Here is a 57,362-nt window from a genome sequence, read left to right on the forward strand (position 1 = left end):
CGAGCACGACGGAGGCCCCGGCTGCCGCGTGCGCCACCGTGCTCGGTCGGCTGAAGATCCGGTTCAGCGACCGGCACTTTCGTCTCTCTTCGCAGCGCTGAAGGGCGAGTCGTAGAGCTGGCGGCGGTCGCCGACGTCCAGCCGCTTGGGCAGTGGGAGCTCATAGCGGACGGGTCGGTGATGGTCGGCGAGCTGCTGCTGGGCGTTGTGCACCTGGTTGAAATGCCACAACACGCGGGCGAAGTTGGTCTGCCCCCGCGGGAGGTCGCCGCCGAGGACGCGCAGCGCACCGAGCGCCGTGGACAACCCCCGATGCTTGCGGTTGATGGCGGCCTGGGTCCGGACGAGTTCCGTGTAGAAGACCTCCAGCGGCAATGTGGTCGGGACCACCGCGTGCTGAATGTCGAACAGCCGGTAGTCGCGCGTGGTGAGCCGCCTGGACTCGGTGTGCCAGATCTCCGTGCCCGGATAGGGCGCCGGCGATGGCATGTCCGTGCTCGGGGCGGATGGAGGCGACGTCGTCCACGATGAAGACCGGGGCGCGGCTGGGGTTGTGCTGAGCGGCGAGGGCGGCCTTGCCGACGGTGCGGGCGACCCGCTCGCGGTCGCCGGTGGCGGCGGCCGCGCTCTTGGAGGCTGTACATGATCACCGAGCTGCTGGTTGCCGATTCGCTGGATGTGAGCGAGCGTTCGGTGTGGCGCTGGCTCGCCCAGGCTGAGCAGACCGGTTCCACGGAGAAGCCGGAGCGCAGCCGCTTTCGGATCACCGACGGGATCATCGATGTCCTCGCCGACTACCAGGGCAGCGTCAAACGCGCCCACGACCATCCCTCCGATGTCGTCGAAATGGCCGATGAGCGTGGCTTCGGCTGCGGTCTCGACACCGTGCTTCCAGCGGTCGTCCCTCAGAGGGTGGAACACCACCCGGCGCAGCTCGTCCATACGGTTCGGTCGGTATGCGGCAGCGTTGCCTCCGGGCAGCCGGGCGGGCTTCAGTGGTGCTACCCCAGGGTGAGTACGGCTTTGGCGATTGACGCGTGCGGTTCGGGCTGCGGCGGGCGTGACGGAGGATCGGCCAGGACCCGAGGCGGGCGCCGAGGTGACAGGATTGAGGACTGTGACCTCGTCGCCCACGCGGCCCCCGTCCCAGTGGCGACACCACGGTGCAGGCTGTTGACTACAGGCCGGCGATGCTGTCCTGCACCGACTTGCCCCAAGCCACACCCTCGACGTGCGTGCTGGCGAAGTCCGGGTCCACGTAGATGTGGACCCTCTTGATGAGTTCACCCTCGAACTCGAACACGTTGCAGAACAGCCCGAAGGAGGAGACGCCGTCAGGGAAGTCCACGCCTGATGTCGTTTTTCCCCTTTCCGCGCCCTCGACGATTACGTAGTTCCCGGATGACAACACCGTGAAGCTCTCAATCTCGTGCTCGAGTGACGCGATTCCCCGTCCAAGACCCTGAGCGAACGCTCCGATTTGCGCCTTCCCACGCGCGATGCCGAACTTCGGGTAGAACATATGGGCATCTTCGGTGAAGATGTCGATTACCGCAGAGTTGCCGGCGTCCACCATGCGGAAGTAGTTGATAGCAATTTCTTCGCGACGCTTCTGGATATCGCTGTTGGCGTTCACTCTTCCTCCTGGTATGTGGCGTGTGGTGCGCTCTCGCGCTGGTGGGGGTTGTGGTCAGACCTGGGCCTGGCCTCCGTCGACGAACCATTCGACGCCGTTGACGAAGCTGGAAGCGTCCGAGGCCAGGAACGTCGCCACGGCGGCGATCTCATCCGGGCGGCCGATCCTGCCGAGCGGCACCTCCGAGGCGAGCTGGTGGAGGTCCGGGCCTACGGCGCCGGCCAGGCCCGGGGTCTCGGTCGGGCCGGGGCTCAGCACGTTCACCCGGAATTTCCGTTCCCGCGCGCTGAGCGCCCAGCTGCGTACCAGGTTGCGGACCGCTGCCTTCGACGCGCCGTAGATTTCCAGGCCCGGTCCGGGGCGGAGGTTGGTGGTCGATCCTGTCACTACGATCGAGGCGCCGTCCGACAACAGCGGGAGCGCCTTCTGTACGGTGAAGATCGTGCCCTTCACGTTCGTACCGAAGGTGGCGTCGATGGCTTCCTCTGTGATTTCACCGAGACGCTGAGGGACAGCGCCGCCGGCGTTGGCGACGAGCACGTCGATGCGGCCCGCCTCCTCGCGCACGGCCGAGTAGAGGTCATCGAGGTCTGTCTGTACCGAAACGTCGGTCCGCACACCGGTGGCCGCCGGCCCGATCTCAGCGACGGCCGCGTCGAGCGGCTCCTGACGGCGACCGGCCAGGAACACCCGTGCCCCCTCCGCGGCGAACCGCTTGGCGATGGCAAGCCCAATGCCGCTGTTGGCTCCGGTGACCACCGCCACCTTGCCTGCGAGTACTTCCGTCATGACGTGTCCGCTCCTCAATTCTTGACTGGGTCGTCCATAACGCTATCCGTTATGGACGACCCAGTCAAGAATGGGTAGGCTGCCCCCATGGCACGACCCAGGAAGTTCGACGAGCAGCAGGTACTGGACACCGCCCGGGAGCGGTTCTGGTCGGGTGGGTACGCCGCCACGCGCATGGAAGACATCGCCGAGGCGACGGGGCTCGGCAAAGGCAGCCTGTACGGCGCGTTCGGCGGAAAGCAGGAACTGTTCCACCGCGTGTTCGACGATTACTGCGGCTCCGTCGTCGATGCCGTGAGCCGACAGCTGCACGGCGACGACGCGGACGCCTACGCGCGGCTGTCCGCCCATGTGTACGCGGTGGCGGCGGCGACCGCCGCGGACACCGCCCACCGCGGATGCCTGTTGGCCAAGGGCGCCGCCGAACTGGCCGAACACGACGAGACGGTGGCCAAGCGTGCGCGCGCGACCATCGAGGCGCTGCACGCGCTCCTGGAGGGCGACATCGCAGCCTGCCAGCGCAATGGCGATATCACCGCGGACGCCGATCCGGGAAAGCTGGCCGCACTGGTGCTCGCCATACTGCGCGGCATCGAAGCCCTGGGCAAGGCCGGAGCAAGTGAGGAGACACTGACCGGCATAGCCCGGACAGCCCTTGCCGTACTACCCCGCCCCACTCACTGAGCTTCGGAGTGGGTCACCGATCAGGTGACGGCCCGCAAGCCGCAACGCGCGAGGCCGCCGGGCTGTTGATCGAGATGTCTGACGTCTCAATCACGCTGCTCGGGGGCCTCGTTGGTCATCCATCCTGCCGCATTCGGCCTGCCCCACGCACTCGTGGAGTGGGTCACCATGCTCATCGTCACCCGTGAGGGCGACCATGCCCGAACCGAATCCGAACTCCTGCGGCAGGTGCTCCCACTGGATCCCGGTGCGCAGCACGTACAAGATCCCGGACAGCACCTCCCGGTCCGGCAACGACTTTCGCCCCGGATGCCTGAACCGTCGCGAGAGCCGCGTCAGCAACGGCTCCAGCCGGTCCCGGTTAGCCGCTGTTAGGGACGTCTCGCCGATCATGGTGTCAGATCAGTGTGCTGGCCAGGGCGATGGTGGTGAGGGGAAGTGTAACCGCGCATTCATACAATAATGATAAGTATCGATTCACGACCAGTAATTCCATGAATGGCTTTGAGCGCCATTGTCGAATTACTGCGCAAATCCTAATTTCGAGATACAAGGCGGTGCCCAGGACGACGCACCCGCGCCGCCACCTCCAACACCATTCAAGGACGCGCCATGCCTCCTCCTCAGCGAACGACAATCGTCAGCAGCGACTGTATCGAGGTCACCGGAACGGGCGACCCCGCCACTCCCTACCGGCTGGAACCGGTCATCGAACAGGACGTGTGCAACGCGCTCACCTGTACGGGGAACGGGCTTCGCGTCCCGCGGACGGAGCTCGCGGGGATCGATGGGGGCGCGAACATCGGCCCCGCCCGCTCCGTGGACATCGACGTCATCGACAACGGCGGGGAGGACTGTCCGGACACCTGGACCATCGGTGCCCGGCTCACACCCGTGTACGGGCGTGCCTCCGGTCTGGACCGAACTCTGCCGCTCAACGGCGAGTGGACGCCCACCGATTGCGTGGCGACGCTGCCGGAAGCCGGTGTGTATATGGTGACTGCCATGGCAGTGGGCCAGATCTGCGCCACCGCCAGGTACAGCACCAACGTGTGGATCACATTCGGTCTCCAGCGCGATGGTTCCGACGTCCTGTTCGGTTCGGGCCTGGTCCAGCATCAGTACGGTTTCCCGCCTGCCGGCAACGGGTACCAGGCGTGCCACGCCGGCCAGGGTTCCATCACGGCACACGTGGTCGTGGGCGACCGGGCCAACGTCCGCGTAGTGGGGCGCGCCAACGGTCGCGTGGCCCCCGAGAGCACGGTGCAGAGCATCCGGCTGCGGGCGCCCCGCATCTCGTGGCACAAGATCTCTGACTAGAAGGCGACATGAGTGACGACACCCGCCAGGCCCCGCTCCCGGCCACCGGCCCACAGCCACGTTACTTTACCCAGGAGGGCGAGGGCGTCCAGGTCGTGTACAACCTGCGCGACACCACTGCGTACCGGAAACTGGGCTACCGGGAAATCGACGAGCAGTCCTACCTTGCGAGCCTTCCCGACCCCGCTGACGGCGCCTGCCTGGAGCACCTAACGGACTGACATCGGTCGTGAGGAGTGGGGAGATATCCGATGCCGTCTGGGCGGTGATCCTGCCGCCGGGCCCCGTCGGCAGGGTGGGCGAGGGACAGGCGGCCGGACCACCGCCAGGCACTGACCAGGGCTGAGAGGCGCCCGATGTCGGCAGCGGATCCGGAGACCGCGGTCCGGCCTGTTTCGACCCCCGACGTTTCGGATGCGTACGGCGGTATGTAGTGGCCGGGTTCGAGAAGGGCGTCCCGGATCTCGATCACCTTGCGGTAGGCCGACACGTCGTGGGGGACAGGGGGGAAGAGCAGCTCCGTGCACCCCCCACGGGGAGTTGTGAGGGTGACCTCGGGGACGACAGCCACCAGCTCGCGCCAGAGCGGCCAGAGCGGCCAGAGCCGCCAGAGCCGCCATGCCGTCGGGACACGGGAGAGTCCGGTGCGTATCGAGAGCAGTGTCGGCATGAGGAGGCCCGTGGCCCTGAGCAATCCGTGAAGGTTCATCAACAGGGCGGAGTAGGCCATGACGTGGTCAGCGACGAAGATGCTGTGCACCAACAGCCCCAGCCAGTAGAGACCGGAGCTTCCGGTTGGCGCACCGGCGCCCCGACCCCGGACCCGACCTTCGCGTCGCCCGAGGACCGCTTCCGTGACCTGCGCCGCATCCGCGCGGCGCGTACCGATGGCCGGGTCTCTCTCGGCGTCGCCGTCAACGACCTGCTCGGCGTGGCCCGGAAGGTCAGCGAGCAGAAGTACGCCCTCGCCAAGGAGCTGGACCTCCTGGTCCCACGCCAACACCAGTTCCGATGAGGGACGCTTTCACACGGATGAGGTCGGCCTGGCACCTCGATATCGCGCGTACCAACCAGCCGATACTGGGGACAGTCGGCCTGAGGGGGCTGGGCAAAGTCTCGGTCACCACCGAGAGGCCCTGCACCTGGCCACGATGGGCGGGGCACAGCGGGTCGGGTGACATCGACCGGGTCTTGAACGCCGGAGAGGCGGTGACGGAGCGCGGAGCCCTCGGCCATTCGAGGTCAGTATGGGGTCGGGACAGTGGGGCTGGGTATCGCCGGCAGCCAGGCACAGATCAGCACGGGGGTGCCGTCGATCACCGGCTTGTACGGATCCAGATCGGTCGCCCGGGGCGGCAGCTTCTTCCGGGGCTCAGGCCGGGCCGAACCCAGTGCGGACGCATTCCCCCGTGCGGAGGTTCACCTCGGGCACCGACCTCGCGAAGAACACTGTGGATCTCCCTAGGACGCCGCCTCAGCCTTTGACGTCCTCCGGACGATCGGCGTAATTTTTCTGCTGAAGTAGATATTGCCAAGCTCTTTTCATGGTGTAAATCATTTGCCCGTTAGGTGCTCCATGCGGGGCGTGCTCGATTGAACGATGATTTGGAGTGGGTGAGGGTGAATTCCCGATCGGACACGATTGCCGTATTCGGTGCGGGGGTTATGGGGCGCAGCATCACCGCACTCGCACTGGGCCGTGGGGTGCATGTCGTCCTCGTCGACGTATCGGAAGACGTGCTCCAGCAGGCCCGCGCGGAAATCGCCCAGCAGTTGCGGCACGGGCAGTTCATGGCCGCCTTTCCCGATGGCCAGGCGGCCGGAACACTGACCACGACGCTGTCCGGCACGGACGCGGCGGACGCCGGTCTCGTGATCGAGGCGATCACCGAGGACGCCTCGCTCAAGGCGCGGATCATGGCGGAGATCTCCGGCATGCTCCCCGCCGGGGTCCCGGTGATCACCAACACCTCGGGCATCCCCATCGCCGAACTGGCGAAGTCGGTGCGGCGCCCCGAGGATCTGGCCGGGGTGCACTTTATGAATCCGGCCTATCTCATCGAGATGGTCGAGGTCATCCGCGGTCCGCAGACCGGCGACGACGCCATGGCCGCGATCCAGTCCTCCCTGGAGCGGCTGGGGAAGAAGACGGTCGTCGTGCGCGACGCACCGGGGTTCGTCACCAGCAGGCTGCTGCATCCCATGATCAATGAAGCGGCGAGGGTCGTGGCCGAGGGTACCGCGAGCGTCGAGTCCGTGGACCGGCTGATGCATGGATGTCTCGGTCACCCCACCGGGCCGCTGCGCACCGCCGATCTGATCGGGCTGGACAATCTCGCGGACGCTCTCCGGCTGCTTGCCGAGCGGACCGGAAATTCCACCTTCGAGCCCTGTGAACTGCTCATGGAGAAGGTGCGGCGCGGAGATCTGGGGCGCAAGACGGGGCGGGGTTTCTACGACTACGGAAAGGTACTTTCGTGAATATGGACCAGCCGATCGCCGCTGAGGGGATCGAACGGGCGATTACGGCCTTTGTCTCGGAGCGAGTGAAGGCGGAGGTTCCCGTCGGTCAGGATCTCTTCGATTCGGGGCTGGTGTCGTCGATGTTCGCGATGGAGCTCGTGGTCCATCTGGAGCAGGAGTTCTCGGTGCAGATTCTGGGGGACGACCTCAAGCGGGACAACTTCCGCTCCATCGGGGCCATGACCGCTCTGGTGGGGCGTCTGCTCGGCGCGGGGCAATCCGCCGATGCCTGAGCCGCTCGCCGGTGCGCGTGAGCTCGTGGACGACCTCGTCGGCGACCGGGCCGCGGAGTGGGACCGGGCTGGTCTGATCCCCGACGTCGTGCTGCGGACGCTGGCCGCCCGCGGCCTGTTGTGCGCGGGGGTGCCGGAGACCTTCGGCGGACTTGGGGCGAGCAGCGCCGCGAATGGCGAGTTCACGGCGTATGTCGGCAGCCGGTGCAGTTCGCTGCGGAGTGTGATGACGTCGCAGGGCATGGCCGCGTGGACGATCCAGCGCCTGGGCGGCCCGCGGCAGCACGCGGAGTATCTGCCGAAGCTGGCCGGTGGCCGGCTCGCCGCCATCGCGTTCAGCGAGCCGGAGGCGGGCAGTGATCTGTCGGCGATGACCACGAGCATCGAACCGGAGGGTGAGACCGTCGTCGTCCGCGGGCAGAAGGTCTGGACGACCGCCGCCCACTACGCCGATCTGATCGTCGTCGTCGGCCGCTATGGCTCCGGGGCAGCCGCTGTGGTGGTACCCGCGTCGGCTCCGGGCGTCACGGTGCGCCGGGTGCCGCGGCCGTCCGGCTGCCGGGCGGCCGGACACGCGGATGTGCACCTCGACGAGGTGCGCCTGCCCACCAGTGCGGTGCTCGGCGGTGGGCAGCCCTTGATGCTGCTGGTGACGACGGCGCTGGCGTACGGGCGGATCTCGGTCGCCTGGGGCTGTGTGGGGATCCTGCGGGCCTGTCTGGACGCCGCCGGTGGCCACGCCCGTATCCGGCGGCAGTTCGGCAAGCCGCTCGCCCAACACCAGCTGGTCGGCCGTCACCTGGCGGATCTGCTGACCTCCGAGCAGATCGCCACCCGGGTGTGTGAGCACGCCAGCCGGTGTTGGGACAGCGGCTCCCCGGACATGGTCGTCGCGACCGTCCTGGCCAAGCAGGTGAGCGCGGTCCAGGCCGCGCGGGGCGCCGCCACGGCGGTGCAGGTCCTGGGCTCGGCCGCCGCGCGCGAGGGCCATGTGGTCGAGCGCGCGTACCGCGATGCGAAGCTCATGGAGCTCATCGAGGGCAGTACGGAGATCTGCCAGTTGATTCTCGCCGACCACGCCGTGTCGATGTCGACGTCCGCGTCATGACCCGAGGAAGCACTGTGGCCCAACAGTCCCCGATCGTGAAGTGCCTGGTGTGGGATCTGGACAACACCCTGTGGCAGGGCACGCTGCTGGAAGACGGCCGGGTCACGCTTCCCGGTCCGGTCAGGGAGCTGATCGCCGAACTGGACAGCCGTGGCATCCTACAGTCGGTCGCCAGCAAGAACGACCACGACCAGGCATGGAAACAGCTCCAAGCGCTGGGCGTGGCCGAGTACTTCGTCCTGCCGCGCATCGGATGGGGCCCGAAGTCCGATGCGGTGCGCGAGATCGCCGCCGAACTCAACTTCGCGCTCGCCACGATCGCCTTCGTCGACGACCAGCCGGCCGAACGCGCGGAAGTCCAGTTCCATCTGCCCGAGGTCCGCTGCTACCCGGCTGAGGAACTCCCCGGCCTCGCCGCTCTGCCGGAGTTCAGCCCCCCGACGGTGACGGTGGACGCGCGGCGCCGTCGCCAGATGTATCAGGCCGGATTCCAGCGGAAGGCGGCCGAGGCGGAGTTCACCGGGCCGAGCGAGGACTTCCTGCGCTCCCTCGCACTGGTGATGGACATCAGCCGCGCCACCGAGGAACAGCTCTCCCGCGTCGAGGAGCTGACCTTGCGCACCAGCCAGATGAACGCCACCGGCGTACATTACTCCCTCGCGGATCTGCGGACGCTGCTGGCCGACCCTCGCCATGAGGTGCTGGTGACCGTGCTCACCGACCGGTTCGGACCGCATGGCGCGGTCGGTCTGCAACTGCTGGAGAAGCATCCGCGGGTCTGGAATCTGAAGCTGCTGGCCACCTCCTGCCGTGTGGTGTCCTTCGGCGCCGGCTCGGTGATCCTCAACTGGCTCGTCGACGAAGCCTCCCGCGCGGGTGTCCACCTGGTGGCGGACTTCCGGCGCACCGAACGCAACCGGATGATGGACATCGCCTACCGCTTCGCCGGTTTCACCGACGAGGCGTGCGACTGCCGGGCCGGGCTGCCCGCACCCGCACACGAGGACATCCAGCGGCTGCATCTGATTCCGGAACCACAGGCCCCGTCGCCGACGGTGAAGCTCAACGCCGTCAGCCTCCAGGGCGACTGAGCCCTCCCCGGGCCGTCGGGGCGCTCTGCCTCCCGACGGCCCGGACCGGAAACGGGCGAAAAGCCGAGCATCGGACGAGAACGGACGAGAGAAGATCCGGAGAAGGTGGACGACACATGGCGAACCAGGTAGGACTCCCGGCCGCGCTCTCGGAGTACATCCGGGTGTCCTCCCTGCGTGAGGACGAGATCCTGCGGCAGCTGCGGGAGACCACGGCGGAGCTGCCCGCGGGCAGCGCGATGCAGGTCATGCCCGAGGAGGGGCAGCTGCTGACGCTCCTGGCCGGTCTCACCCCGGCCCGCAGGATCCTGGAGATCGGCACGTTCACCGGATACAGCACCCTGTGCCTGGCCCGTGCGCTCGCCCCCGGCGGACGGCTGATCACCTGTGACATCACCGACCGCTGGCCGCGGATCGGCGCCGACTACTGGGCCAAGGCGGGCGTCGAGGCGCGGATCGACCTTCGTGTCGGTGCCGCGGCCGACACCCTCAAGGCCATCCTCACGGAGGAGGGCCCCGGCACCTTCGACTTCGTGTTCATCGACGCCGACAAGCAGGGCTACCCGGACTACTACGAGATGGCGCTGACGCTCCTTGACGACCGCGGCCTGATCGTGGTCGACAACACCCTGTTCTTCGGCAAGGTCGTGGACCCCGACGCGCAGGATCCCGACACCGCCGGGATCCGCGCCTTCAACAAGCTGGTCCATGACGATCCGCGGGTGGAGATGTCCCTGGTGCCCATGGCGGACGGGATCACACTGATCCGCAAGAAGCAGCCGACCGCGTAGAGAGCGGCCGATGGGGAACCGGGTCCGGTCTCCCGGTCGGGTTCCCCGCCTCCGCCGTCCGCGGGGTCGCTCAGGTGACCACCCTCGGGATGAACGCCGCATGGGATCCGTCGGAGAAGCGTCGCAGTTCGACGCCGTACACCTCGGCGGGGTGCAGCTGCTGACCGAGAAATGCGATCACCCGGTTGAATTCGGGCGGAAATCGGCTGGCCACAATGGCCATACGGAGCCTGCCCAGGGCCAGATTCGCCTCGATCGCGCGCAGGAACGAACCCTCGTCGATGGGATACCCCATCTCCGCCAGCAACTGCTCTCCAGTACTGCCCTGCAATTGGGCGGTGTACTCGAGCGATCGCTGGAGTATGTGGATCGGCCAGTGCCGCGCCCCGCTGCCCGCGTAGTCGAGAATTTTGGCGAGTGCGCTTTGCGCGTTCCAGGTGTCGTGTGGTTCCACCACTTCCACGAGTATCGGGACACCCGAGGAATCGGCGAAGAGATGGGTGGCGCTGAAGGAGTAGCCGTCCGTGTCCGGCATGACATCCGTGGGGTTCCTGCGGATCAGCAGGAGCGAGGAGTTGGAGCCGGACGCGTTCGCCGTGGACAGCAGGTCCGGATAGCGGCCGAGGATCTCATGAAGCGGCGGTTCGGGGCTGGCAGACGTCGGGGTGAGCTGGGAGAGCCCGGTGTCGTTCTGCAACACGATGCGCTGGTTCCAGGTCTCGGAGCCCGCCCCCGGAGGCGTCTCCCGCGGGCGTGCGTGTCTGCCGGACGTCAGCTGTCCCGGGTCCGCCGGCAGCAGCGCGGGACGTTCCATCCAGGGGTCGATCGGGACGAGACAGGAGTTCAGGATGAACGCCAGGGTCTTGTACGTTCCGGCGAGGGCCAGCAGTTCGAGGATCTGCTCCTCGCTGTAGCGCTCGGCCAACTGCTTCCATGTGCCGTCCGACACCGCCGACTTGGTGTGGAGCTCATCGACCGCCTGGAGAATGGTGGCTTCGAACGGAGTCCAGCCGGCGGTGTCCTCCGAGGCCACCCGGGCGATCTCCGTCTCGTTCATCCCGACGAACAGTCCCGCGGCGTGGTGGTGCGCCCAGACGTACGGGGTCTGTGAACGCCATGCGGTGCGCAGGATGACGAGCTCGCGTTCGCGGGGCGGCAGGATGTCGCCCGCCACATGCGTCAGCATGGGTTGCAGCGCGGGCAGCAGCGTCGGGTGGTTGGCGATGGTCCGGTGGACGTTCGGCGGCGGCCGGTCCGCGAGGAGCCCGTTCAGTGACTGTCCGATCTCCCGGGCGTAGACCTGGCCGGCGGGTGTGACGGCGAAGTCGTCCGCGTCCTGCGGATCGATCCTGGGCCGCATTTTCTCACCTTCGTGAATTATGTTGTCGCATCGGCGTCTCATGGACGGGTGGCTCGGCGTTGTGGCTCTATTCCGCCGACCGAGGTCCAACAATAAGTGATCGTAAGGGCTTTCAAACGCCGGAGGTCTAGGGGAATCCCTAATATTCCCCGTTGTGCTGAGTGGCGGTAACGGAATGGTGTGCGTCGTTCGCGACAGGAGGGATCTGTAGGGAAAATCGGAGAGTAAAAAATCCCAAAACACAGAGAGAATGACCCTGTGGCCCATGGAGGCAGGGAATTACCCGCGAAGACGATGAGTTGGGGGATCGGGTCGTGAGCCGGAACGAGTCCATATCCGCGTCCGCTGAGCGACTCCAGGAGCGGGACACCGCCGTCGCGGTGGTGGGGCTGTCCTGCCGGCTGCCGTCCGCGGCGGATCCCGCACGGTTCTGGCGGCTGCTGACCGGCGGGTCGAGCGCGGTGTCGCAGGTGCCGCCGGGCCGCTGGAACAGCGACGCCGCGACCTCCGGCGAGACCGGCTGGGGCGCCTTCCTGGACGAAGTCGACGGCTTCGACGCGGAGTTCTTCGGGGTCTCTCCGCGTGAGGCACGGGCCATGGACCCGCAGCAGCGCCTCGCACTGGAGTTGGGCTGGGAGGTCCTGGAGGACGCGGGCCTGCCGCCCGCCGCGCTACGCGGCAGCGACACCGGGGTGTTCATCGGGATGACCGCGGATGACTACGGCGCACTGGACCGGCTCAGGGGACCGGCGTCGATCGGTCATCACACCCTGACCGGCCTGAACCGCAGCATGGCCGCGAACCGGCTGTCCTACGTCCTGGGACTTCGGGGGCCGAGCCTGGTGGTGGACACCGGGCAGTCGTCGTCGCTGGTGGCGGTGCACCTGGCGTGCGAGAGCCTGCGGCGCGGGGAGTCGGCCACGGCGCTCGCCGGCGGTGTGCAGCTCAATCTGATCCCGGACGGCGCGGAGGCCGCGGCCCGGCTCGGCGCCCTGTCCCCGGACGGCCGCTGCTTCACCTTCGATGAGCGTGCCAATGGGTATGTGCGTGGCGAGGGTGCGGGGATGGTCCTGCTCAAGCCCCTGGCAAGCGCGTTGGCGGACGGGGATGAGATCTACTGTGTCATCGAGGGGAGCGCGGTCGGCAACGACGGCCCCGGCGACGGTCTGACCACCCCCGACCCCGATGGGCAGCGGGCGGTGCTCCAGGCGGCCTGCGGGCGTGCGGGCGTCGATCCGGCCGAGGTCCAGTACGTCGAACTGCACGGGACCGGGACCCGGGTGGGCGATCCGGTGGAGGCCGCGGCGCTCGGCGCGGTGTACGGGGCGGGCCGTGCCACGGACCGCCCCCTGCTGGTCGGTTCGGCGAAGACGAACGTGGGACACCTGGAGGGCGCCGCGGGCATCGTCGGCCTGTTGAAGGTCGCGCTGTCGCTGCGGAACGGTGAACTGCCGGCGAGCCTGAACTTCGAACACCCCAATCCGCGGATCCGGTTCGGCGAGTGGAACCTGGACGTGGTGACCTCGACTCGTCCCTGGCCCTACCGCGACGGCCGTGCCCTGGCCGGGGTGTCGTCGTTCGGCGTGGGCGGCACCAACTGCCACCTGGTGGTGTCCGCCACCGAGCCGACGCCCGGAAACACGTCCGCGGCGACGGACCCCGACCCCGGCACGGCGGATGGCGCCCTCATGGCGGGTGGCACCGTGCCGTGGCCGCTGTCGGGCCGGACCCCCGAGGCGCTGCGCGCGCAGGCCGTCCGCCTCGCGTCCCATCTCGCGGAGAACGGCCGGCTCGACCCGGTGGACGTGGGCTTCTCCCTGGCGACCACCCGCACCACGTTCGACCACCGGGCCGTCGTCCTGGGGCCGGGCCGGTCGGCGGCCCCGGGCGCGCTGACGGCGCTGGCCGGCGGCGAGTCCGCGCCGGGCGTGGTGCGCGGAGCCGCCGATGTCGAGGGCGGCACGGTGTTCATCTTCCCCGGGCAGGGGTCGCAGTGGGCGGGCATGGGCGTCCGGCTGATGGCGGAGTCCCCGGTGTTCGCGCGGCGGCTGACCGAGTGTGCCGCCGCGCTCGCGCCTCATGTGGACTGGTCGTTGCCGGAGGTGCTGCGGCAGTCCGAGGGGGCGCCGTCACTGGAGCGGGTGGACGTCGTCCAGCCCGCCTCCTGGGCGGTGATGGTCTCCCTCGCGGCGGTGTGGCAGGCGCACGAGGTGGTCCCGGACGCGGTGGTGGGCCATTCCCAGGGAGAGATCGCGGCGGCGTGCGTGTCCGGTGCGCTCTCCCTGGAGGACGCGGCCCGGGTGGTGGCGCTGCGCAGCCAGGCCATCGCACGCCGCCTGGCGGGGCGGGGCGGCATGCTGTCGGTGGCGCTGCCGCGGGCCGGGGCAGAGGTGCGGCTGCGCCGCTGGGACGGCCGGGTGTCGATCGCGGCGGTCAACGGGCCGGGTTCGGTGGTGGTGTCCGGTGAGCTGGAGGCGCTGGGCGAGCTGTTCGAGGAGCTGTCGGGCGCGGATGTGCGGGTGCGGCGGATCGCGGTGGACTACGCCTCGCACTCGGCCCAGGTGGAGCGGGTGCGCGACGAGCTGACGGCCGCGCTGGAGGGCATCCGCCCCCGCCGGGCCGAGGTGCCGTTCTTCTCCACGGTGACCGGCGACTGGCTGGACACCACCGGTATGGACGCCGGGTACTGGTACCGCAATCTGCGGCGTACCGTCGGTTTCGAACCGGCCGTCAGGACGCTGCTCGGCCAGGGCCATCGGGCCTTCGTCGAGGTCAGCTCCCACCCGGTGCTGACCGCCGCGGTGCAGGAGATCATCGACACGACCGACGTCACGGCGGTCGCCGTCGGCACGCTGCGCCGGGAACTGGGCGGGGCCGACCGGTTCCTGACCTGTCTGGCGGAGCTGTACGTCCGCGGGGTGCCGGTGGACTGGCCGCGGCTGTTCACCGGGACCGGTGCCCGGCGGGTGGCCCTGCCGACGTACGCGTTCCAGCGGGAGCGGTACTGGCTCCAGGGACCGGCCGGCGATGTCGCGGTGCGGGAAGCCGTTCCGGCCGCCCCGGCGGCGGTGACCGGCCACGCCACCGATGCCGAACCGGAGCGCGCGGAGCCGGAGGGTACGGAATCCGGCACCCCGTGGACGCGCGCCGACTTGGCACGGCTGGTGCGTGCGGAGACGGCGGTGGTCCTGGGCTTCGCCGCCGCGGAGCGGGTGAACCCGGCGCGGTCCTTCAAGGAGCTGGGCTTCGACTCGGCGATGACGGTGGAGCTGGCGACCCGGCTGCGGGCCGCCACCGGACTGCGGGTGCCCAACACCGTGCTGTTCGACCATCCGACGCCGGACGCGTGCGCGGCCCATCTGGCCACACGGCTCACCGGCCCGGTGACCGGTGACACCTCGCCGGCGCCCCGCGCCGTTCCGGAGGACGACCCGGTGGTGATCGTGGGCATGGCCTGCCGCTACCCGGGCGGGGTGACCTCGCCGGACGAGCTGTGGGAACTGGTGTCGGGCGAGGCGGATGCCATTTCCGACCTGCCCGTCAACCGGGGATGGGCGCCTGAGATGACGGCCGGCTGGTCGGGCGGGTTCCTGTACGACGCGGACCGCTTCGACGCGGCGCTGTTCGGGATATCCCCGCGCGAGGCGGAAGCCATGGACCCGCAGCAGCGGCTGGCCCTGGAGATGAGCTGGGAGGCGGTGGAACGGGCCGGGATCGCTCCGTCGTCACTGCACGGCAGCGGGACCGGGGTGTTCCTCGGGGCGATGGCCCAGGACTACGGTCCGCGGCTCCAGGACGGCTCCGGTGCCGCGGAGGGATATCTGCTGACCGGCACGTCGCCGAGCGTCCTGTCCGGCCGCGTCGCCTACGCACTGGGGCTGCGGGGGCCCGCGCTGACCGTGGACACGGCGTGCTCGTCGTCACTGGTGGCGCTGCACCTGGCGGCGCAGGCGCTGCGCGGCGGCGAGTGTTCCCTGGCACTGGCCGGCGGTGTCACCGTGATGTCGGAGCCCGGGATCTTCATGGAGTTCGCCCGGCAGGGCGGCCTGTCATCCGACGGCCGCTGCAAGGCGTACGCGGAGGCCGCGGACGGCACCGGCTGGTCCGAGGGAGTGGGCGTCCTGGTGCTGGAGAGGCTGTCGGACGCGATCCGGGGCGGCCACCAGGTGCTGGCGGTGCTGCGCGGTTCCGCGGTCAACTCCGACGGGGCGTCGAACGGCCTGACCGCTCCCAGCGGCATCGCGCAGCGGCAGGTGATCGGCCAGGCCCTGTCCGGTGCCGGTCTGGCCCCGTCGGACGTGGACGCGGTGGAGGGGCACGGCACCGGTACCCGGCTGGGTGACCCGATCGAGGCCCAGGCGCTGCTCGCGACCTATGGACAGGACCGGGACCCGGACCGTCCGCTGCTACTGGGGTCGCTCAAGTCCAACATCGGGCACACCCAGGCCGCCGCCGGTGTCGCGGGCGTCATCAAGATGATCCTGGCGATGCGGCACGGCGTATTGCCCCGGACGCTGCATGTGGACGCGCCGTCGTCGCAGGTGGACTGGTCGGCCGGGGCGGTGGAACTGCTCACCGGGGCCACCCCGTGGCCGGCGGCCGGGCGGCCCCGCCGCGCGGGCGTGTCGTCGTTCGGGATCAGTGGCACCAACGCGCATGTGATCGTCGAACAGCCACCGGGGGACCGGCCTGATCGGCCCGCCGCGCGCCCACCGGCCGGGTCGCCGGCGAAGGTCCGGCCCGGCGTGGCGCCATGGCCGGTCTCGGCGCGTACCGAGGCCGCGCTGGACGCGCAGCTGGACCGGCTGGCCGCTTTTGTGGCCGATACCGGCGCGGCGGCACCGGACATCGGTCTCTCCCTGGCCACGACACGCTCCGAGCTGGAGCATCGCGCCGTCCTCCTGGCCACGACGGACACCGCGGGGGACGGTGGCACACCACCCCTGAAGGTGGCCGAGGGCATGGCGGGCGACCCCGGCCCGATGGCGCTGCTGTTCGCCGGTCAGGGCGCCCAGCGGCTGGGCATGGGGCGCGAATTGCACGACCGGTACCCGGTGTTCGCCGCGGCGTGGAGGGAGGTCTGCGCGCTGCTGGACGGCGAGCTGGAACTGCCGCTGAGCGAGGTGGTGTTCGGCGATGACGCGGAACCGCTGAACCGCACGGCATACGCCCAGCCCGCGCTGTTCGCCCTCGAGGTGGCTCTGTTCCGGCTGCTTCAGTCGTGGGGGGTGGCGCCGGATCTGCTGATTGGACATTCGGTCGGGGAGATCGCGGCGGCCCATGTGGCCGGGGTGCTGTCCCTGCCCGACGCGTGCACCCTCGTCGCCGCCCGCGGCCGGCTGATGCAGGCGCTGCCGGAAGGCGGGGCCATGGTCGCCTTGCGGGCCACCGAGGACGAGGTGGCGCCGCTGCTCACCGGCTCCGCGGACCGGGTGGCACTCGCCGCCGTCAACGGCCCGGAGGCGGTGGTGGTGTCCGGGGCGGCCGACGCGGTGGAGGCGATCGCGGACCGGTTCGCCGCCGACGGCCGCAAGGTGACCCGGCTGCGGGTCAGCCACGCGTTCCACTCCCCGCTGATGGCGCCGATGCTGGAGGACTTCCGCGCGGTCGTCGAGGGCCTGGCATTCGGCGAGCCGCGGACCCCGATCGTCTCGACGGTCACGGGTGAGCGGATCGGCGCGGAGCGGATCCGCACCGCCGACTACTGGGTTCAGCACGTCAGGCTGACGGTGCGGTTCGCCGACGCGGTCGGCGCCGCGGCACGGGCCGGTGCGCGCACCTTCCTCGAACTGGGCCCGGACGCCACGCTGTCGGTGCTGACGCAGGACGCCCTGCCCGATGTGGCGGACGTGGAAGCCGTGTCCCCGCTGGGCAAGGACCGCGGCGAGGAGTCCACGGTGGTCACGGCCGCCGCCCGGCTGTATGTGCGGGGCGTACCGATCCGGTGGCCCGAACTGTTCGCCGGCACCGGCGCGTGCCGGGTGGCGCTGCCGACCTACGCGTTCCAGCGGGAGCGGTACTGGACCGCGCCCGCCGTCGGCGCATCGGCGACCGGTGCCGCCCCGGCGGGGCTCCGAGGTATGGAACATCCGCTGCTCGGCGCGGTCGTGGAACTGCCCGAGAACGGCGGCCTGCTGTGCACCGGCCTGCTGTCGGCGGCGGCGCTGCCGTGGCCGGCCGACCATGCGGTGGCCGGGCAGGTGACCTTCCCCGCCGCCGGATTCGTCGAGCTGGCGATACGGGCGGGCGACGAGGCCGGCTGCGCCCTCGTCGAGGAGCTCATCCTGGACGCGCCGCTGGTGCTGTCCGATCGGGACGACGGCGGGGCACGGATCCAGGTCGCGCTCGGTGGCCCCGGCGACGACGGCCGACGCACCCTGAGCATCCACTCGCGGCCCGTCCACGCGCCGGACGCGCCGTGGACGCGGTACGCCACCGGCACACTCGCGCCGGGCGCCCTCGCGGCCGCCGCCGATGACGGGCGGGAGTGGCCGCCCGCGGACGCCGTACCCGTCGATCTCGACGATTTCCACGAGCGGCGGCGTGCTGCCGGGCTCGCCCACGCGCCGGCGTTGCGGGCCGTCCGGGCGGCCTGGAGGTCCGGCGACGAGGTACTGGCCGAGGTCGCGCTTCCCGAGTCACTCGCCGACGAGGCCGACGCCTTCCGCCTCCATCCCGCACTGCTGGACGCGGCGCTGCACCTCGCCGCGCCGACCGTGCTCGACGGCCCGGACGGCCAGCGGCTGCCGGCTGCCTGGTCCGGGGTGTCCCTGCACGCCGTCGGCGCGTCGGTGCTGCGGGTACGGATGAGCAGGACGGGCGACGACACGGTCACGCTGACCGCGGCCGACACCGCGGGCGATCCGGTGGCGACCGTGCGCACGCTGACGCTGCGTGCGCCGGACGTCCACTCCGCGGTGACCACGGCGGCGCGGTCGCTGCTGCGCCTGGATTGGCTGCCCGCCCCGGCACCGGACACCGGGGGGCACGATCCGGTGGCGGCCGGGGAGGCGGTGCTGATCCCGGTCACCGCGCCGGCCGGCGTGCCGGTGCCGGAGGCGGTCCGTACCGTCACCGCGTCCGTGCTGGACACGCTGCGGCGATACCTCGATGACGGCGACAACGGCGACGACGGGGACGACGGGGACGGAAGGGACAGCGGCGACCGCAGGCACGACGGCGACGACGCGGGCCAGGCCGGTGACGGCGGGCCCTCCCGGGTGGTGTTCGTGACCCGCGGAGCGGTGGCCACGGCACCCGGCGCGGCCCCGGACGTGGTGGCGGCCGCTGTGTGGGGGCTGGTGCGATCGGCCCGTCAGGAGATCCCCGGCCGATTCGTACTGCTCGACCTGGACCCCGCGGGCGGCGATGATCCGGTGTCGGCCGCCGCGGCCGCGCTCCGCGCGGCGTCGGACCGCGATGAGCCCGAACTGGCGCTGCGCGGCGGCGAGTTGTTGATCCCCCGGCTGGCCTCCGCCGACGCACCGGACCCGGCGGCGCGGGACCTGGCGGCGCCGGACACGATGTGGAGCGGCGACGGCACCGTGCTGATCACCGGCGGCCTCGGCCATCTCGGCGCGCTGATCGCCCGGCACCTGGTCACCGCGCACGGGGTGCGCCACCTGGTGCTGGCCGACCGCCGGGGCACCGACACCGAGGGCGCCGGGGAACTGCTGGCCGAACTGAGCGGGCGGGGCGCACAGGTGACCGCCGTCGCCTGCGATGTCTCCGACCGCGCGGCCGTGGCCGCCCTGTTGAATGCGGTTCCGGACGAGCACCCGCTGACCGGTGTGGTGCACGCCGCCGGTGTGCTCGACGACGACGAAGCGGTCACGGCGCTGACTCCGGACCGGCTGGACATGGTGTTCCGCCCGAAGCTGGACGGCGCGTGGCATCTGCATGAGCTGACCCGTGACCTGGGCCTGAGCGCCTTCGTGGTGTTCTCTTCTGCGTTCGGCGTCCTCGGCAACGCGGGGCAGGCCGGTTACACCGCGGCGAACGCCTTCCTGGACGCGCTGGCGCGGCGGCGGACCGCCGAAGGGCTCGCGGGCCTGTCCATCGGCTGGGGGCCATGGGTCCAGGACAGCGGGATGTCCGCCGCGCCGAGCGACGCGCAGTCGCGACGGATCACCGCAGCCGGGCTGCCGGCGTTCTGCGTCGATCAGGGGCTGGCCTGGTTCGACGCCGCGTGCGCGGTGGACGAGGCCGCCGTTGTCGCCGCATACGTCGACCGGGCCGCCCTGCCTGCGCGGGACACCCTGCCCGAACTCTTCCGCGGCTCCGCCGGAACCACTCGCCGGGCCGCCGCCACCGAGAGCGGCTCGCGCCTGTCGGCCGGACTGACGGCCGACCAGGCCCGTGCCACCCTGCTCCAGCTGGTGCGTGAGCAGGTGGCTTCCGTGCTCGGGCACGTGGCGCCCGCGGCGGTCACAAGCGGGCGGACGTTCAAGGACCTGGGCTTCGACTCCCTGACCGCCGGCCAGTTGCGGAACGGACTGCGGAAACGGACCGGCCTGAGCCTGTCGTCGACCCTGGTCTACGACTACCCGAGCCCGGACGCCCTGGCCGGTCACCTGTGGACCGAGCTGTACGGCGGCGACGGCGAGCGGTGGGAGAGCGCCGGGCAGCCATCGGCCGCGGCGGCGGGCCCGACGGCCGGGGCGCCCGCTCCGGAGCCGATCGCGATCATCGGAATGAGCTGCCGGTTTCCCGGCCGGGTGCGCTCGCCCGAGCAGCTGTGGCAGCTGCTGGCCGAGGGCGTGGACGCCACGTCCCCGCTGCCCGCCGACCGCGGCTGGGATCCGGGTGTGTACCACCCCGACCCGGACCGCACGGGCACGACCTACTCGGCGGCGGGCGGCTTCCTCGACGGCGCGGCCGAGTTCGACGCGGCGTTCTTCGGCATCTCCCCGCGCGAGGCCGCCGCGATGGACCCGCAGCAGCGGATACTGCTGGAGCTCGCCTGGGAGGCGTTCGAACGCGTCGGGATCGACCCCGCGTCCCTGCGGTCGAGCATGACCGGCACCTTCGTCTCGGCGACCGCCCAGAGTTACGGCGCGGGCGTGTCCGCGGACTCCGACGGATATCAGCTCACCGGCACCATCCCCAGCGTGCTGTCGGGCCGCCTCGCCTACCTGTTCGACCTGGGCGGACCGGCCGTGACGGTGGACACGGCCTGCTCGGCGTCCCTGGTCGCGCTGCACATGGCGTGCCAGTCGCTGCGCTCGGGGGAGAGCACCCTCGCCCTCGCCGGCGGCGCCACCGTGCTGACCGGCCCCGACACCCTCGTCTCGCTGAGCAGGCACCGGGTCATGGCGCCCGACGGGCGGTGCAAGGCGTTCGCCGAGTCGGCGGACGGCATGGGCATCGCCGAAGGCGCCGGTCTGCTGGTGCTGGAGCGGCTGTCGGACGCGGTCCGGCACGGCCACCGGGTGCTGGCCGTCGTCCGCGGATCGGCGGTGAACTCCGACGGCGCCTCCAACGGGCTGACCGCGCCGAGCGGTCCGGCCCAGCAGCGAGTCATCCGGCAGGCCCTGGCCAACAGCGGGCTGTCGGCATCCGATGTCGACGCGGTCGAGGCCCACGGAACCGGCACCGCGCTGGGCGATCCGATCGAAGCCCATGCCCTGCTGGCCACCTACGGCCGGGACCGGGGCGGCAATCCGCCGCTGCTGGTCGGCTCGGTCAAGTCCAACATCGGACACACCCAGGTGGCGGCCGGTGTCGCGGGTGTCATCAAGATGGTGATGGCGATGCACCACGGCGAGCTGCCGAAGACGCTGCACGTCACCGAACCCTCCTCCCGCGTCGACTGGGACTCGGGCGAGCTCAGGCTGCTGACCGAGGCCGCGCCCTGGCCCGACCTCGGTCGGCCGCGGCGGTGCGCGGTGTCGGCGTTCGGAATGAGCGGGACCAATGCCCACGCCATCCTGGAGCAGCCGCCGCGGCCCGCCGGGCGACCCCCGCTCGCGGATCCCGTGTCGGACGGGCCGGTGGCATGGCCGCTGTCCGGCAAGTCGGCCGCGGCGCTGCGCGCCCAGGCCGCGAAGCTGCTCGCACACCTGGACGACCACCCCGCGCCGCACCTCGTGGACATCGGGCACTCACTGGCCACGACCCGTGCCGCGTTCGAGCACCGGGCGGTGCTGGTGGGCGACGACCGGGCTGCGCTGCGCGGTGGCCTGGCGGCGCTGGCCGAGGGCACCTCGTCGCCCGCGGTGGTGCGGGGCACGGCGTCCGAGCGCCGTGCGGTGGTCTTCGTATTCCCCGGGCAGGACGCGGCATGGGCGGGGATGGCGGCCGAACTGCTCGATGTCTCCCCGGTCTTCGCCGACCGCGTCGCCGCGTGCGAGGCGGCCCTGGCCCCGTACCTCGACTGGTCGCCAACCGGTGTGCTGCGCGGCGAGTCCGGCACTCCGCCGATGGACGGGCGGCCCGATGTGCTCCAGCCCGTGCTGTGGACGGTCATGGTCTCGCTCGCCGCCCTCTGGCGCTCGTTCGGCGTCGAACCGGCCGCCGTGATCGGCCACTCCCAGGGCGAGGTCGCCGCCGCCTGCGTCAGCGGCGGTCTGTCGCTGGACGACGGTGCCCGCGTGGTGGCACTGCGCAGCCGGCTCATCCACGAGCGCCTGTCCGGGCGCGGCGCGATGATGTCGGTGATGGCATCGCCGGAGCGAGTAAGGGAGTTGCTGGACGTGGCGTCCGGCGCGGTGTCGATCGCGGCGGTCAACGGACCGAAGACGGTGACGCTCTCCGGCGATCCGGCGGCGCTCGACGAGGTCGAACGCCGTCTGTCCGCCGCCAGGATCATGCGCTGGCGGCTGGCCGGGGTGGACTTCGCCGCCCACTCGGCGCATATCGACGAGATCGAGACAGAACTGCTCGAGCTGCTGGCGCCGGTGCGGCCCCGCCCGTCGGAAGTGCCGTTCTACTCCACGGTGACCGGCGACCGGCTGGACACCGAGGAGCTGGATGCCCGGTACTGGTGCCGGAACCTGCGGCAGACCGTGTCCTTCGCCGAGACGATGGCGGCTCTCGTACGCGAGGGCTACGGGGCCATGATCGAGGTCGGCCCGCATCCGGTGCTCGCGGTCGGCACCAGCGAGATCATCGAGCACGCGGGCAGCCCGGCGGTCACCCTGGGCACCCTGCGCCGTGACGACGGCGGATGGGACCGTGTCCTTCGCGCGCTCGGGGAGGTCCATGCCCACGGTGTGCCCGTCGACTGGACCGCGGCGCTGTCCGGCGGCCGCACGGTGGACCTGCCCACCTACGCCTTCCAGCACGAGACGTACTGGACCGCGCCGCCCGCCGCCACGCCAGCACTGGCCGACTCCGCCGACGAGCCGCTGTGGGACGCCGTGGGCCAGGGGGACGCCGCCGCGGTCGCCACACTGCTCGGCCTCGAAGCCGAGCCCCCCGAGTACAAGGAGGCGCTCGACGCGGTGCTCCCGGCGCTGTCGGCATGGCGCAGGCGGCAGGACGAGCACACCCTCACCAGCGCGCGGCGCTACCGGACGGTGTGGACACCCCTGCGGGTCCCCGCCGCCCCCGCGCTGACCGGAACCTGGCTGGTACTCACCACCGATGGCATCGACGACTCCGATGTGGTGGCCGCGCTGACCGCACACGGCGCCCAGGTGCGCCGACTGGTCCTCGACGGGACCTGCGCCGATCCCGAGGTGCTCGCGGCCCGGCTCGGTGACCTCGACGGCACGGCCGGAGCACTGTCGCTGCTCGCGGCGGCCGAGGAGGCGGACCGCGGCGAGCCCGTACTGCCCGCCGGACTGGCGCTGACCGTGTCGCTGATCCAGGCGCTGATGGGGGCCGGCGCCGAGCTGCCGCTGTGGGCGGTGACCCGCGGCGCGGTCTCGACCGGCCCGGCCGACCCGGTGCGCAACCCGCGGCAGGCGATGGTCCTCGGGCTCGGACAGACCGCGGCCGTGGAGGCGCCATCGCTGCGCGGCGGGCTGGCCGACCTCCCCGAGCGGCTCGACCCCGAGGCGGCCGGGCGGTTCGCCGCGCTGCTCTCGATGGGCCCGGAAGACGAACGGGCGGCGGTGCGATCCTCGGGCGTCCTCGTCCGGCGGCTGGAGCGGGCGGCGGCACCGGCCGACACGCCCGGCACCTGGACGCCCGGCGGCACCACCCTGGTGACGGGCGGCACCGGGACGCTGGGCGGCCGGGTCGCCCGCTGGCTGGCCCGGCAGGGAGCCGGGCACCTGGTGCTGATGAGCCGGAGCGGCCCCGCGGCACCGGGCGCGGCCGAGCTGGCGGCGGAGCTGACCGCCCAGGGGACGAACGTCGAGGTGGTGCGGTGCGATGTGACCGACCGGAGCGCCGTGGCCGCGGTGCTCGACCGGCTCTCGGCGGACGGCACTCCGGTGCGCGCGGTGGTGCACACGGCGGGTACCCGCGCCCTCGGGCCACTCGGCACATCGGACCTCGCCCATGTCGCCGACGCGGTGCGCGCGAAGGTGGCGGGCGCCGCGCACCTCGACGAACTACTCGGCGACACCCCCCTGGACGCCTTCGTACTCTTCTCGTCGCTGGCCGGTGTCTGGGGCATCGCCGACCACGGGGCACTCGCGGCCGCCGACGCGTATCTGGAGGCGCTGGCGGCACAGCGCGGTGCCCGCGGCGCCCGTGCGACGGCGATCTCCTTCAGCCCCTGGCAGGATGCGCGCCCCCTGATGACCCGGCAGGACGGCGAGCATCTCATCCGCAGCGGGATGGCCTTCCTCGACGGCGATGTGGCGCTGGCCGGGCTCGCCCAGGCGCTGCACGAGCAGCGGACCGCGCTGACGGTCGCCGACATCGACTGGGAGCGCTATCTCTCCGTCGTCACCGCGGCCGGCTCCCGCCCGTTCTTCGACGAGCTGCCGGAGGCACGGTCCCTCGCCGGGCCCACGGCCCTGAGCGGTGACGGCGGGTTCGCGGAGCGGCTGCGGAGCCTGTCGGCCGGGGAACGGCGGAAGGACCTCCTCGACCTGGTGCGGAGCGAGACCGCCGTGGCACTCGGCCACTCGTCCGGCGAGGCGATCGGCGAGCACTCGGCGTTCCGCGACCACGGCATGGACTCGCTCGCGGCGATCGACCTGCGCAACCGGCTCGTCGCGGCGATGGGCAGGCCACTGCCCAGCACCGTCGTCCTCACCCACCCCACCCCGGCCGACCTGGCCGACCATCTCCTCGACCAACTCGCCGCGCCGCCGACGGAGGCCGGCGCCACCGACGTCGACCCGGCGGCCGACCTGGTCACCCGGCTCCACCGCGACGCCGTGCGGACGGGCCGGCTGAACGAGGCCCAAACCCTGCTCCTCGACCTCGCCGCCCTCCGGCCCAAGGGCAGCGGGCCCCTCCCGCCCGCCGTGGACCGGCTCACCACCGGCAGCTCGGGCACCCATGTGGTCTGCGTGGCCCCCATCGTGCCCCTGACCGGACCCCACACCTACTACACGCTCGCCCAGGCGCTCCCCGGCGACTGGTCCGTCTCCTGCCTGACACCTACCGGCTTCCGCACCGACGAGGAACTGCCCGCCACCCGGGAAACACTCGTCGAAGGGCTGGCCCGAGCCGTGGTCGCGAACACCGACGGCGACACCACCGAGCCGGTGATCCTCCTGGGCACCTCGTCCGGCGGCATCCTCGCCCACGAGACCGCCCGCCATCTCGCGGAGCGCGGCACCCCCGTACGGGCGGTCGTCCTCGTGGACACCTACATCCTGGAATCCCCCGCCGCCCGAGCGCTCCAACCCCACCTGTGGCACGGGCTGTACGAACGCGAGCACCTCACCGACGGCTACACCGCCACCGATCTGTCCGCCTACGCCTGGATGGAACGGCTCCTGCACACCTGGACCCCCGTGCCGACCCCCTTCCCGACCCTGCTCCTGCGTGCCTCGGACCCCTTTCCGGTGCCGGACGGGGCGGACCCGGTGCCACCCGACTGGCAGACCGTCCTTCCACACGTCGCCACCACCCTCACCACTTCGGGCGACCACTTCACCCTCATCAACCAGCACGCCTCCGCCACCGCCACCCACATCGCCGACTGGCTCACCGGGCAGGGGAGGGAAGTCAACCGTGGATTGCGAGAACAGCCATTCGGATAGCCTGGCGAAACGCTGACACGAAGTCACCGCGATCCGGTATGGCACGCTGCCTCTGCGGTTGACCTGCGCCGATGAGCTTTCAGCGTCTTTCAGAGGGGTGCGGCGTTATGCGGCCGATTCTCCCGAGAACTCACCCCCACCCAGCGCACTGTGACCGTGCCCTCGCCCAGGCCCGACCTCCGGGCCTTCACCACTGCTGTGGCCGCGAGCCCCCTGTTGGCGCTGCTGTTGTCAGTCGGAATGCTCAACCGTGCTTTGAAACGGCATCGCTTGCAAACTGCCACATTTCATAGTTCCCGCATTCTGCCGTGATCTCGGCCGTCGCCTGAGCCGCGGTGAAGAAGTCATCCACCACTGGCGAGATGCGTGATGCCGCCACCGCGAGGCACACCTGGTCGGGCGCCAGGTCCGGGATGGGCACATAGATGACGTCCGGATGTGAGTAGAACACGGTCGCCGAACGGGCCAGGAACGAGATGCCCCGGCCGGCCGCGACATGCTCGAGCGTCTCGTCCACCCCGCGCACCAGGTAACCGGCGTTGAGGTGCGGGCGCCTGGTGGGCTGCGTGCTCGGGTCGGCATGCCAGACCAGCGGTCCGACCGCAAGCCTCGCCTCTCCAGACAACGGATCAGCCGCGCCGCGGTGGCGTTGCTGGACGCCGAGGGATCGGAGAGCCTGTCCATGCGGCGTCCCCCTGGCTGCCCGCTCTGATGTCCTCCGCCCACTGTTCGGCCCTCACGCCCTCGCACGCTCTGAGCTGATGTTTGGGTATCACTCGCCCAGCGGTTCGGCGTTCGTGACGACCATGCATGATCCGTGTGCCGTATGCGCCGCTCCGGCTCCGCGCCGGGGTCGACGAACAGCTGGGGACAACCGCCGACCCCTTGGAGGGGCGCTCGTCGATGGCGGGCGGGCCGCGCTCGCCGCGCTCTCAACGATCGGTGAGATGCGATCGCATCGCCTCGGTCCCGACCCGGCCGCGTACGGAGAACCACAGGTTGAAGGAGACCCTCTGTCCCGGCCGCAGCGTCGGGGGGTCGAGGAGGGCGACGTGGATGCCTTGCCGGGACATTCGCAGTGTGCTGTGCGCGCGTACGGTCACTGCCTTCGGCCGCCGGATGGTACCCGGCCGTTTCCGGTCGGGCGCGCGCAGCATGGAAACTCCCAGTTCCGGGGAGTCGGCGAAGATCAGGGTGTCGTTCGTGTCCCCGACGTTGCGGATCTCGAAGTAGGCGGCGGCTGTCTGCCCGGTGGACTGGACGATACGGCCGCCACTGACCCGGATCCTCGGTGTGGGCTCTCCCGCCGCCCCGGTCGCCGTGTAGCCCGTGAGCAGGGCCAGCGTCAGGGCGCAGCCGCCCACCGGCACCAGCGCCGCCCGTATTCCCCGTGTCATCGTCTCCCTCAGGCGGCGTCGCGGCGTGGTGCGGTCATCGGTCGCTTCGGTCGCTGAGGACATCGGACTTCCTTCCCGGGTCGCTGTGCTCGGTGGCCGCGGGGCCGTAGGCGGCGAGGGGAGAGGGCGGGGTGCCGGTCCGCCACTCGCCGGGGGTGTAGTACCGCAGCCGTAGGCTGTTGGTGACGACCAGGACCGAACTCGCGGACATGGCCGCGGCCGCGACCATGGGGTTGAGCCAGCCGGTCGCGGCCAGCGGAACGGTGGCCACGTTGTAGCCGAAGGCCCAGACGAGGTTGGCGCGGATGGTGCTCAGCGTGCGCCGGGTGAGCCGGATGGCGTCGACGACGGCCAGTATGTCGTCGCGTACGAGGGTGATGTCGGCCGCGCCGATCGCGGCGTCGGTGCCACCGCCCATGGCCATGCCCAGGTCGGCGGAGGCCAGCGCGGCGGCGTCGTTGACCCCGTCGCCGATCACCGCGACGCAGCGGCCCTGTTCGCGCAGTGTGGTGACGATCCGTTCCTTCTCCTCCGGGGTCACTCCGGCGTGGACGGTGTCGATGCCGACCCGTTCTGCCATCGCATGGGCGGGGGCGGCGCCGTCGCCGGTCACCAGCACCGGCTCGATGCCCAGTGCGCGCACTTCTCGTACCGCTTCGCGACTGGTGGGCCGCAGGCTGTCCCCGACGGCGAGGAGCCCCGTGGGGCGGTCGTCGATCTCCACGATCACGGCGGTGTGCGCGGCGCGTTCGGCGGCCTCGCGCGCCCGGCGCAACGGCTCCGGCAAAGGCTCCGACGGCCGGGGGCGGCGTACCCGCACCTCACGGCCCTCCACACGCCCGGACACGCCCTCACCTGCAACAGCCCGGAAGCCCGTCACCTCCGGCAGCCGCGCGACGCCGTCCTCCTCGCGGCGGGCGGCCGCGACCACCGCCCGGCCGATGGGGTGTTCGGAGCCCTGTTCCACGGCCGCGGCCAGCCGGAGCACCTCCCTGGCCTCCGGACCGCCCTTCGCCACGGTCGTGTCGGCCAGCGTCATGTGCCCTGTGGTGAGGGTGCCGGTCTTGTCGAAGACCACGGTGTCCACGCGGCGCAGCCGCTCCAGCGCCTCCGGGCCGCGGACGAGGACGCCGAGCTGCGCCCCGCGTCCGCTGGCCACCAGGAAGGCGGTCGGCGTGGCGAGCCCCAGCGCACACGGGCAGGCCACCACGAGCACGGCCACGGCCGCGGTGACGGCCGTCTCACCCGCCGCGCCCGCACCGAGCCAGAAGCTGAGCACCGTGCCGGCGATCGCCACGATCATCGGCACGAACACCCCCGCCACCGCGTCGGCCAGCCGCTGGATCCTGGCCTTGCCCGCCTGCGCCTCGGTCACCAGCCGGGTGATGCGGGCGAGTTGGGTGTCGGCACCGACGGCCGTGGCGCGCACGACGAGCAGCCCGCCGGAGTTGACGGCGCCGCCGACGACGGCGGTGCCGGGGGATACCTCGACCGGCACGCTCTCGCCGGTGACGAGAGACAGGTCGAGCGCCGAACCGCCCTCGACGATCACACCGTCCGTGGCGACCTTCTCGCCGGGGCGGACCACGAACTCCTGTCCCGTGGTGAGTTCGGCCACCGGGACACGGCGGCTGCCGTCTCGTTCCCGCAACTCCACGTCTTTGGCGCCGAGTTCGACCAGTGCCCGCAACGCCGAGCCGCTCCGGTGCCGGGCACGCGCCTCCAGGTGGCGCCCGAGGAGGACGAACAGCGGTACGGCGACCGCCGCCTCCAGGTAGATATGGGGGACTCCGTCGTCGGCCGAGGGCAGCAGGCTGAACGGCATGCGCATCCCCGTGACGCCCGCGCCGCCCCAGAGCAGGGCGTACGCCGACCAGGCGAACGACGCGAGAACGCCGAGGGATACCAGGGTGTCCATGGTGGCCGTGGCATGCCGCAGACCGCGCAACGCCCGCCGGTGGAAGGGCCAGGCACCCCAGGTTGCTACCGGCGTGGCGAGGGAAAAGCAGGCAAGCTGCCATCGGTCGAACTGCCAGGCGGGGACCATCGAGATGACGATCACGGGCAGCGCCAGTACCGCCGTGACAACGAGCCGTTCGATGTCGACGGTCTCATCGCGGCCGGGCCCGTCATCTGCCCCGTCCCGAGGCGATCGGCTGTCGTCTTCTCCGGTGGCGGCGGGAGGGGCGGGAAGCTCGGCGGTGTAACCGGCCCGTTCGACGGTGGCGATCAGCTCGTCCACGTCTACGGTGGCCGGGTGGGAGACCCGTGCGGTGCCGGTGGCCAGGTTCACGGTGGCGGACACGCCCTCGACGCGGGTAAGTTTCTTCTCCACCCGGTTCACGCACGCTGCACACGTCATCCCGCCGATCAGCAGGTCGGTGGTGTGCGCGGACCCGCCGGACGGGGTGGTCCGATGGGACGCTGTGTCCGGCCGCTCGCTCATCGTGCCGCCTTCCAGGCGCTGGGGCCCTGTGGGCCCATGCCGTGGGTATCCATGCCTCCGGATCCGCCGTCCTGCGGCACACTCCGATGGATACCGGGAGCCACCGGACCGGCTGCCCGCCCCACCGCGTAGGAGGCGGCCATCAACACCGCCAGGAGGACGAGAAACCCGGTGAGAGCGGGTGGCGGCAGCGCGCGACGGAGCCGGGCGCCGCGTGGCTCCGCTCCGTCGGGCGCCGGTCGCGGCGGCGAGGTGGTGTCGGTCAGCGGCATCTTCGGCACTCCCCTGTGCAGGCTTGGCGGAAACGGCCGGGGTTCACTCCCCTTTACGGTCCGGGGGCGGTCGGCCGCTCACCGTACGGAGGCTCTGTCAAACGAGGAGAAAACCGCCCCGGCCGGGAACTGCCGGGGCGTGTCAGCCGACATCTGAGCTGTGAGGGATTTCTGCCTCGGCCCGGCGGAGAGCGGCAAGTCCGACAGACGGAAGGCCGCCTGCTCGCCGCCCCGCAGCCACCACGCGCTCAGAATGCCGACCAGAAGGTGCGCGGCGAGCATGCCGGTCAGGGTTCCGTGCATACCGTCGTGCGCCATCGAGGGCGACATTCCGGCCATATGGTCGGTCGCCATCCGGCCGCCGAGGTGCCCGTGCTCGGCCATGGCGGAGGCGGCGTCGCGGTGGAGCTGCCCGCTCAGCAAGGCGTCGGCCAACCCGCCGGGACAGCGACGGCCGGGACCCGCTGCCGCCGTCCAGAGCCTGGCCGAATGAGAAGACGGTGTGCAGCGCCGCCTGTGTGCCCAAGGTGAGGCAACGGACGGCCGGGTGCGGTACGCGACAGTGCCTGGCATGGTCCCGTTAGGGCGCCCCTACTCTGTGGCGCACGCCACTTCATGTCTCCGGAACTTCCTCCTCCGAAGGTCCGACTACTGGTCTGGTATGGCTCCGGCCGACCGGTACGGCCCCCGACCCAGGAGAGTTCCTATGTCCGTCGAACCCGTCGCCGCCGGTCCCGATGATGGAACACGATCGTCGGACACGCCGGAGGCCGGAGCCTCCCTCGCCCCCGGCGACGGCCGCCCGGGCAGCTGGTCGGCCCTGCGTCCGTTGGTCCTGCGACTGCATTTCTACGCGGGCGTCCTCGTCGCGCCGTTCCTGCTGGTGGCCGCCGTGACCGGACTTCTCTACGCGGGCTCCGTCCAGGCCGAGAAGATCGTCTACGACCATGAGCTGCGGGTCCCGGTCGGCAAGAGCGAGCTGCCGCTCTCCCAGCAGATCGCCGCCGCCCGCAAGGCCCACCCCGAGGGTGAGATCGGCGCGATCCGCCCCTCACCGGAGGCGGGCGCCACGACGCGCGTGCTGCTCTCCGGCGTCAAGGGGGTCGACCCCGAGCACAAACTGGCCGTCTTCGTCGACCCGTATACCGGGAAGGTGCGGGGCGCGCTGGAGCAGTACGGCACCAGTGGCGCGTTGCCGCTGCGTACCTGGATCGACGATCTGCACCGACGCGTTCGTCTGGCTGCGGCATCTACCAGCTGGAGGTGGACGATGAGATCCCGCGTGGGCGACGTCTCCCGCTGTGGCTGTGGGACATCGCGCTCGGCGTCGAGCCGCTGACCTACCAGGTGGTTCACCGCATGTTCGAGCGGGCGAACGCCAACGCGGGGACTTCCGCGAAGCTGCACGCGTTGCGGCACACCGCCGCCTTTCGTATGGCCGAGGACCCCAGTCTCCCTCTTATCGATGTCCAATTCGTCTTTGACCACGCTCATTTGACCACGACACAGCTATACCTCACGCCTCGCCAGGAAGTGGTGATCCGGCGACTGCTGGCCCACCAAGCAGAGCAGACACGACGGGCGGCTGCCCGCGCCGCCCGCCTCCGGCAGCCGACTACCGGCTGGAAAGTCTCGATGTGCTGTTCGGGGCCGGTGCCCGGTGACCCTCACCTTGTCGACGAGTACCGGCTCTCCCACACCGGCCGCGGGCACGGCATCGTCATGGTGCTGGACTGGCTGGAAGATCAGCCGGGACAGACGTGGCAGGAGCGGTGGCAGGCCAGCGGCATCGAACAGACCGGTGCCGCCTGGCAGCCGGTGATCCAGCAGTGGCCGCACGAGCACGGCTTGAAGGCGGCCTGGCGCATGCCGGCGGCTGGCCTGGCCCTGATGACGCTGATCAGCGCCGATCTGCTGCGGCCGTCGGTGGACTGGCTGGCCGCAGGGGCCAGCCGCCGCCGGAGTCCGGCGTGATGAGGCAGGGAGAACTCCACCACGCCAGCGAGAGCAGGCGTGCGACGCCGAGTGCCGAACTACGGCAGGTTGCGCCTACCGATTCCGCGGCTCGACATCGCCGCACGGGGACGACTGGCTGTTCGTCCGACAGTACCCCCGCCGATCCCGACGGGGGTCTTTCGTGTCCGCTGGTGTCGCAAGAGCCCGCGGCCCGACGGCGGCCCGAGTGGTCAGCAGGTCAAGGGTGCTCTTTACGGCGAACAGCAGGACACCAAGCCAGGACTCAGTGTCCGTACTGGCGGCCCGCCGGCGCACGCTCACCTCACTTGCTGATTGATCAGCACTGAACGTTGGTACCGCCGTTTACGAGGTACCCGTTGTAAACCCAGCCGTACCTCGTCGACGCTGTACGCAGGTACGTAAACCCGCCGGTCGTGCAGTGGTAGTCGACGTTGTTGGCAGTGGTGGCCTGGCCGGTGATGTCGCATTCCCAGGCCGGACCGTTGCGAAGGTAGACGTTCTGCGTGAAGTACTGCCCGTAAGGGCGCGTGTCTCTGTCGGGTGCGCTAACGCCACAGGCGGTGGCTTCCGCAGCAACTGCCGCAGGTGCCACTTGTACTGCCAATGCCAGGGCGGCTCCGGCGGTGAGCAGGCTGACTATTCGTCTCATGCTGGTTCATACCTCCAGATGTCGTGGAAATGGTGCACGCTTCGCGGCCGCGATGGATCTCCGCAGCAGTGCGACGGTTCGGCCGGCTAGGCACGGCACAGGCTGCTGGCTGTCGGCAGGCTGAAGCAACGGCAACCCGCTGTCCCGGACAGGCGCCGACTGTCCGGGCTGGTCAGGACCTTGTCCGGACTGTGTCCCGGACAGAAGCGATGCACCTGCCGCAGTGAATACCGGATTTACCGCGGCAGAGCCGGAGGGGGCGGACGGGTGGGAATCGAACCCGGAGAAGGGGGGCGTTGCGGGTGCCGCGCGCCCGCGGCGTGCCGCTGTCCGCGCCACCCCCGTCGTACGCCGCGGCGGTCGAGCGGTACCTCACCGGCGCGGTCATCGAGAAGTCCTCCGCACGCATCTACCGGATCTCGCTCAGCACCTGGGGTTGGATACTGCGCGGCGAACCAGCGTCGGCCTCCCTCATGTGCCGGTGCCGCCACAAGGCCTGCTCGGCCTCGGCGTTGGCCAGCCCGTCCAGCAGCCCCGGAGGCAGCCGCTGGGCGGACGCTGAGCCGATCACCTCGAATCCGGGCGATACCCACTACCGCCCGCCGGACCACACTGCGTGGCCCCAGCGATGTCTGCCGTGACCGATGAGTTTTGTGCGGATCCGTGGTCGATACGACTGGATACACCGACAGCGGTGGGCCTGTGCTGGGGACGTTCCAGCGCGGGAGGAAGCACATGGAGGCTGTGATGAGCGTCGACGACTCCGACCAGGGGCACGCGATCGGGACGGGCGGGCAGGGGACGGGGGTGAGCGGTCCCAGGGTGTTGGTGGCGGGGGCGAGCATCGCGGGACCCGCGCTGGCCCACTGGCTGCGCCGACGGGGGGCCGAGGTGACCGTGGTGGAGCGGGCTCCCGAGCTGCGTCCCGGCGGGCAGGCGGTGGACGCGCGCGGGGTCGCCAGGGAGGTCATCGGGCGCATGGGGTTGGACCCGGCGGTGCGCGCGGCGTGCACCGACACCGCCGGCGCGCACACCGTGGACGCGGACGGGCAGGTGCTGGAGACCTTCCGTGCCGACGACGACGGTGGCGATGGGTTCATCGCGGACATCGAGATCCTGCGCGGGGACCTGTCCCAGGTGCTCTACGACGACACCCGCGACGGCGTCGAGTACGTCTTCGGCGACCGAATCGCCGAGCTCGCCCAGGACGCGGACGGGGTCGACGTGGTCTTCGCGGGCGGCAACCGGCGGCGCTTCGACTTGGTGGTCGGGGCAGACGGGCTGCACTCGGAGCTGCGAGCGATGGTCTTCGGGCCGCATGACCGGTTCCTCCGCCACCTCGGGCACGCGCTGGCCTTCTACAGTGTGCCCAACGAGTTCGGGTTGGACCGCTGGCTGCTGGAGTACCAGGATCAGGAGTCCGGGCGCTCCGCCCTCCTGCGGCCCATCCAGGACGCTACCCGGGCGATGGCCATGTTCTACTTCGCCTCGGCTGACTTCGGCGTGGACCACCGTGACGTCGCGGTCCAGAAGGTCCTGGTGCGGGAGCGGGTGGCGGGCCTGGGCTGGTTGACCCCGGACATCCTCGCGCACCTGGACGACACTCCGGACTTCTACCTCGACCAGGTCGCCCAGGTGGTGATGGACCGCTGGTCGAGTGGACGGGTGGGGTTGCTCGGGGACGCGGCGTTCAGCTCGTCGCCGATGTCCGGGCAGGGCACCGGGCTGGCATTGGTCGGTGCCTACCTGCTGGCCGGAGAGCTGGCCGCTGCCGGATGGGACCCCGACGCCGGGTTCGCCCGCTACGAGGCGCGGATGCGCTCGTTCGTCGAGGCCAACCAGGAGATCGGCCGGTTGAACGCCCGCAGCCGCGACGTCCCCGGGCCAGACGCCGAGCCGCGCCCCGATTTCGCCAGTGAATGGTTCACGGAGCTGGTCGGGCGCGCGATCAACGGCGTCGAGCTGCCCGACTACGCGGGGGTGCCGGACTCCGCAGCCCCGGCAGGATCCCCGATCCGCTCGTCGGCCAAGCCGTAGGTGTCACATGACGTGTCGAGAGGGACCATCCTTCGGTAGGACGCCGCCGGATGACCTCCGCTCATGCCCCACGATGCGTGTTGGAGCGCCCGTTCGGCGGCCAGGCCACGCTCCGATGAGGCGGTGTTGGCTCGGAAAGCTGACAAGATCGATGAGAATCCACCGCGTGGGGTCTCTGTGGTTCCGTCACTTGCCTGGTCGGCGCTCACCGGAGCTGACGAGACCATTGAGATATCAACCCCGTGACGTCCAAGCCCATTGATCCCAGCCGGATCGCTCGCCCGTCTTGTCTCAAGACAGTTGTCAGTGCGCAGCTCGCCGACATGGCTCCGCGACACGATGAATGCGAACGGATCCGGGACGGAATCGGCATCCGGACCGGCTGGTGTTCCAGGGCATCCTGTTCGTGCTGCATACCGGGATGGCCTGGGAGCCCCGCCGACCGGGGCAGAACCGGCAGCAAGCACCATCTGATCACCGACGCCACCGGCATCCCGCTCGTCGCCACCCCGACCGGCGGTAACCGCAACGACGTCACCCAGCTGATCCCACTCCTTCAAGCCGTGCCGCCGGTGCGGGGCAAGCGCGGTCGGCCCCGACGCCGCCCGGAAGTGGTGCTGGGCGACCGCGGCTACGACCACGACCAGTGCCGCCGCCTGGTCCGGGACCTCGGCGTGAAGCCGCTGATCGCCCGCCGCGGCACCGAGCACGGCTCCGGGCTCGGCACCAGGCGCTGGGTCGTTGAGCGCGCGTTCGCCCACCTGCCCTGGTTCCGCCGCCTGCGCATCCGCTGGGAGATACGCGACGACATCCACGAAGCCTTCCTCACCCTGGGATGCGCACTCATCCGCTGGCGACGTCTGAAGTCATTGCGGCAGTAGTCTTCACTGCATGTGAGAGCAGTCGGAGTCAGGGTCCCGCGCGATGGCGATCACGTCGTCGAGCCGATCGCGCACAGCGAGCAGATCGGTGATCCGCTGGTCGATGCGGACACGCTCGGCCGCCATCTGATCCAGGAGTGCTCGGGGCGCTCTTTCTTCGTCCGAGTCCATGCACGGCAGCACCTCGCGGACCACCCTGCTCGGGAGGCCCGCGGCGTACAGCTGTTGGATCAGCCGGACTCGGCCGACGGCGGTATCGGGGTAATGCCGCTGGCCGCCGGGGCTGCGGCCCGCCTGGAGCCGACCCTGTTCCTCGTCATAGCGCAGCGCCCGGACGCTCGCTCCCGCCTTCTCGACGACCTCACCGATGCGCACCGGTCCTCCTCTGTCCGGGCGGCCCGTCCGACTTGCACCTGACGCCAACGTGAGGTTTTAGCGTCGTGGGCGTCGGCACCCGCCGAACATTCACCCCACTGATCTCCCGAACGGCCCTTTCAGGCCGCGTGGAAAGGCAGAACGTCATGCGCGCAGTCCGCTATCACGAGTACGGCGGTGTGGAGACCCTCATGGTCGAGCAGGCGCCGGACCCACATCCCGGACCCGGCGAGATCCGCGTCCGCGTCGCGGCGGCCGGCGTCAATCCCGTCGACTGGAAGGTACGTTCCGGTGCGGTGCGCGAGGTGCTCCCCGTGGACCTGCCCGCGATTCCTGGGCGTGATGCCGTCGGCGTGGTCGACGAGACCGGTGAGGGCGTGCGGGGCGTGAGCATCGGCGACCGTGTCTTCGGGCTGGGCGGCGTCACCGGTGCCACAGCGGAGCTGGCCGTCCTCTCGGCCTGGACCCACGCGCCCACCACGTGGACCGACGAGGAGGCCGCCGGCGCCGGTCTGGCATCCGTGACCGCGATGGGCGGGCTGAAGGCACTCGGTCCCCTGCGGGGGCGCACTCTTCTCATCGAGGGCGCCGCCGGAGGCGTGGGCAGTGCCGCGGTCGAGATCGCGGTGGCTCAGGGCGCCACCGTGATCGGGACGGCCAGCGAGCGCAACCACGAGTTCCTCACCTCCCTCGGAGCCGTTCCCACCACCTACGGCACCGGCCTCGCGGAACGCCTCGCCACCCTGGCTCCGGACGGTGTCGACATCGCGCTCGACACCGCGGCCTCCGGGTCCCTGGCCGATCTCATCGCGATCGTGGGCGACCCTGCCCGCGTGTCGACGATCGCCGACCACGCCAACGCGCATCGCCTGGGTGTGCGTCTGGCCAACGCGGAGAACGACTCCACGCTCCTCGCCGAAGCGGGCGAACTCGGCCGGCAAGGCCGCTACACACCGCGCATTGAGCGGACCTACCCGCTCGAACGCATCGCGGAAGCGCACGCATACGCCGAGCGCGGACACACGCGGGGAAAGATCGTGGTCCGCATCTGAGCTTGTCCCACCGTTCGGGGCTCCCGCGGCTTCGGCCGCGGGAAGTCCGCACCTCCGGATCACCAGTCCTGGAGCGATCCAACCAGCTCGGAGATCATTTCGTGAGGAGTTCTTACTGGGCCGAAGTGGCGTTATGCCCAGAAAATCCAGGTCGCGCTGCCGGACGGCATAGCCGGAGTCGTCCTGCGGCCACCAGGGCGGCACGCCCTGCTCGACGGGTCTGTAGTGTGCGGCAATGACGAGAAGCGAAGGGCTCGCGGAGCAGTTGGACTGGTACTGGCGCAAGAACCTGCGGCCACGGCTGGAGGGTCTTACCGACGAGGAGTACTTCTGGGAGCCGGTGCGCGGCTGCTGGAGCATCCGCCCACGTGGCACGTCGGCCGCACCGATGTCGGCGGGTTCGGGGGAGTGGACGATGGACTCCGCGTCTCCTGACCCGGTGCCGGCGCCGGTGACCACGATTGCCTGGCGGCTGGCGCACATCATCGTCTCGTGCCTGGGCTATCGGGTCGGATGGCACTTCGGCGGCCAGGACGTCGACTCCCAGACGTTCGCCTACGCGGGGACCGCTGACGAGGCGCTAAAACAGCTCGATGAGATGTATGGGAGATGGAACGCGGGGGTCCGCGAGCTCTCGGACGCTGATCTGGAGAATCCGCCCATGGTGGGCCCCGAGCGGCGTCCCATGGAGGGCATCGTCCTGCACGTCAACAGGGAGCTGATCCATCACGGCGCCGAGATTTCCCTGCTGCGCGACCTCTACCGCTGGCAGGACGCCGGCCGTACCGCACCGAATACGACTTCCGGTAACCGGTGATCGAGCTTCAAAACTTACGTGGGCTCCGTGACGCTCCATGGCTGTTGCCGCCGAGCGGTCTCACGATCTTCAACCGCCGTTCTGCGCAGGTAGAAGGCCCTGGCATCCCGGGCGAGTGCCACGCCATGGCCTTCTGGCTGCATGTTCGAAGTTGGCGAAGCTTCCATGAACATCACCAAGGCCGCCCCCACCGTGCTCAACCTTCGGTGAGGCAGGACAGCGGTGACCCAGGTGAGACCTGGACCTTCACCTTCGCCCACTGGCCGCGGACAGGGAGCGACGCATGAGCGACTCGTGCCCGGACCACCCGCGCCACGGCACCGAGGGCTGGGAACTCACCGACTCCACGCGGGAGCCCGTTCGAGGTGAAGCGCGCGTCCGGCGGTCAGCGCCCGAGCCGCGTGCTCCGCTGTCACGCCGCTCAGTCCCGTCCCCAGGGACAGCGCGCGCAGGGAGAGAACCTGCGCGGCCATCATCGCGATGACCGGATCGCCGGAGGTGAGGTAGGACTCGCAGTCGACATCGTCCAGATCGCCGGGACCGAGGCGGCGACCGCCGCGCACCTCCTTCACAAGCTCCTCGATGCGTGTGCTCAAGGGAGCCGGTGCCTCGTCCGCCGCCCACCGCAGATACGGCAGTTCGCGTGCGCCCATCGCGAGCACGACGATCTCCGCCAGCCGCCGGATGGCCGGATCGGGGTGCAGCAAGTGGTGTGCCTGGCAGACCGGGATGCAGGTGCAGACCTTGTTGCAGGTACAGATCACACCTCCGCCACCACCGTAGGTGGAGGAGGGCGGTTCGTACGTCGGGGTCGGTGGTTCGTACGTCGGGGGATCATAGGTCGGTGGTTCGTACGTCGGAGTCGGCAGGTCAGGGGACGACGTCGAGGGGCTGGGGGTCGAAGAAGACGGCGGGGTGTGGGTCGGCGGTTTCGATGGGGGATGGGACCCGGCGGGAGAGGGGGACGAGGCGGGCTCCGAGCCCCCGTCGTCGCATCCGCCGAGCAACAGGGCCGCCGCGACCGACGACGCGATACCCGCTCCCAGGAGGCCACGCCGCCCCGGCGTCGCCGTCCAGGGGGGCCTGGTGACGGGTAGGACCTCCACCGGGCTCGTGGGGTCCTCGTGGTCCATGTGCTGGATCTCGTACCGCGGAGCACCGGAGGTCCGCTCGGGGCCGGGCTGGTCCTTCCCGGAGCGCCTGGGCCGCGGCCACGGCAGCATGACCTCATTCATGCTCGCCTCCGTGCACGCCACAGGGCTCGCCGTCACGGGTGTCGCGCCACAGGAGACCGCCCGCTCCCGCGATCCGGGTGAGCAGCTGGTCCTTCACCAGCTCCCGGGTGATGTGGCAGCGCTGGGACCCGGTGAACTCGCCCCGCCCGTTCGCCGACAGCGACTTGTGGTAGCAGTCGCCCGCGCAGTTCCACTTGGCGAAGCACCCGTCGCAGAAGGACCGGTGTTCGACGCCCAGGCCGCGCAGCCGGTCGAGCCGGTCCATGTCGAAGGTGTAGCCGTCCGGCCCGGACGAACCGTAGAAGAACACATCGGCGAACTCGTTGTCCTCGGAGAACGCCTCGAAACAGGCCGATACGTTCCCCGCGGGGCTCAGGCAGAAGTTGTCCTGGGTGACCCCGCAGAAATGGTTGGTGAGCGTTCCGACCCGGGCCGCGCTGTAGATCAGCTCATGGCCGAAGCGAGCGGCCCTGCCCTGGGCCTCCCGGTAGGCGGCGATGAACTCCTCCGTCTCGGCGTCCGCCTTCCCCGCATGTCGCCCCAGCTGATAGGCGGGCTCCACCTGCACGCGTTTCGGTGTGAAGTTCGACAGGACGAACTCGATCGAGTCGGGCAGCAGCGGTATCTGCTCGGCGGTGACGGTCAGCCGCACGGCGTAGGGGTAACCCGCCTCGGTGAAGCGGCGCATCGTATGCATGACGCGAGCGCTCGACCCGGTGCCCCGGACGGTCGGCCGGTGCTTGTCGTGCGCCTCGGGCAACCCGTCGAAGGACAGGCTCATACCGCCGTTGAGGTGGGCGATCATCCAGTCGATCTGACGGTCGGTGAATACGCCGTTCCCCGCCGACGCCGCGATGACCTCGAGGTCACCGGCCCGCTCACGGGCGTAACCCAGCGACTCGGTCATCAGACGCCAGTGGACGCTGGGCTCGCCGCCCCCGTGATAGTTCACCCCGGCGAACGGCGCGCCCTCGCGCCGGGCGTTGTCGATGACGAAGTCGATGCCCCGCTTGGCGACGTCCATCGTCATGTACGTGGCCGGGGTGTCGCCCGCCGAGGCATAGCAGTAGGTGCAGCGCAGATTGCACGCCGTCGTCAGGAAGAGCGTGACCTCGGTCGGAGAGGGGGCGCCGCTACGGCGGGTGACAGGTGAGGGAGGCTCTCGCAGAAGCCCCGTCTCACGGGCGAGCGCCACCACGCTGTCGTCCCGGCCCTCACCGGCCAGGACGTCGGAGAGCGCCGCCACCAGGCCCTTCGTGGCGGCGAAGGCCACACCGTGCAGCGGTGCGTACACCAGCTGCGCCCCGTCCTCCAACGGGATCGCGAAGACGTCCGTCGTTCCGTTCAACGATCACTCCAAGCCACTCGCCTTCGACCCCGCTGCGACACGGTTGCGACGCGGACAGCGGGAGGTCACCGTGCGGCGCGCATGTCCGAGCGGAGCTTCCCCGCCGCCCCGCGCGGCACCGGCGCGCCCGGCACATCCTGCGCCAGGTGCCCCGGGACCCCTCCCGACGGGAGCGGGTAAGGGTGGCGAGCCGCTTCGACGCTGAGCACGCCGGTCGCCTGCGCCGGTACCGAGGCACCACCTTGTTCGCCGGTGAGCCACGGGCTCGCACCGCCCCTGGCGCGGCCACCAGGGCACGGCCCGTCAGCGCCGCAGTAGTCCTTCGTGTCCCGCGGACAGCACACCTAGCCGTAGATCGACGACAGCGCCAGCATGCCGGTCGAGTTAGACACCTCAACGCCTTGTGGACTCGATGAGTCCACCCGGCGGCAGGTGCGAGCAATCAGTGCGTCGAACCGTGCCCATTCGTTGCCCGTGATCAGGTAAGCCGCCGCGCCACATCGGGCGCGAGAGGGCGTTCGACAGGCAGGTCGGGTCCGACCGGCTCATCCAGGCAGGGCTGGAAGCACTGATCGCCGGGGCCGAGAGCGCCTCCCTCGCCATGCTGGCCGGCCTCCTTCGGGGCGAAGAGCCCGAAGCGCCAGCGCTCTTCGCTGAGTCAGACCCCGAGAGATGACGGCGGTGTCGTGTCAGAGTGTTCTGCTGGCGATTCACAGCAGGACGACGCATGCGCGTTCCTCCAGCTTGGTGAGCAAGCGGTAGGAGGGCGTGCAGGTGTTCCAACGAAGATCCAGCTTCTCCAGGGCGGGCATCCGTGCGACCCAGTTCGGAATCCGGACGATGTGGTTGCTGCGGAGGTCGAGTTGCCGAAGCCGGGGAAGGTCGGCCAGCGAGTCGGGCAGTTCGGTGAATGCGTTCTCACGCAGGTCCAGGTGTCGTAGTTCGCGCAGACCAGTCACCGTCGGCGGCAAGTCTTTGAGTGCGTTCCCTCGCAGCCAGAGTTCGCGCAGCTTGTGGAGGCGGCCGATGGTGTCGGGCAGTCTGGTCAGCCGGCTGTGCTGGGCTCGGAGTTCGATCAGTTCCGTCATCCGGCCGACGGTTTCGGGCAAGGCGGTGAGAGGGTTTTCGCCGACGTTGAGGTAGCGCAGCCGCGTCAGGTTGCCCAGCGTGTCCGGGAGCTGGGACAGCTTGTTGTCGTGCAGGTAGAGGCAACCGGTGAGTTCGACCAGGTCGCCCAGTGAGTCGGGAAGCGAGGTGAGTTCGTTGTGGCCGAGGTCCAAAGTGGTCAGACTTCCCAGTTGTCCGATCTTCGGCGAGAGGGTGGTGAGGCCGTTGTCTGCCAGGATCAGCACTTGGAGCTCGGTGTGCTGCCAGACCGACTCGGGCACTTCTCCAAGCTGCTCGCGCCAGAGGCTGAGTGTGGGCTGCATGGCCCCGTCCTTTCCGTTTGGCGGTCTGGCTGGAGATTCTTGCGTGGGGCATGAGGCCGGGCCAGCGGGCGCAGTGCCTTGATGAGCCGGTTCCGGGACAGCGCGCGCAGCAGCACAGCGCCTCGCGGACGGTCACTTCGTAGTCGGCCCGGTACAGCGAGAACGTCAGGTTGTGGTTCACGGCCCCGCCGCGGAGGTCCTCGAAATAGCACTCAACCTTGCCGATCGGTGGCCCGGTGCCCTTCGTCGGCTTGATGCACGCGAGCAGCTGGATCTGACGGTCCTTGCTGGTCATCGGGGTGGTGAGGACGGATTCGTCGCCGCCGAAGTTGTACTGGCCGCCGATGCTCCGGTTGGTGAGATCGGTGGGGATGGCCCCGACCGCGATGTCCTCGGGCAACTGTGACCGCAGCCCGATCGGCGCGATGAGGTGCGCTGCACGCTCTCGCCCTGGGCACCTGCGATCGGATGATCGGCCTCGACCTTGGCGAGATCCCGGTGGACGGCCGCATCACCCAGGCCCCGTCCGGCGGCGAGAAGGCCGACCGCTCGCCGGTCGACCGCGGCAAGCAGGGGCTGAAGCGCTCCGCCGCCTGCGCTGCCTGGGCCACCTGGGCCGCCTGCGACGCTCGCGGCGTCCAGTGCGGGGCAAGCGTGGCCGACCCGGCGCCGCCCCGACGTCGTGCTCGGTGACCGCGGCTATGACCACGACAAGCACCACCGACTCGTCCGCGCGCTGGGGGTGAAGCCGCTGATCGCACGACGCGGCACCGCACACGGCTCCGGACTCGGCACCAGGCGCTGGGTGGTCGAGCGTGCCTTCGCCCAGCTGCACTGGTTCCGCCGCCTGCGCATCCTCTGGGAGATACGCGACGACATCCACGAAGCCGTCCTCACCCTGGGACGCGCGCTCATCCGCTGGCGACGCCTGTCACAGCAGGCCCGTGCCCTCGCCCTCCCCCAGTAGCCGTTCCCTGACCGAAGGAGCACGGTCAAGGAGCCGCCTGACCTGCATCCCCTCTTCTTGTGAGGTCACCTTCGGCAGCGGGGTGAAGTCGTCAGGAATCACATCCAGCAGGCTCAGCACGCGGTCTCCCGCGCGCAGAGCGATCAGCAGTTCGCACCGCAGATGACGTGGAACGTCCGGTCGGTGGTACAGGCTGTGCCACAGGGCCGGCCACAGGTAGTGGGTGCCGTCAGGCGCCGCATTCGCTTGCACCCACGCCGGGTCCAACCGCTGGCTCAGGCCGAGGCCCCCGCCCGCTCCTCCAGCCTGAACAGCAAGGCCGAATCGATGACCTTCACCTCGCGAGGCAGCGATTGTTCGAAGTCCACCGGCCCATGCTGCCCGACAGCACCCCACGCCGGGCAGCCGATCCCAAAACAGCTGCAAGCTGGGTGACCAGCAGAGGCAACGCACAAGCGGCACGGGGCCAAGCCCTTGCCGCAGCAGAGGCTCAGCAGGCCGCAACAGTCGGGATGCCGCCCGCCGACCTGGATCGCCGCGATCCACCTTGGATGGTGTCCCTGATCCTTCGGCTTCGTCGCTTTGATCAGCGCACCGCTGACTTACCGGTTCGATCCGTAGTACCATTTCAATAGGTACATCCGAGGGTGTCACGACAGGAGGGCCGTCGCATGCCGGCAGCAGGCGAGACGGAGCGCGCCCCGAACATCGCCAAGGACGTATGGGATGCCGCAGGCCGCCGTGCCAAGGACGAAGGTCTACCCCTCATCTGGGTGGCCTCCCGAGCCCTCACCGACTACGCCGCCGGGACTCTCGCGCTGCCGCGTACCTCTCCGAACCCTGAGGCACGCAACCGGCGAGGCCGCACCATCTTCACCCCTGATGCCGTATGGCACGCGGCCAACGAGCGCCGCACCAAGGACGCGGTCCGGTCCATGTCCGCCCTCGTCGAGATCCTGCTGGACGCCTATGCCCGAGGCGAGGTCCACACCTACGCTCGCATGGTCACCACCGGCCAGCGCGATGCCGTCGCTTTCACCAGCACCCCCGGTGACCCCACGGGCGCCATGCGCTCCACACTGTCCGTAGCCTGACCGCCACCACCGAAGGAATGCCGCTCATGACCGCCGCGCCGCTCGGCTCAGGGGCCGTGCCCCCCATGCCGGACAGGACGCCCAAAGCGCTCCGCGCTGCCATCGCCCAGCACGCGCCGCAGCTCCTTGTCGACTTCGACCGGCATTGGCGTCGCGATATCGCCGATGCCTACGACCTCGCGCCGGTCCCCGCCTTCATGGCCCGCTGGTGGGGCGAATACGCGGTCTCCCGCGACCCGCGCCTGGAGGCGAAAGTGCACGCCCTGGAGGACGAGGCCGACCGGGAGCCCGACTACAGCCGCGCCAAAGCCCTCATTGAGGAAGCCGGGGATCTTCGCCGTCAGGCGGCGAAAGCGGAACCCGGCCAGTGACCGACGGTTTCATGGGGCCGCCCTGGCAAGCGGACTGGACCAAGAAGGCCGAGGAAGACCGCGACGCCCTCCCAGAAGCGGCCCGCACCCTGGTATACGCCGCCCGCGCCGAACTCGTCACGGCCGCCGACCCCTACTTTCGGGGCATCGACACCGACCGGGACCTTCCAGCCGGGATGAGCGTGGAACCGGCCCAGTCCACCCGCCCCGGTGGTCAGCACATCCTCTATTTCGACCACGGACGTGGCTGGCTGCGGTACCAATTCACCAGGAGAACCACCGACCCTCAGCTCGTGATCGAAGAGTGCTTCTGGCAGTGAGCCGATCGCACCGCTTTCACTGACGGCCGATCGACACAGTTCTCCGGCGGCACATCGAACCCCGGCACCTCCTGGGAAATTCCGCGCTGGTCACCCGCGACCGGCGCCGTGGTGAACATCGGCACGTCCACCGCCCTGGCCGGCGAGATACCGGAAGGCGCCTCGGGCCACTCTTCGTGGGCTTCCGGCTCGGGGCGTACGCCTGCTTCTCCAGACACCTCCAGCAGAGCGGCGATCCGGCCCCATCTTCCAGCCGCTTCCAGCGCGGGACCGCCCCGGTGCCGTGGGCAACGTTGCCGAGAGGAGGCGTTGCCGAGAGGGAGGCGGGGCCGGGCGCGTGTCAGGTGGGGGAGTGGAATGCAGACCAGAGCGGCGAGATGCCGGGTCGTGCCCGGCATGCCCATCTTGCTGAAGTGGTGTGCCTGCACGCTGGCGGCGGGCCACGGTGGCGGAGGCGGTGTTGCCGTGGTGGAGCATGGCCGTGATCTGCCCGACCCCGAGCGCGCCGAAGCCCCATGCGAGGACGGCACGTGCTGCTTCCGTGGCGTAGCCGTTGCCCCAGTGCGCTCGGGCGAAGGTCCACCCGATCTCGGTCTCGCCTAGCGCCTGGGTGTAAGGGCCGACGAACTGGTTCACCTGGTCATCGGTGTGGAGACGTTCCCACCCGTCGGCGTCGGCTTCGGAGAGCGGGCGCAGACGGAGGCGTGGTGTGGTGAGCACTGGCCTCAGCCCGATGTGAGGGCCAGTACAGCATCGGGGGGAGGAGGAGGTGTCGGCGCAAGGCAGCGGGTCGTTGGCGCCCGGCCGTTTTCGGCCGGGGTCAGTTCGCGGGTTGCAGGTCGGCCGGGAGGAGTTGCTCGGTGAGCAGGCGGCGGACCCTGGCCTGGCGGTCGGGAGCGGTGAGCCATGAGTCCAGGAGCTGCCAGCCGTGAAAGTAGCTGAGGACGTACAGAGCCATACCCGTGGCCCGTAGTGAGGCAAGTGCTGCGCTGGTCTCGGCGCCGGAGAGCAGAGCCCAGCGGGACAGGTAGGCGGCCAGTTCGGTGTCCGGACGGCCTTCGGCTGCCAGGAGCGCGGTGTTGGCCCAGACGCCGAACAGGATGTTCTGAACGTGGTGGATGGCGGCGAAGTCGCTGCCGTCGGGGGCGATGCCGTATGCGGCGAGTACGTTGTCGGTCAGCCATGCCTGGGCCTCGTCCCCGGGGAAGACAATGTCCTGGGCATGCAGTCCGAGCCCTTCACTGATCACGAAGCTGGGTCCGAGCATGAACCGAATCTGTTGATCGAGGCGGCCCTGTTCCTCGACGAGCAGACGTTCCTTGCACAGGGACTCGGCGATGTGCCCGGGGTGACCCTCGTGCGCGACGACATACAGAAGGTCGGCGAGGTTGAACGGTAGATCGCTGTTGATGTGCAGGGTTGACCGCACCCCGCCCTCGTACTCCCCGGCCGCCCGGAAGTGCGCACCGGATACCAGTCGGCACTGCACCACCTCGTCCGCCGGTAAAGGCACGATGGCACTGGTGCGCCGTCGTGTCTCGGTGACGGCTCTGGCGACGAGGTCGGGCAGTCGGTCCATCCGCTCCGTCGGCAGTGTGTGGGCCGCCTGCCAGGCGTGCAGCCGGTCCGCCAGGGAGCCGGCGCCCCGTGGCAGCGCGGCGTGCAGATGGGCATGAGCCTCCTCGAACAGCGTTTCTGGCAGCCATTGCGCTGAAACCCCCAAGCATTCGTGGGCGTACTCCGGCAGCGGCAATTTCTCGCCGGACAGCCGCCGAGCGACTGCCCGCAGTGCCCGGACATGGGCGGCCAGATACGCGGCGCGAGGGGGAGGGAAGGGCACCTGCTCCAGCAGCGCATCAGCGTCGTCGGCCAGCCGTCCGGCCGAGGGCAGATCTTCGCTCTCCGCCTGTGCACGCCATTTCCGCGGCCCGCGGTAGATGAGCACCGTCCCTGTGGCGCTCCCAGCCATCTGCCGGTTGACTCGCAGCGCCAACAGCGCATAATCGCGCAGCCACTTCCGTGACGTTACCGACATTGTTTCCTCCCTGTCCCTGAAGCCGAGTTCCGGCACGAAGCTAGCTGTACGATTCTCCGTACGGCGTACGGAAGGAGTGCGAAGAGTGCCTCAGCCACGTCCCCCGGCGATCTGGTTCACCGACGAGCCCGACCGCAAGCCTCGCCTCTCCAGACAACGGATCACCCGCGCCGCGGTGGCGTTGCTGGACGCCGAGGGATTGGAGGGCCTGTCCATGCGGCGTCTCGCGGCCCGCCTGGAGGCCGGCACCATGTCGCTGTACGAATACGTCGGCAACAGGGAGAACCTGCTGGACCTCGCCGTGGACGAGGCCATCGCCGAGATCGAAGTGGATGGCGTCGACGATGCGCCCTGGCGAGAAGCCCTCACCCGCCAGCTGACCCGCAGCAGACACGTTATGCGGCGTCACCCCTGGCTGCCCGCTCTGATGTCCACCCGCCCACTGTTCGGCCCTCACGCCCTCGCACGATCTGAGCTGGTCTATTCCGTGCTCAACAGGGCCGGACTCGACGGGGCCCGGCTCACTGCGGCCGTTTCATCGCTGACCTGTTACGTCCAGGGGTACACCGCTACGGAGAACCTATGGCGCAGCAGCCATCGCGACCCCGCCGCAGAGACCGAACTGCGCCGCCAGGCCCAGCAGTACCTCGATCGCCGAGAAGAACTCCACCCCACGCTGGCCAGGCACGCCGACCTCGGCAACGATGACTTTGACGGCTCATTCCAACTCGGTCTGGAAATCGTGCTCGACGGGATCGAAGCCCGCATCGGCACGTAGCTTCTACGCGACCACGACGCAGTAAGTGCCTGTTTTTTGATCCAGCCGGGTGGTTGCCTTAACGACGTGCATTAGGCGTTCATCCGGGGCCGGACTCGGCCCATGGGCTCTCGACGACGAGCGGGAAAGGCGACGTCCATCCCATAGTCGCCCGTCGCCTGACCGCCGAGGATGCTCGGTCCGTCGTCGACATCGGGGGCGGCAACGGCCTCCCCGCCGGCCAACTCGCCCGCGAAGACGTGGGAACCGTGGTCGTCGACCGAGCGGGCCACGTGGGTCACGCTCGCCGTCCCGCCGTCCTCGGGGACGCCCTGCGGCTACCTTTCCGGGGCGAGGCGTTTGACGGCGCTGCCGCCCTGTGGATGCTCTATCACCTGGCCGACCCGGTGCTCGCCCTTAAGGAGGCGCACCGGGTGCTGGGGGTGGGAGGACTTCTCGCCGTCAGCACGGTCAGTCGGCACAATGACCCCGAGCTGGCGCCGTTTCTCCCGGACTGGGGGAAGCCGCTGAGCTTCGACGCGGAGAACGGACCCGAACAGCTTGGCCGTGTCTTCGATGTCGTCGATGTCCAGCGCTGGGACCGGCCCGTGGTCCACCTCGCCGACCATGCCGCTGTCACGCTCTTTCTCCGTGGCCGCGGGCTTTCGGAGCATGATGCGCCCCAGGCCGCGGAGCGACTCAGGCCTCCGTTGACCATCACCAAGCGCGGCATGATCGGCTGGGCCCGCAAGCGGTGACGCGAGCCTCAGATTCCTCCAATCGGAAAACAGAGCTGAAGATGCTTGCGCCCGGAGGGGCTCAGGCGGGGAAGGCCCAGCATCGCCAGGGCGCACCGCCGGTACTCCGGTGCCGCCTGCTGCACCGCCTGGAGCGCGGCGAAGGCGAGCGCGGCCGACTCCGTGTCCGGCTCGCCCGGCTCCACCAGCTCCACGAACGCGCGCTGGGCGGTGGCGACATCGTCCGGGTCGTCCAGGTCGGCGGACCAGGTCGGCCTCCACCATCAGGGGCCTCGATCCGGCGCCGGTAGCCGCACGCCTACACAGCCCGGCCGCACAGCCCTGCCCGCAACCCTCACACGGCAGCGCCTGCCGGACCGCGTCGGAGGCGACCTCAGCCGCGCGTTCGCGGCTCTGCCCGCTCCGGCCCCGGCGTCCTATCCCAGACGGCAGGGGACAAGTAAGGAGAACTTGGTGTGTGGCCCAGCCAGGGAGTACCCGGATCGGGGCGTAGTGGACGATGACATGCAAAGTCTCCCGCGATGGTGCGTGGGCCACTCGCCCTCAACGACCCTGGAACCTCACGACCCGGTCAGCGAACATCGCGGACATGTCCAGGAGACGAGCTGAACCTTGAAGCACAGCGTCTCCGCCGAACTGCTGTACTACCGCGACGAAGGGACCTTGCCGGAACCAGACGTAGCGGCCCATCAGCTCCGGCGGTATATCGGTGTCGGGGCTGCCATCGCTGTTGAAGTAGGTCTGCTCCCGGTACTCGAAGAACTGGCTTTCTTCGCCTCTCTTGGTCAACTGCACCTTTGGGTGATTTGGGCTACGGCTGCCAATAAAACCCACATACGCGAGATGGGCCGAGTCAGCATCCGGGAAGGCGTACAGGACGAACTCAGTGGAGTTGCCGGTGCCTTCAGCACCGTCGTAAGTGACGCTACCGGCGGCTGTGGCTTTGTGGCATTCCGGCACCGCTTTGCAGGCGGGAACGCGAGTGGCAGGCGCGAATTCAGGCGCTTCGGCTTTGGGGAACAGCTTCGCATCCACGTCGCTTCGTTCGGGGAGCATCTTGCGGATCGTGTCAGTGCCCGCGGCCGACGCCGTGACGCTGGGGTTGGAATCGCTCGCGCCGTGCTGGGTGGTCGTCTGGCTGTTCGGCGTGTCATCGGTGTTGATCAGTCTCACGCCGCCGTACGCGGCGAGTGCCAGCAGGATGAGGGCCAAGGCGATTGCCGCTGCGAGCAGCATTCGTCCGGCAGGCGTGTTGTTGATCGTCAGAGGGCCCAGCGCTATCTGGTTGTGTTTCAGTCGGCTGCCCGTGATGACCACACTTCCGGTGGTCTGCTGGGTGGATGTGTGAAGAAGTAAGTCCAGCCGATCAGCGAACTCGGCGTCGCCGCTGATTTCGTCAGCAAGGGCGGCTTGAACATCCTGTTGGGCAGTGGGATCGCTGGGTGAGGCGCTCAAGCCGTCCAGAGCGGTACGACCGCGAGCGGAGTGGTTCAACCTGTCTTGTATGAGCTGGGATGTTGCCGTGCTGGCTGCGCCCCCCAGGACGGAGATCAGAGCCTGTGTAGCCATTGCCGCCAGGTCGTTCTGGTTCACTCGACACCCCCGTGTGTCATCTCGGTCGTGACATTGTCGCCATGTTCGGACACGCCACGACTGCTCCGCCAGAGGAGCCACGACTCCAGGAGCGAATGGCGCGATCTGCCGCTTCCACGAGCCCAGCACGAACTGGGGTCGTCGGACCGTGGGCGGACGCCTCTGACGCTCACGGGGTGGAATCGCGCGGCCTGTGCCGCACCGTCTGCTGCCTGCGCCGGTCCTCGTCGGTGAGCTTCTTCGCCCATTTCGGCTCGGCCAGGACCTGCTGGAGCAGCAAGGTGTTGACGTGGACGAGGCTGGACTGGAGCAGGTACAGGGCGAGCATCGAGGTCTCGGCGTGTTGGGCGTCGGCCGGTACGAGGAGTACGGCCCTGGCCGGGAGCAGGAGGCCCTGGCTGCTAGGCCGTGTATCGAAAGTGGATCTTGGGCTGTGAATGATCACGTTTCATGGGTCGGGGAGATCTCACGGACGAGCAGTGGGCAGTGCTGGAGCCGCTATTGCCGCAGGGTGCCAAGGCAGGGCGGCCACCCGTCTGGCCTCGGCGGCGGCTGATCGACGGCATACGGTTCCGGGTGCGCACCGGTGTTCCGTGGCGGGACGTCCCGGTCGAGTATGGACCATGGGGTCGGATCTACGACCTGTTCCGCCGATGGCAGCGGAACGGCACCTGGCATCAGATCCTCACCCGGCTTCAGTCCCTGGCCGACGCGAAGGGCGCGATCACGTGGGACCTGAGCGTGGACTCCACAGTGTGCCGCGCCCACCAGCATGCGGCCGGGGCTCGTCGACAGGGTGAACTGCCGAAAGAACCATCGGGCGGCGTGTTCCCCGAGCCAGGTGATCACGGGCTGGGACGCTCGCGGGGCGGGTTCACCACCAAGCTGCACCTGGCGGTCGAACAGGGCCAAAAGCCCATGTCGATCGTGGTGACGGCAGGGTAGCGTGGCGACTCGCCGCAGTTCGAAACGGTGCTGAAGAAGGTTCCGCGTGCCCTGCCTCGGGCCAGGCCGGCCGCGCGTCCGCCCCGGTCGCGTGCGCGCTGACAAGGCGTACGCCTCCCGCAAGAACCGCGCCTACCTGCGCCGCTGCGGCATCCGCTGCACCATCCCGGACAAGGCCGACCAGGCGCGCAATCGCCAGAAGCGAAGCTCCCGCGGTGGCCGGCCACCCAAGTTCGACGCCGAGGACTACAAAGCTCGGCATGCCGTCGAGTGCGGCATTAACCGCCTCAAAAGGCCTGAGCTGTGGCCACGAGATACGACAAGCTCGCGGGCCGCTACGAGGCCACTGTCCTCGTAGCGGCCATCAATGAGTGGCTGTGACCAGCACAGTCAGGGATGGCGGACGGGCAGCCCGTGGAGTCCTGGTGGTTCAGGGGGGTGATGGCGTGTTCGGCGAACTGGCCGCAGGAGCGGAACCCCAGGCGGCGGTAGACAGGCTCGCCGTCAGCTGATGCCTGCAAGACTGCGATGTGGTGGTCTCGGCCGCGGGCTGTGCGGAGGGCCGCGAGCGTGATGGCACCGCCGTAGCCGCGTCGGCGGTGGGCGGTCAGTGTGGAGATGTTGTAGATGCCGGCGACTCCCGAGTGGTGAAACACTTCAGCGGAGCAGACCGGACGGTTCTCCACGTAGCCCACCAGGTACCGGGCCGGGCAGTGCGCGGCCAGTGCCTGCGGGGTGGCCTGAGCGAAGAAGCGTCGGACGGTGTCTGCGGGCGGGTCCCAGTTAGCGGCAAGAACCAAGGCGTAGTCGGCAAGTTGTTCGGGCGTGGCCACCGTCTGGATGTCTAGTCCTTGGACGGTGGGTGGTGGCAGGGTGTCGTCCAGCTCGGCCCACATCGCCGTCTCGCGTTCGGACGCCGGCAGACCTGCCGCCGTCAGGAGGGTGGTGAGGTCAAGCGGTGTCGAGGCGGGTCCCACCCACCAGGAGAAACGCCGGCCGGTGCGGGCCAGCGACTCAGCGGTCTCGGTAATACGTGCTGTAGCGTCGGCGGCGGTGAAGCGGGCCGCGGCAACGATGTTGAAAGTGTCGTCGTCCAGGCCACTGTCCGCGACAAGCAGGTCACCAGCCTCCGTGACGGCCGCACCAGTCATACTCCGGTGCAGGTGACAGGCATGTTCCGCCAGGTTCTGTTCCATCCTGTCGGTCAAGTCGGCTTCATCAAGAAAATGATCATTCATAGCGATTGATCCCAGCATGACCGGGCGAAGATCGCATGCGATTTTAGGCCGTGTCGTGCTGACGACCAGCACATTCGAAACGTGCCCTAGTGCCGCATCAGACAACGTTCGCCCTGTCGGCATCCTTGCCCGGGCCAGGGTGGAGTCCTTCGTGATATATTCCTGCCGCTGTGCACTGCTGCGAACTGAGGAGGTGAGACCGATCAACGCTTTGGCAGGTCGGGCCTTCCTCCCTCGCATGGCCTAGGGAGTGCCCGCAGAGGCATCCCGAAAGGCATGAATCGCTATGCGCTTCATCTCTGAGACGTCGTCCGACGGCGTCCGCGAACAGCTCTTCACTCTCGGCGAGATTCCTGGCGTGTTGTGGACGCCGGAAGGTGCCGTCGCCACTCGTCCGCTCGTCTTGATGGGACACGGTGGCGGTCAGCACAAGAAGGTCCCTGACGTCCTGGCTCGTGCACGCCGCTTCGTGACCGACTGCGGTTTCGCGGTCGTGGCGGTCGACGTTCCCGCCCATGGCGACCGGCCGAAGGTTGAGGAGTACGACCGGATCGCGACTGAGAACCAGGCTCGCGTGGAAGCTGGTGAAGAGTTGGCCCCGCTGATCGCCGCCTTCCAGGCGCTCGTGGCCCGCCAGACTGTGCCGGAATGGCGGGCGGTCCTGGACGCTGTTCAGCAGCTTGAGCACGTTGGCGCCGGCCCGGTGGGCTACTGGGGGGTCTCGCTGGGATGCGGACTCGGTGTTCCGTTCGTCGCTGCCGAACCACGGGTCCGCGCGGCGGTACTGGGCTTGGGCGGGGTGCTGGCGTCGGCCGAGGCCGCCGCGCGGATCACCGTCCCAGTGGAGTTCTTGGTGCAGTGGGACGATGAGCGGGTGCCGCGGGTTCAGAGCTTGGCGCTGTTCGACGCCTTGGCCTCGGCCGAGAAAACGTTGCACGCCAACCCCGGCAGGCACGGGGAGATCCCGGCATTCGAGCTGGATAGCACGCTGAGGTTCTTCGCCCGGCACCTCGGCTGATACCGCGGCCCACGACGCGCCGATCGGGAACCGGATCCCGAGCGGCGCGTTCACTGAAACTGGTCGGCATTGCCGACAGACTTCAGGTTCGACAGATCGACGATTACGAGGGGCAGCGCCTGCTGCGGATCATCCGCAGAGGCACCGGGTCAGTGGTGACATGGCGGCGGGCCCAGATAGTGCTGCTGTCCGCGCAGGGCATGCCGGTGGCGAAGATCGCGGAGGTGTCGTTCACCAGCGCGGACCGGGTGAGGGATGTGATCCACAACTTCAACACGGACGGCTTCGACTCGCTGTACCCGAAATACAAGGGCGGCTGGCCGAAGACCTTCACACTGTCCGAGTGGCGCGAGATCAAGAAGATCGCGAAGTCGAAGCCGACCGAGCACGACCTGCCGTTCTCCACCTGGAGCCTGACCAAGCTGGCTGACTTCCTCGTTGCCGAGGGGGTGGGGCCAAGAAGGCCCGGGTCGAGCACCTCTACGCAATCGCTGACGGCGAGGTCATACCCGAGGACGGCGAGCCTGAAGTGGTCCTGTGCATGGACGAGTTCGGGCCGCTCAACCTGATGTCGCACCCCGGCCGTCAGCGGGCCGAGCTCCGCTACCTCGTCGAGCAGACCTTTGCCCTGCTCCACCAGTTCGAGGGCCTGGCCGTGCGCTGGGAGCGCCGTCCCGAACTAAAAGGTGACACACTCAGGTTGTCCGCAAGCGTATGTGAAGTGGCTCCCGACTGCGGCGGACCGGCTGTACTACGGTGCCCAAACCCGTCTCCGGAACCGGAGTTCTGCGATGAGCGTCTGAGTTCGGGAAGAGAGCGCGTTCACCGGTGAGACTCCCGGCCTTCCACGGGGCCGGCTCCGAGGAGGAGGGCAACGGAGGACATGGCGCACAACTGGAAGGTCACGCTCATCGCGGTCGGCGCCGTTCTGGCCGCCTCCACCCCCTTCGTCTGGTGGATGAACGGCCCGGACACCGGTCAGATGGTCGGCGGTTCGATTCAGGGCGCCACCGGAGTGGCCTCCCTGATATGGGCCCTGGTGGCCTCCCCCACCAGGACGGGGCCCGCGGCGGATGCGGACGACGTGGCGGCCGACACCGGAGCTGCCAGGGCCACCGGGGGAGGGCACGCCTCCACGGGCGTCCGGGGCCCGCGCGAGGCAGGAGGTCGGCGGCTGCGGGCCGAGCGCACCGGAGACGCCACGGCGGACGGCCCGGGTAGCCAGGCGAACACCGGGGTGGAGCGCCGCTGACTGCTCCGAGACCGCCCTCCCATACGCGGACTCACATGGGGGAAAGGACGAGCACGGTGCACCCTTGGCGCAAGCGCGACAGCGACCACGATGGTGACAGCACACCATTCCGGGGCGCGGGGCGGGGGGCTGCATCGGCGTCTGAGGGGGCGGAGGTCAGCGTCACCGGGACCGGCGACGCCTCGGCCGTCGACGGCGGTACCGCGGTCTCCGGCCATCTGGTCCATGGCCCGGGCCCGGACGGGCCCGTGTATGTGAGTCGGACCGGGGACGCGGTGGCTTCAAAGGGCGGTGTGGCGAACACCGGCGTCATCTACGCGAGCATGGAGCCCCCCAGGCCGGTCAGGACCGCCGCACGCCTCGCGCGAGCGGTCAAGGAGCGCGAGGGCCGGCAGCATGACCTGCTGCTGGGTGCAGGTAGACAGGCCCCGGCGGGATTCATCGATCTGCCGTTCACCGCGGTCACCCGCCTCCGGGAACCGCCCGTCAGCGGATCGATGGGCGAGGTCGCCGCGTGGTACCGGGAGCAGCGGCCCGACTGCTTGGTGATCACCGGAACCCCCGCCGCGGCGGGCCGCGTCGATGCCGGGGCGGGGAAGACGGTCTTCCAACTCCGCCTCGTTCTCGGGCTTCTGGAACGCCGCGGTCCGGAGGATCCGGTTCCGGTGCGGTTGTCCGCGGCGTCGTGGAACCACGACGAGATCAGGGGGTGGCTGCGCAGGCACCTCGCCTCGGTCTACCGGCTCAAGCCGCGCGAGGCATCGGCGGTCGTCGACCACGACTTGGTCCTCCCCGTGATCGACGGTCTGGACGAAATCTCCGAACCTCGGTCCCTCATGGCAGCCATCGGCCGGTACAAGCGCGGAGGGCGGGCGTGCCCCGTGGTGCTCACGTGCAGGCGGGCCGAGTACGAGGACCTTCTCGACACGGACCACCAGCCCCCGAACGTCACGCATCTCCGTATCGCGCGCGTCGACGCGGAACGTGCGCGCGCGTTCCTCCTCGAACGGGTTGCCACGAGCCGCGTGGGGCTGGACCGTTGGCGCCGCGTCCTGGACACGCTGAAGGACGCGGACACGCCCGACGGGCCACGGGAGGCCGCCGCGCTGGCCGCCGAACTGGACAGCCCCTGGCATCTGACGCTGTCCGCCATCGTCTTCGACGAGCGCAACAGGGCAGGTGAGTACGTCCGCAGCCCGGACGAGCTGCTGCACCTCGCGGCCGATGGCGAGCTGCACGAGTATCTCCTCGACCGCTACGTCGCGGCGGCGGTGCGGCTCCCGTACCGGGGCGCGTCGGGCGATGAGCCCGATCTGTCGCGTCGCTTGCGCCTGCACGCGGGTAGCACCTGGGAGAAGCTCGCCGTCCTCGCGCGCTACCTCCAGGACAACACCCAGGCCCCGCAGATCGTCTCGGGGACGCGCCTGAGCGGTACCGACATGGTCCCGACCGAGCTGTGGCCGCTGGCCGGAGTCCGCCGGGTGCGGAGGGCCGAGGCCGTCCTGGCCGCTCTGTGCCTGGCGCTGTGGTCAACGGTGCTGGGCCTGGTCAACCATGTCGCCCTGGCCACCACGCTGGCCGGCGCCGTGACCGTGGCGGTGTGGTACTTCGCCCCGGCCCTCCGGCGTCTGGCGAACCGCTCCCGTCCGGCTGGTGCCGCCCGCGACGGCATCGCGTTCGGAACGATGACCGGGGCGGTGGCGGTCGCGTTCGGCGCGGGGACGCTGAAGGGTGCCGCCGCCGCGGCGGCCGGTGCCGTCGTGTCCGGTGCCGTCAGCTGGGTCGAGCGCACCGCGTTGACGCGGATCCGCACGGTGCGCACACCGCTGTGGCAACCGTGGCCGACGGCGCTGCTGAAGGGTGCAGCGGTCGGCCTGACGGCCCTGATCGTCGTGGGTGTCGGGGTCTCGGCGGCGGATGGACCGGCTGCGGCAGCTGGCACCGCAGCGGTATTCTCGCTCGGGCTGGGGGTGGTGGCCGGGCTGGAGGCCAGGGCAGTGGCGGTCCTGGACACAGCCTCCCTGCCCCGCCCTGGAGTGCGCGGCCTGCTGACCGGGCTCCGCTGGTTCGCAGGCCTGCTGGTTCCTCTGGTAGCGCTGGTCATACCGCTGACGGGCGGCGTAGGGATGTGGACGCTGTTCCTGTGCATCCTCAGTGCCTCGGCAGGTCTCGGGGTGGGCATCGGCGCGGGGTTCGCCACAAGGACCGAGGTCCTGGAGGAGCCTCCCGTCTTCTGGCTCCTGGCGACAGCGGTCGCGCACGGGATCGTGTGGATGCCGGTCTTCGCGATCTGGCACATCACCCGGCTGGGCAGCGACGGTTGGCTCCTCACCGGCGCCACGGGGTTGTTCATGGGCATGGTGGGGTCATATTCGCCGCGGGCTGGACGCGACTCCGGCCCACCCACGCGCGCCCTCCACTCCGCGATGCATTCTGCACCGGAGCCGTGTACGGAGCTCCCGCGGCCGTCACCGCGGCACTCGTGGCCCACGGGATCCTCGGCTTGGAACGGCCTCTCCTTCTGGGCCTGTCGGCCGGAGGTGTGTGCGCGGCTGTCCGGGCGCGGGGGGAATTGGCCCGTGAGAGGGCCGAGTACGCCGGAGAGCGCGAAGCGCGGGAAGCTCAGCGGGAGTGGTTGGAGGAGTTGGGCAGACCGGTGCCGGTGCGCCCTGCTCCGCGTCCGCTGCTCGACGATGCGGCCAACACCATGCTCGCTCTGTGCGTCAGCGGGATCCCAGTCCTGGCGCTCTGCTGCTGGGCGTTGAACGGCTTCGCGGCAGAGACCCCCGAAAGCTTCGCCGCCTTCATCGCTCCCTTCGCGAGGCTCGCCGTGGTGCTGGTCGCCGTGGCGCTGGCGTCCATGCTCAACGCCGTACGGCTGCGCTACGGCGTGTTCCTGGCGCTCACCCCCAGCCTGAGCCAGTTGGGGCCGTTCCTTGAGGAGTGCACGGCACTGGGCCTTCTCCGCATGTCCGGCGACGCGTACCAGTTCCGGCACCGCGAGCTCCAGGAGCACCTCGCGGACCGGCCCCGACCTCCGGACGTGCGGTGACCGCGTGCGTCGGTAGCCCAACGGACCGGTCGCGGCCTCCTCTTTTCGCGCGGATGTGGGAGCCGTCCACGCACGCGCGTGACGAGTTCAGTTCGCCGCCCGCGTTGAGCTCGGAGAGCAGGATGCGGTGCGGTTGCTCGAAGGCTCCAGCCCGCTGCCGGCGGTCCAAGCGCCGCCAACAGGTCTGTCCGGAACGTGGTCCAGGAGGTGCTTGCCTGCGTCGTTGTCCGAGACGTTGGCGGCGGTGACCATCACAGCCAGCAGCAGGCCAAGGGTATCGACGGCGATGCTGCGTTTGCGGCCCACGATCTTCTTCTCGGCGTCGGTGCCTTGCGTGCTGGTGGGCACGCTGGTGGCGGTCTTGGCGCTCTGGGCGTCGATCGCGCCGGCCGTCGGG

46 protein-coding genes and 10 pseudogenes (1 of these 56 only partly in view) are annotated in these 57,362 nt (G+C 69.8%); 31 read left to right on the forward strand and 25 right to left on the reverse strand.

Annotation, left to right across the window (positions count from 1 at the left end; all coding sequences use genetic code 11):
• Positions 1–63: 63 nt before the first annotated feature.
• The 3 genes and pseudogenes from ACJX2R_RS49305 to ACJX2R_RS49315 form a co-directional block, all read right to left on the reverse strand.
• A pseudogene (locus tag ACJX2R_RS49305) lies at positions 64–474 on the reverse strand (hopanoid C-3 methylase HpnR); the annotation flags it as partial.
• A 703-nt stretch (positions 475–1,177) separates the two neighbouring features.
• A complete protein-coding gene (locus ACJX2R_RS49310; RefSeq protein WP_413105500.1) occupies positions 1,178–1,636 on the reverse strand; it encodes a nuclear transport factor 2 family protein in 459 nt (152 codons plus the stop codon).
• Between the two features lie 54 nt (positions 1,637–1,690).
• Positions 1,691–2,425: an SDR family NAD(P)-dependent oxidoreductase gene (locus ACJX2R_RS49315; protein WP_413105501.1), complete on the reverse strand. Its 735-nt coding sequence runs from the start codon at positions 2,423–2,425 to the stop codon at positions 1,691–1,693.
• Between the two features lie 87 nt (positions 2,426–2,512).
• On the opposite strand from ACJX2R_RS49315, the gene ACJX2R_RS49320 reads away from it, so the two are divergent.
• Complete coding sequence (locus tag ACJX2R_RS49320) at positions 2,513–3,109, forward strand: TetR/AcrR family transcriptional regulator (RefSeq protein WP_413105502.1); 597 nt, start codon at positions 2,513–2,515, stop codon at positions 3,107–3,109.
• A 111-nt stretch (positions 3,110–3,220) separates the two neighbouring features.
• Positions 3,221–3,304: pseudogene (locus ACJX2R_RS49325) on the forward strand (IS5/IS1182 family transposase); the annotation flags it as partial.
• Here the strand turns inward: ACJX2R_RS49325 and ACJX2R_RS49330 are convergent.
• Positions 3,305–3,502: pseudogene (locus ACJX2R_RS49330) on the reverse strand (transposase); the annotation flags it as partial. It lies immediately after the preceding pseudogene.
• Positions 3,503–3,721: 219 nt separating this feature from the next.
• On the opposite strand from ACJX2R_RS49330, the gene ACJX2R_RS49335 reads away from it, so the two are divergent.
• Both ACJX2R_RS49335 and ACJX2R_RS49340 read left to right on the forward strand, forming a co-directional pair.
• Complete coding sequence (locus ACJX2R_RS49335; protein WP_413105503.1) at positions 3,722–4,429, forward strand: hypothetical protein; 708 nt, start codon at positions 3,722–3,724, stop codon at positions 4,427–4,429.
• An 8-nt stretch (positions 4,430–4,437) separates the two neighbouring features.
• Positions 4,438–4,650, forward strand: a complete 213-nt coding sequence (locus ACJX2R_RS49340; protein ID WP_413105504.1) for a hypothetical protein — start codon at positions 4,438–4,440, stop codon at positions 4,648–4,650.
• Here ACJX2R_RS49340 and ACJX2R_RS49345 read toward each other — a convergent pair.
• The gene (locus ACJX2R_RS49345) at positions 4,590–5,159 is read right to left on the reverse strand and encodes a DUF6545 domain-containing protein (protein ID WP_413106154.1); all 570 of its coding nucleotides are present in this window, start codon (positions 5,157–5,159) and stop codon (positions 4,590–4,592) included. The two genes, ACJX2R_RS49340 and ACJX2R_RS49345, sit on opposite strands and share 61 nt — an antisense overlap.
• Before the next feature lie 3 nt (positions 5,160–5,162).
• Between ACJX2R_RS49345 and ACJX2R_RS49350 the strand changes: the two genes are divergently transcribed.
• From ACJX2R_RS49350 to ACJX2R_RS49375, 6 genes are all read left to right on the forward strand, one after another.
• Positions 5,163–5,444, forward strand: a complete 282-nt coding sequence (locus tag ACJX2R_RS49350) for a hypothetical protein (RefSeq protein WP_413106201.1) — start codon at positions 5,163–5,165, stop codon at positions 5,442–5,444.
• A 650-nt stretch (positions 5,445–6,094) separates the two neighbouring features.
• Positions 6,095–6,910 (forward strand): 3-hydroxyacyl-CoA dehydrogenase family protein, encoded by an 816-nt coding sequence (locus ACJX2R_RS49355; protein ID WP_413105505.1) that lies wholly within the window; start codon positions 6,095–6,097, stop codon positions 6,908–6,910.
• A 2-nt stretch (positions 6,911–6,912) separates the two neighbouring features.
• Complete coding sequence (locus ACJX2R_RS49360) at positions 6,913–7,185, forward strand: phosphopantetheine-binding protein (RefSeq protein ID WP_165556371.1); 273 nt, start codon at positions 6,913–6,915, stop codon at positions 7,183–7,185.
• Positions 7,178–8,293: an acyl-CoA dehydrogenase family protein gene (locus ACJX2R_RS49365; protein ID WP_413105506.1), complete on the forward strand. Its 1,116-nt coding sequence runs from the start codon at positions 7,178–7,180 to the stop codon at positions 8,291–8,293. Before ACJX2R_RS49360 ends, ACJX2R_RS49365 begins: the two co-directional genes overlap by 8 nt.
• The gene (locus ACJX2R_RS49370; protein WP_413105507.1) at positions 8,290–9,384 is read left to right on the forward strand and encodes an HAD-IIIC family phosphatase; all 1,095 of its coding nucleotides are present in this window, start codon (positions 8,290–8,292) and stop codon (positions 9,382–9,384) included. Before ACJX2R_RS49365 ends, ACJX2R_RS49370 begins: the two co-directional genes overlap by 4 nt.
• Before the next feature lie 116 nt (positions 9,385–9,500).
• The gene (locus tag ACJX2R_RS49375) at positions 9,501–10,175 is read left to right on the forward strand and encodes an O-methyltransferase (RefSeq protein WP_413105508.1); all 675 of its coding nucleotides are present in this window, start codon (positions 9,501–9,503) and stop codon (positions 10,173–10,175) included.
• Between the two features lie 70 nt (positions 10,176–10,245).
• Here ACJX2R_RS49375 and ACJX2R_RS49380 read toward each other — a convergent pair whose 3' ends face one another.
• Positions 10,246–11,535, reverse strand: a complete 1,290-nt coding sequence (locus ACJX2R_RS49380) for a carboxymuconolactone decarboxylase family protein (RefSeq protein ID WP_413105509.1) — start codon at positions 11,533–11,535, stop codon at positions 10,246–10,248.
• A 314-nt stretch (positions 11,536–11,849) separates the two neighbouring features.
• On the opposite strand from ACJX2R_RS49380, the gene ACJX2R_RS49385 reads away from it, so the two are divergent.
• The gene (locus ACJX2R_RS49385; RefSeq protein ID WP_413105510.1) at positions 11,850–25,649 is read left to right on the forward strand and encodes a type I polyketide synthase; all 13,800 of its coding nucleotides are present in this window, start codon (positions 11,850–11,852) and stop codon (positions 25,647–25,649) included.
• 244 nt (positions 25,650–25,893) lie between these two features.
• On the opposite strand, the gene ACJX2R_RS49390 is transcribed toward ACJX2R_RS49385, so the two are convergent.
• The 5 genes from ACJX2R_RS49390 to ACJX2R_RS49410 form a co-directional block, all read right to left on the reverse strand.
• A complete protein-coding gene (locus tag ACJX2R_RS49390) occupies positions 25,894–26,274 on the reverse strand; it encodes a LysR substrate-binding domain-containing protein (RefSeq protein ID WP_413105511.1) in 381 nt (126 codons plus the stop codon).
• Positions 26,275–26,581: 307 nt separating this feature from the next.
• Positions 26,582–27,046: a copper chaperone PCu(A)C gene (locus ACJX2R_RS49395; RefSeq protein WP_413105512.1), complete on the reverse strand. Its 465-nt coding sequence runs from the start codon at positions 27,044–27,046 to the stop codon at positions 26,582–26,584.
• Positions 27,047–27,080: 34 nt separating this feature from the next.
• Positions 27,081–29,492, reverse strand: a complete 2,412-nt coding sequence (locus tag ACJX2R_RS49400; RefSeq protein ID WP_413105513.1) for a heavy metal translocating P-type ATPase — start codon at positions 29,490–29,492, stop codon at positions 27,081–27,083.
• The gene (locus ACJX2R_RS49405; RefSeq protein ID WP_413105514.1) at positions 29,489–29,764 is read right to left on the reverse strand and encodes a hypothetical protein; all 276 of its coding nucleotides are present in this window, start codon (positions 29,762–29,764) and stop codon (positions 29,489–29,491) included. Before ACJX2R_RS49405 ends, ACJX2R_RS49400 begins: the two co-directional genes overlap by 4 nt.
• Positions 29,765–29,842: 78 nt before the next feature.
• Complete coding sequence (locus ACJX2R_RS49410; RefSeq protein WP_413105515.1) at positions 29,843–30,199, reverse strand: hypothetical protein; 357 nt, start codon at positions 30,197–30,199, stop codon at positions 29,843–29,845.
• A 271-nt stretch (positions 30,200–30,470) separates the two neighbouring features.
• Between ACJX2R_RS49410 and ACJX2R_RS49415 the strand changes: the two are divergent.
• Together ACJX2R_RS49415 and ACJX2R_RS49420 are read left to right on the forward strand one after the other, a co-directional pair.
• Positions 30,471–31,037, forward strand: a pseudogene (locus ACJX2R_RS49415) (PepSY-associated TM helix domain-containing protein); the annotation flags it as partial.
• Positions 31,038–31,123: 86 nt separating this feature from the next.
• On the forward strand, positions 31,124–31,738 hold the full coding sequence (locus ACJX2R_RS49420) for a tyrosine-type recombinase/integrase (RefSeq protein ID WP_413106155.1): 615 nt from the start codon (positions 31,124–31,126) through the stop codon (positions 31,736–31,738).
• A gap of 319 nt (positions 31,739–32,057) precedes the next feature.
• On the opposite strand, the gene ACJX2R_RS49425 is transcribed toward ACJX2R_RS49420, so the two are convergent.
• Positions 32,058–32,390, reverse strand: a complete 333-nt coding sequence (locus tag ACJX2R_RS49425) for a hypothetical protein (protein ID WP_413105516.1) — start codon at positions 32,388–32,390, stop codon at positions 32,058–32,060.
• Between the two features lie 302 nt (positions 32,391–32,692).
• On the opposite strand from ACJX2R_RS49425, the gene ACJX2R_RS49430 reads away from it, so the two are divergent.
• The 3 genes and pseudogenes from ACJX2R_RS49430 to ACJX2R_RS49440 all read left to right on the forward strand — a co-directional run.
• Positions 32,693–33,031 (forward strand): hypothetical protein, encoded by a 339-nt coding sequence (locus ACJX2R_RS49430; RefSeq protein WP_413105517.1) that lies wholly within the window; start codon positions 32,693–32,695, stop codon positions 33,029–33,031.
• A gap of 106 nt (positions 33,032–33,137) precedes the next feature.
• Entirely contained in the window at positions 33,138–34,427 is a 1,290-nt protein-coding gene (locus tag ACJX2R_RS49435) for an FAD-dependent monooxygenase (protein ID WP_413105518.1), read from the forward strand.
• A 431-nt stretch (positions 34,428–34,858) separates the two neighbouring features.
• A pseudogene (locus ACJX2R_RS49440) lies at positions 34,859–35,308 on the forward strand (IS5 family transposase); the annotation flags it as partial.
• Positions 35,309–35,311: 3 nt separating this feature from the next.
• On the opposite strand, the gene ACJX2R_RS49445 reads toward ACJX2R_RS49440, so the two are convergent.
• Positions 35,312–35,683 carry a MerR family transcriptional regulator gene (locus ACJX2R_RS49445; RefSeq protein ID WP_413105519.1) on the reverse strand — a complete coding sequence of 124 codons (372 nt, stop codon included), beginning with the start codon at positions 35,681–35,683 and terminating at the stop codon, positions 35,312–35,314.
• Positions 35,684–35,829: 146 nt separating this feature from the next.
• Between ACJX2R_RS49445 and ACJX2R_RS49450 the strand changes: the two genes are divergently transcribed.
• Together ACJX2R_RS49450 and ACJX2R_RS49455 are read left to right on the forward strand one after the other, a co-directional pair.
• A complete protein-coding gene (locus ACJX2R_RS49450; protein ID WP_413105520.1) occupies positions 35,830–36,735 on the forward strand; it encodes an NADP-dependent oxidoreductase in 906 nt (301 codons plus the stop codon).
• A 235-nt stretch (positions 36,736–36,970) separates the two neighbouring features.
• Positions 36,971–37,583 (forward strand): annotated as a pseudogene (locus tag ACJX2R_RS49455) (DinB family protein).
• A 304-nt stretch (positions 37,584–37,887) separates the two neighbouring features.
• Here the strand turns inward: ACJX2R_RS49455 and ACJX2R_RS49460 are convergent.
• The 3 genes from ACJX2R_RS49460 to ACJX2R_RS49470 all read right to left on the reverse strand — a co-directional run bounded on the left by ACJX2R_RS49460 (position 37,888) and on the right by ACJX2R_RS49470 (position 41,565).
• Complete coding sequence (locus tag ACJX2R_RS49460) at positions 37,888–38,316, reverse strand: hypothetical protein (RefSeq protein ID WP_413105521.1); 429 nt, start codon at positions 38,314–38,316, stop codon at positions 37,888–37,890.
• 463 nt (positions 38,317–38,779) lie between these two features.
• Entirely contained in the window at positions 38,780–40,135 is a 1,356-nt protein-coding gene (locus tag ACJX2R_RS49465; RefSeq protein ID WP_413105522.1) for a radical SAM protein, read from the reverse strand.
• A 710-nt stretch (positions 40,136–40,845) separates the two neighbouring features.
• On the reverse strand, positions 40,846–41,565 hold the full coding sequence (locus tag ACJX2R_RS49470) for a leucine-rich repeat domain-containing protein (protein ID WP_413105523.1): 720 nt from the start codon (positions 41,563–41,565) through the stop codon (positions 40,846–40,848).
• 468 nt (positions 41,566–42,033) lie between these two features.
• Here ACJX2R_RS49470 and ACJX2R_RS49475 point away from each other — a divergent pair, with 468 nt between their 5' ends.
• Complete coding sequence (locus ACJX2R_RS49475) at positions 42,034–42,258, forward strand: hypothetical protein (protein WP_413105524.1); 225 nt, start codon at positions 42,034–42,036, stop codon at positions 42,256–42,258.
• The gene (locus ACJX2R_RS49480) at positions 42,248–42,532 is read left to right on the forward strand and encodes a transposase (protein ID WP_413105525.1); all 285 of its coding nucleotides are present in this window, start codon (positions 42,248–42,250) and stop codon (positions 42,530–42,532) included. Before ACJX2R_RS49475 ends, ACJX2R_RS49480 begins: the two co-directional genes overlap by 11 nt.
• On the opposite strand, the gene ACJX2R_RS49485 is transcribed toward ACJX2R_RS49480, so the two are convergent.
• Entirely contained in the window at positions 42,497–42,784 is a 288-nt protein-coding gene (locus ACJX2R_RS49485) for a hypothetical protein (protein ID WP_413105526.1), read from the reverse strand. The genes ACJX2R_RS49480 and ACJX2R_RS49485 overlap by 36 nt on opposite strands.
• A 419-nt stretch (positions 42,785–43,203) precedes the next feature.
• Here ACJX2R_RS49485 and ACJX2R_RS49490 point away from each other — a divergent pair, with 419 nt between their 5' ends.
• From ACJX2R_RS49490 to ACJX2R_RS49500, 3 genes are read left to right on the forward strand one after another with little or no spacing between them, the layout of a single operon-like run.
• Positions 43,204–43,626, forward strand: coding sequence for a hypothetical protein (locus tag ACJX2R_RS49490; RefSeq protein ID WP_413105527.1), 423 nt, complete (start codon positions 43,204–43,206; stop codon positions 43,624–43,626).
• A gap of 26 nt (positions 43,627–43,652) precedes the next feature.
• The gene (locus tag ACJX2R_RS49495) at positions 43,653–43,997 is read left to right on the forward strand and encodes a DUF6247 family protein (RefSeq protein WP_413105528.1); all 345 of its coding nucleotides are present in this window, start codon (positions 43,653–43,655) and stop codon (positions 43,995–43,997) included.
• A complete protein-coding gene (locus ACJX2R_RS49500; RefSeq protein WP_262705938.1) occupies positions 43,994–44,317 on the forward strand; it encodes a hypothetical protein in 324 nt (107 codons plus the stop codon). The genes ACJX2R_RS49495 and ACJX2R_RS49500 overlap by 4 nt, the downstream gene beginning before the upstream one ends.
• 90 nt (positions 44,318–44,407) lie before the next feature.
• On the opposite strand, the gene ACJX2R_RS49505 is transcribed toward ACJX2R_RS49500, so the two are convergent.
• Together ACJX2R_RS49505 and ACJX2R_RS49510 are read right to left on the reverse strand one after the other, a co-directional pair.
• The gene (locus ACJX2R_RS49505; RefSeq protein WP_413105529.1) at positions 44,408–45,037 is read right to left on the reverse strand and encodes a GNAT family N-acetyltransferase; all 630 of its coding nucleotides are present in this window, start codon (positions 45,035–45,037) and stop codon (positions 44,408–44,410) included.
• 100 nt (positions 45,038–45,137) lie between these two features.
• Positions 45,138–46,352: a hypothetical protein gene (locus tag ACJX2R_RS49510; protein WP_413105530.1), complete on the reverse strand. Its 1,215-nt coding sequence runs from the start codon at positions 46,350–46,352 to the stop codon at positions 45,138–45,140.
• Between the two features lie 85 nt (positions 46,353–46,437).
• Between ACJX2R_RS49510 and ACJX2R_RS49515 the strand changes: the two genes are divergently transcribed.
• Entirely contained in the window at positions 46,438–47,130 is a 693-nt protein-coding gene (locus ACJX2R_RS49515; RefSeq protein WP_413105531.1) for a TetR/AcrR family transcriptional regulator, read from the forward strand.
• Positions 47,131–47,201: 71 nt separating this feature from the next.
• Here the strand turns inward: ACJX2R_RS49515 and ACJX2R_RS49520 are convergent, their stop codons facing one another.
• On the reverse strand, positions 47,202–47,411 hold the full coding sequence (locus ACJX2R_RS49520) for a hypothetical protein (RefSeq protein WP_413106202.1): 210 nt from the start codon (positions 47,409–47,411) through the stop codon (positions 47,202–47,204).
• Here ACJX2R_RS49520 and ACJX2R_RS49525 point away from each other — a divergent pair.
• The gene (locus ACJX2R_RS49525) at positions 47,370–47,867 is read left to right on the forward strand and encodes a class I SAM-dependent methyltransferase (RefSeq protein WP_413105532.1); all 498 of its coding nucleotides are present in this window, start codon (positions 47,370–47,372) and stop codon (positions 47,865–47,867) included. The two genes, ACJX2R_RS49520 and ACJX2R_RS49525, sit on opposite strands and share 42 nt — an antisense overlap.
• Before the next feature lie 8 nt (positions 47,868–47,875).
• On the opposite strand, the gene ACJX2R_RS49530 is transcribed toward ACJX2R_RS49525, so the two are convergent.
• The 3 genes from ACJX2R_RS49530 to ACJX2R_RS49540 form a co-directional block, all read right to left on the reverse strand.
• Positions 47,876–48,061 carry a hypothetical protein gene (locus ACJX2R_RS49530; protein WP_413105533.1) on the reverse strand — a complete coding sequence of 62 codons (186 nt, stop codon included), beginning with the start codon at positions 48,059–48,061 and terminating at the stop codon, positions 47,876–47,878.
• A gap of 349 nt (positions 48,062–48,410) precedes the next feature.
• Positions 48,411–49,460: a hypothetical protein gene (locus tag ACJX2R_RS49535; protein WP_413105534.1), complete on the reverse strand. Its 1,050-nt coding sequence runs from the start codon at positions 49,458–49,460 to the stop codon at positions 48,411–48,413.
• A gap of 169 nt (positions 49,461–49,629) precedes the next feature.
• Positions 49,630–49,905 carry a hypothetical protein gene (locus tag ACJX2R_RS49540; RefSeq protein ID WP_413105535.1) on the reverse strand — a complete coding sequence of 92 codons (276 nt, stop codon included), beginning with the start codon at positions 49,903–49,905 and terminating at the stop codon, positions 49,630–49,632.
• 5 nt (positions 49,906–49,910) lie between these two features.
• Between ACJX2R_RS49540 and ACJX2R_RS49545 the strand changes: the two are divergent.
• Positions 49,911–50,786: pseudogene (locus ACJX2R_RS49545) on the forward strand (IS5 family transposase).
• A 59-nt stretch (positions 50,787–50,845) separates the two neighbouring features.
• Here ACJX2R_RS49545 and ACJX2R_RS49550 read toward each other — a convergent pair.
• Positions 50,846–51,601 (reverse strand): annotated as a pseudogene (locus ACJX2R_RS49550) (GNAT family N-acetyltransferase); the annotation flags it as partial.
• A gap of 328 nt (positions 51,602–51,929) precedes the next feature.
• Between ACJX2R_RS49550 and ACJX2R_RS49555 the strand changes: the two are divergent.
• The 5 genes and pseudogenes from ACJX2R_RS49555 (at position 51,930) to ACJX2R_RS49575 (ending at position 56,965) form a co-directional block, all read left to right on the forward strand.
• On the forward strand, positions 51,930–52,661 hold the full coding sequence (locus ACJX2R_RS49555) for a dienelactone hydrolase family protein (RefSeq protein ID WP_413105536.1): 732 nt from the start codon (positions 51,930–51,932) through the stop codon (positions 52,659–52,661).
• Positions 52,662–52,729: 68 nt separating this feature from the next.
• A pseudogene (locus tag ACJX2R_RS49560) lies at positions 52,730–53,259 on the forward strand (helix-turn-helix domain-containing protein); the annotation flags it as partial.
• Between the two features lie 285 nt (positions 53,260–53,544).
• Positions 53,545–53,913: a hypothetical protein gene (locus tag ACJX2R_RS49565; protein WP_413105537.1), complete on the forward strand. Its 369-nt coding sequence runs from the start codon at positions 53,545–53,547 to the stop codon at positions 53,911–53,913.
• Between the two features lie 293 nt (positions 53,914–54,206).
• Positions 54,207–56,678, forward strand: coding sequence for a hypothetical protein (locus ACJX2R_RS49570; RefSeq protein ID WP_413105538.1), 2,472 nt, complete (start codon positions 54,207–54,209; stop codon positions 56,676–56,678).
• Positions 56,675–56,965 (forward strand): hypothetical protein, encoded by a 291-nt coding sequence (locus ACJX2R_RS49575; protein WP_413105539.1) that lies wholly within the window; start codon positions 56,675–56,677, stop codon positions 56,963–56,965. The genes ACJX2R_RS49570 and ACJX2R_RS49575 overlap by 4 nt, the downstream gene beginning before the upstream one ends.
• 192 nt (positions 56,966–57,157) lie before the next feature.
• On the opposite strand, the pseudogene ACJX2R_RS49580 reads toward ACJX2R_RS49575, so the two are convergent.
• Positions 57,158–57,362: pseudogene (locus ACJX2R_RS49580) on the reverse strand (transposase) (its annotated part continues 26 nt past the right edge of the window); the annotation flags it as partial.

Source organism: Streptomyces sp. Inha503 (genome assembly GCF_047215865.1).
Taxonomy (GTDB): Bacteria; Actinomycetota; Actinomycetes; order Streptomycetales; family Streptomycetaceae; genus Streptomyces; species Streptomyces lycopersici.

Bases quoted from the DNA above. Each gene is read 5' to 3' on its own strand.
- ACJX2R_RS49510 (WP_413105530.1), bottom strand. From the start codon at position 46,352: ATGTCGGTAACGTCACGGAAGTGGCTGCGCGATTATGCGCTGTTGGCG.
- ACJX2R_RS49475 (WP_413105524.1), top strand. From the start codon at position 42,034: ATGATCGGCCTCGACCTTGGCGAGATCCCGGTGGACGGCCGCATCACC.
- ACJX2R_RS49315 (WP_413105501.1), bottom strand. From the start codon at position 2,425: ATGACGGAAGTACTCGCAGGCAAGGTGGCGGTGGTCACCGGAGCCAAC.
- ACJX2R_RS49450 (WP_413105520.1), top strand. From the start codon at position 35,830: ATGCGCGCAGTCCGCTATCACGAGTACGGCGGTGTGGAGACCCTCATG.
- ACJX2R_RS49490 (WP_413105527.1), top strand. From the start codon at position 43,204: ATGCCGGCAGCAGGCGAGACGGAGCGCGCCCCGAACATCGCCAAGGAC.
- ACJX2R_RS49335 (WP_413105503.1), top strand. From the start codon at position 3,722: ATGCCTCCTCCTCAGCGAACGACAATCGTCAGCAGCGACTGTATCGAG.
- ACJX2R_RS49355 (WP_413105505.1), top strand. From the start codon at position 6,095: ATGGGGCGCAGCATCACCGCACTCGCACTGGGCCGTGGGGTGCATGTC.
- ACJX2R_RS49495 (WP_413105528.1), top strand. From the start codon at position 43,653: ATGACCGCCGCGCCGCTCGGCTCAGGGGCCGTGCCCCCCATGCCGGAC.
- ACJX2R_RS49565 (WP_413105537.1), top strand. From the start codon at position 53,545: ATGGCGCACAACTGGAAGGTCACGCTCATCGCGGTCGGCGCCGTTCTG.
- ACJX2R_RS49435 (WP_413105518.1), top strand. From the start codon at position 33,138: ATGAGCGTCGACGACTCCGACCAGGGGCACGCGATCGGGACGGGCGGG.
- ACJX2R_RS49365 (WP_413105506.1), top strand. From the start codon at position 7,178: ATGCCTGAGCCGCTCGCCGGTGCGCGTGAGCTCGTGGACGACCTCGTC.
- ACJX2R_RS49340 (WP_413105504.1), top strand. From the start codon at position 4,438: ATGAGTGACGACACCCGCCAGGCCCCGCTCCCGGCCACCGGCCCACAG.
- ACJX2R_RS49345 (WP_413106154.1), bottom strand. From the start codon at position 5,159: ATGGCCTACTCCGCCCTGTTGATGAACCTTCACGGATTGCTCAGGGCC.
- ACJX2R_RS49380 (WP_413105509.1), bottom strand. From the start codon at position 11,535: ATGCGGCCCAGGATCGATCCGCAGGACGCGGACGACTTCGCCGTCACA.
- ACJX2R_RS49360 (WP_165556371.1), top strand. From the start codon at position 6,913: ATGGACCAGCCGATCGCCGCTGAGGGGATCGAACGGGCGATTACGGCC.
- ACJX2R_RS49400 (WP_413105513.1), bottom strand. From the start codon at position 29,492: ATGAGCGAGCGGCCGGACACAGCGTCCCATCGGACCACCCCGTCCGGC.
- ACJX2R_RS49375 (WP_413105508.1), top strand. From the start codon at position 9,501: ATGGCGAACCAGGTAGGACTCCCGGCCGCGCTCTCGGAGTACATCCGG.
- ACJX2R_RS49320 (WP_413105502.1), top strand. From the start codon at position 2,513: ATGGCACGACCCAGGAAGTTCGACGAGCAGCAGGTACTGGACACCGCC.
- ACJX2R_RS49470 (WP_413105523.1), bottom strand. From the start codon at position 41,565: ATGCAGCCCACACTCAGCCTCTGGCGCGAGCAGCTTGGAGAAGTGCCC.
- ACJX2R_RS49425 (WP_413105516.1), bottom strand. From the start codon at position 32,390: ATGAGACGAATAGTCAGCCTGCTCACCGCCGGAGCCGCCCTGGCATTG.
- ACJX2R_RS49420 (WP_413106155.1), top strand. From the start codon at position 31,124: ATGTTCGAGCGGGCGAACGCCAACGCGGGGACTTCCGCGAAGCTGCAC.
- ACJX2R_RS49370 (WP_413105507.1), top strand. From the start codon at position 8,290: ATGACCCGAGGAAGCACTGTGGCCCAACAGTCCCCGATCGTGAAGTGC.
- ACJX2R_RS49395 (WP_413105512.1), bottom strand. From the start codon at position 27,046: ATGACACGGGGAATACGGGCGGCGCTGGTGCCGGTGGGCGGCTGCGCC.
- ACJX2R_RS49555 (WP_413105536.1), top strand. From the start codon at position 51,930: ATGCGCTTCATCTCTGAGACGTCGTCCGACGGCGTCCGCGAACAGCTC.
- ACJX2R_RS49405 (WP_413105514.1), bottom strand. From the start codon at position 29,764: ATGCCGCTGACCGACACCACCTCGCCGCCGCGACCGGCGCCCGACGGA.